Here is a 57,059-nt window from a genome sequence, read left to right as displayed (position 1 = left end):
ACGAGCGCGACCGCGACCCGCCGCCGCGTGAGGCCGAAACCGAGCTCGACGAGGACGACCGGCTGAAGCCCGAGTTCGTCCGCGACGTCATCGATCTCGCCGAAGCCGGCGAGAGCGAAGCCGCTCGCGAGCGGGTGGGCCGCCTCCACCCCGCCGACATCGCCGACCTGTTCGAACTTGCGCGTTCCGACGAGCGCCCGATGCTCGCCGCCGTGCTCGGCAACATGCTGTCCGCCGACGTATTGGCGGAAATGAACGATTATGTTCGCGAGGAACTGATCGACCTGCTCGCGCCCGAGCAGGTCGCCGAACTCGCGTCCGAACTCGATACCGACGACGCCGTCGCGATCATCGAGGACATGGAAGAGGACGAGCAGCAGGCCGTCCTCCAGGCGATGGAACCCGAAGATCGCGCCGCGATCGAAGATGCCCTCTCCTTCCCCGAGGAATCGGCCGGGCGCCTAATGCAGCGCGACCTGGTCGCGGTTCCCGAACATGTGACCGTCGGCGACGTGATCGACCGGCTGCGCGAAGACACCGACCTTGCCAGCGACTTCTGGGAAATCTTTGTCGTCGATCCGATGCACCGGCCCGTTGGCACCTGCCAGTTGAGCTGGATTCTGCGTACCCCGCGCGACATCGCGATCAGCGACGTGATGAAGCGCGAACAGACGCTGATCCCGATCGACATGGATCAGGAAGAGGTCGCGCTGCGATTCCAGAAATATGCGCTGATCTCCGCCGCGGTCGTCGACAAGGGCGGGCGGCTGGTCGGCATGATCACGGTCGACGATATCGTCCACATTATTCAGGAAGAGGCGGGCGAGGACATCTTGCGCCTGTCGGGCGCCGGCGACGGCGACATCAACGAACCGATCCGCGAAACCTACAGCGCGCGCGTGCGCTGGCTGATCGCCAATCTCGGCACCGCACTCGTTGCGTCGACGATCGTCGGCTTCTTCGGCGGCGCGATCGAGCATATGGTCGCGCTGGCGGCGTTGATGCCGATCGTCGCAGGGGTCGGCGGCAATGCCGGGACGCAGACGCTGGCGGTTACGGTGCGCGCGCTCGCGATGAACCAGCTCACCGATTCGAACAGCTGGCGCGCGATCTGGCGCGAGATGAAGATCGCCTTGCTCAATGGCGGGACGATCGCGCTGATCGCAGGGACCGCGACCGCGCTATGGTTCGCCAATCCGCAGCTCGGCGGCGTCATCGCCGCCGCGATGATCGTGAACATCTTTGTTGCAGGGGTCGCGGGGGTAGCGATCCCGCTGCTGCTCGACCGGCTCGACCAGGACCCCGCGGTCGCAAGTTCGATCTTCGTCACCATGACGACCGATTCCATGGGCTTTTTGGCGTTCCTCGGCCTCGCCGTGCTTAGCGGCCTGACCGCGCTCTAACGGCAATATACTGGAATCCGAGCGATTCAGAACGGTCCGAAAAAAAATTCATCGACGTGATTTTTTTTGGGAACCTATCCGGCCAGTCCGTCGTTTCCATTTCGAGCAGCGGTCATCGCCCCCCCGCAGCGCTGCTCAGCAACATTGGCCCGGCCCGCATTCCCTCCCCCCCCTCGAAAGCGTGCCGGGCCATTTTGCACCACTTCCTAAAGAGGTAGAAATATGACGAGTTACCGCGCAATCCTTCTCGCCCTGATGGCAAGCTTTCTGGTCGCTGGCTGCAACACGGTAAAGGGTGCCGGTCGCGACATCGAATCTGTCGGCCAGGCCGGCAGCGATGCCATTAACTGATCGGGACCGAGTAACTTACCCTAAGCCTCTTCGAGAGGCTCGACAGGCGCCTCTTCGGCGCCTGTTTTGCGTCGGCGCTGGGTAAACCAGATCGCGAAGAGCGACATTTCATAGAGGAACACGAGCGGCACCGCGAGCAGGAGCTGGCTGAGGATATCGGGCGGCGTGAACACCGCGGCGATCGCAAAGGCCGCGACGATCATATAGCGGCGCGCAGAAACCAGCTGCTCGCGCGTCACCAATCCGGATCGCTCGATGAGCATCAGCAGGATCGGCAGCAGGAACGCGATGCCGAACGCCATGATGAACTGCATCGTGAAGCTTAGGTAGTTTCCGACCGAAGGCAGCGCCTCCTGCGTGATCCCGCCGATATCACCCTGATATCCGAGCAGGAATTTGAGCGCGATCGGGATGGTAAGGAAATAAGCGAAGCAGGCGCCCGTCGCGAACAGGACGGGAGTCGCGAGCAGGAAGGGCAGCAGTGCGCGCTTTTCCTTGCGATACAGCCCCGGTGCCACGAACTTCCACAGCTGGTTGGCGATCACCGGAAAGGCGATCATCGTTGCCGCAAACAGCGCGACCTTGATCTCGACGAAAAACGCCTCGAACAGCTGCGTATAGATGAGCTTGCCCTGTCCCGCGCGGACGAGCGGCTGCACGAGAACGCCGAATATCGGCTTGGCGTAATAAAGGCACACGCCAAAGGCGATACCGATCGCCAGCAGCGATTTCAGCAGGCGCGAACGCAGCTCGATCAGATGGTCGAGCAGCGGCATCTTGCCGCCGGCGCCGTCATCGTCTCCGCTCGTCACGGGCGCTTCGGCGCTCATGGCAGTGGGCCGTCCTTCGGCGGGATCGCGTGCGTTTCGGGCGGATTCGCGGCGGCCGCTTCGTCAATCTCGGCTTCGGTCGGCGGTTCGGACTTGGGAGCGGCTGTCGATGCCGAGGAGGGTGACGCGCCCGCATCGTCGATGCGCGGAAACTCGCGCATGATCGCATCATTCTGCTCGCGCCACTGTTTTTCGAGCTCCTCGAGCTCGGCCTCGCGCATCATTGTGTCTAGCCCGGCACGAAAATGGCGTGCCATGCCGCGCGCCTTCCCCATCCATTTGCCGACGAAACGCATCGCCTTGGGGAGGTCCTTCGGGCCGATAACGACCAAGGCCACCACCACGACGAGCAGCAACTCGGTGGGCGCAACGTCAAACATGAACTAACACTTCCCCCGCAAGCGGACGGCAATCAGAGCTTGTCGTGCTCGGCAGTCGGGGTCGAAACCGGGGTGGCATCGGGCGCGCGCTGGCCTTCGATGTGCTTGGGTGCGGGCGTCGGCGCGTCATCGTCGGCCATGCCCTTCTTGAAGCTTTTGATGCCCTTGGCGACATCGCCCATCATGTCCGAAAAACGGCCCTTGCCGAACAGCAGCAGGACGAGAATCCCGACCACGAGCCAGTGCCAGATGCTGAAGCTACCCATCTCAAATTCTCCTTGAGGCCGCTATCTAGGCTTCCTCGCCGTCTTTTACTAGGTCCAGTTCGCCCATCGCTTCCTCGAAAGCGAGATCGACCGGGTCGAGCAGTCCCGCCGCGCGCAAATCCTCCACGCCCGGCAGGTCCTTGCGGCTCGTGAGGCCGAAATGTTGCAGAAACGCGTCGGTCGTCTTGTAAATCAGCGGACGCCCCGGCACCTCGCGGCGCCCTGCGGGGGCGATCCATTCGGCCTCCATCAGCACGTCGAGCGTCCCCTTCGATGTCTGGACGCCGCGGATCGCCTCGATTTCGGCGCGGCTTACGGGCTCGTGATACGCGACGATCGCCAGCACTTCGGCGGCGGCGCGCGACAGCTTGCGCGGATCGTCGCGTTCGCGGCGCAGCAGGTGCGCAAGGTCGGCGGGGGTCTGGAAATGCCAATGCCCGCCGCGCTCGACCAGTTCGATCCCGCCGCCCGCGTGCCGTGCAGCGATAGTCTGGATGATCGCACGGACGTCGCCCGGCGTCATCTCGCCGCCCAGCCGATTCGCGACCTGCCGCGCGTCGAGCGCTTCGTCGCTGGCGAAAAGCATCGCCTCTATCGCGCGTTCGAGATCGTCGATCATGCCCCTTGTCCCATTGCCGCGGCCTTCAGATAAAGCGGTTCGAACGCGCCCTCCTGCTTCAGCTCGACCCGCCCCTGCCGCGCCAGTTCGAGCGCGGCGACAAAGCTCGATGCGATCGCCGAGCGGCGGAGCGGACCGTCATAGTCCGGCGGCAGGAAATCAGAAAGCTCGGCCCAGTCGAGCTTTACCCCGAGCATACGCTGGAGATGATGAAGCGCGGCGTCGAGCGTGATCACCGGCCGCCGCGAAACCATGTGCACGACGGGCTCGGCGCGGAGCTTGACCTGACCATAGGCCGAAAGCAGGTCGTAAAGGCTCGCATCCCACCGCCGGACCCGGACATCGCGCAGTCCTTCCGGCTTTGCACGCAGGAAGACGTCGCGACCGACGCGGTCGCGCGCGAGCAGCCGCGCCGCCGCATCGCGCATCGCCGCGAGCCGTTGAAGCCGCAGTTGCAGGCGCAGCGCCAGTTCGTCGGGCGACGGATCTTCCAGCGGGTCCTTGGGGAGCAACAGCGCCGACTTGAGATAGGCGAGCCACGCCGCCATCACGAGATAGTCGGCGGCGACTTCCAGCTTCAGCTCGCGCGCTTCGGCGATGAACGAGAGATATTGTTCGACCAGCGCGAGGATCGAAATCTGCTTGAGGTCGACCTTCTGGTTACGCGCCAGCGCCAGCAAGAGGTCGAGCGGGCCTTCCCAGCTTTCGAGCGAAAGCTGCAAGGCGTCTTCGCGTTCGGGCGCTGCCGGTGCGATCTCGAAATCGAGCGGCAGTTCGTCCATCAGCCGGTCAGGCCGTCGCCAGCAGCGCGTCACGCTGGTCGACCAGCGTCGCAAAGGCCCGGTCATCGCCGACACCCGAAACACGGTCCATCGCGCCTTCGAGGCGCGCGCGCGACACGGTGCTGATCGGATCGAGCGCATTCGCGATCCCGACCATATCGTCCATCTTGCCCCAGCAGTTGAGCGCGATATCGCACCCAGCGGCCACCGCGCGGGCTGCGCGCGAGGGTACATCCCCCGACAGCGCCTCCATATCGAGATCGTCGCTGAGCAGCAGGCCGTGGAACCCGATGCGCTGGCGGATCACGCTGTCGATGACGAGCGGGGAGAGCGTCGCGGGCCTGTCCGGGTCCCAAGCGGTGAAGACGACATGGCAGGTCATCGCCATCGCCGCGTCGCGGAGCGCGGCAAAGGGTGCGAGGTCGGTCTGAAGATCGCGGTCGGGCGCGGTGACGACGGGCAGCTCCTTGTGCGAATCGAGCAGGGCGCGGCCGTGGCCGGGGATATGCTTGACGATCCCGACGACGCCGCCATCCTGCAGTCCGCTGAGGATCGCGCGGCCGAGTGCCGCGACGCGCATCGGCTCGCTGCCGAGCGCACGGTCGCCGATGACGTCGCTGGCGCCCGGCTGGCGGACGTCGAGCAGGGGCAGGCAATCGACCGTGATGCCGACCTCCGACAGCATGGCGGCGAGCGCCATCGCGTTCAGCCGCGCGGCCTCGATCGCGCTCGCGGGCGCGCGTTCGTACAGCGCGTCAAACGCCGCGCCGCTTGGAAAAGCTGGCCATTCGGGCGATTTCATCCGCGCAACACGGCCGCCCTCCTGATCGATCAGGATCGGCAAATTCGCACGCCCGTCGAGCGCCCGCAATTCGTCGGTCAGGCGGCGGACCTGTTCGCGGTTTTCGATGTTGCGCCCGAACAGGATATAGCCCGCGGGGTCGCTGCCGCGAAAAAAGGCGCGCTCATCGTCGGTGAGGGTCAGGCCCGACAGGCCAAAAATCGCGGGTATCATCGTACGTCAAACTCCATCGGTCGCCGTCCCCTCAGACAGCGGCCAAGCTATGATCATGCCATAGTGGAAGCATTGCACCAACGGAGTCTGCGGCCAAACGGGCCGAATCAGCGAACGATGACGCAATTTTCACCCGCAACGCGCAATTTTCCGCATAAATTCGCGGCGTTGGCGGCCGTTCCCGCCGAGACGCGCAAACGATAGACGGTGCTGTCGCCGACCTTCGCGGGCGACACCGACTTGTTGAGTTCGGCGAGATAGGCAAAACGCTTCGACAAATTGGTCCACGCCTTGGCGGCCGCGGCAGCGCTGCTGAACGCGCCGAGCTGGATCATTGCCCCGTTCGAAACCGGCGCGGGCTTTGCAACAGCTTCGGCGGTTTTCACCGGAGCGGCAGCGGGCTTGCCCTTCTCCACAGGGGCGGCCTTGGCTGCCGCCGCCTTCGTCGCGGCTGCCTTGTCCGCAGCGACCTTCTTCGCCGCCGCTTCGCGCTCCTGCGGCGTCACCGCGGGCTCTTCGGGCATCCGCGTCGGATCGACCTTGCCCGCGGGCTCGGCGCCTTCGCTGGCCGAGAAGCTGGCGTCGCCTTCGCCGTCGAACGTCTTCGCGCCGTCATTCTTCGGTGCGACCTTGTAGTCACCCTGCTGCGCGGCGATCAGCTCGCCCTTGCCGCGCGCGCCGCCGTTCTGGACCCACCACAGGCCGCCGAGCACCGCACCGATCAGCAGCAGCCCGCCGAGCACCATCACCAGCAGGCGCGCGGGCGACACTTCGCCGTCTTCCTCGAACCCGTCGGCGGCTTCGAGCCATGGCAGACGGTCGTCGTCTTCCAGTCCCAGCCCCGCATCCGCCTGCCCGGCGCCCCTGTTCTCGGCCATCAAACCATCTCCTCGAGCGCCTCGACCCCCATCAGGTTCAGCCCGTTGCGGATAACCTGCCCGATTCCATCGGCCAAATAAAGGCGCGTCGCGGTCAGTTCGGGATCATTGTCGAGCACGATACGCAGCCCGGGATCGTCGTTGCCCAGATTGTACCATGCGTGGAACGCCGCCGCGACATCGGCGAGGTAGAAGGCGATCCGGTGCGGCTCGCGCGCCGAGGCCGACGCCTCGACCGTCCGCGGGAACTGCGCGAGCAGCTTGATCAGCCCAAGTTCGTGCGCGTTGAGGCGCTCTGGGGCGGGCGCCGGAAGGACGATCCCCGCATCGGCCGCCTTCTTGCGCAGCCGCGCGATCCGGGCATTGGCATATTGCAGATACCAGACCGGGTTGTCGCGCGAGGCCTCGACGACCTTGGCGAAATCGAAATCCATCTGCGCATCGGCCTTGCGCGTCAGCATGGTGAAGCGCACCGCATCCTTGCCGACTTCGTCGACGACGTCGGCGAGCGTGACGAAATTGCCCGCCCGCTTCGACATCTTGAACGGCTCGCCATTCTTGAGCAGGCGGACCATCTGCACCAGCTTGACGTCGAACCGCGTCTTGCCGCCGGTGAGCGCCGCGACCGCCGCCTTGATCCGCTTGACGGTGCCCGCATGGTCGGCGCCCCAGATATCGATCAGTTCGTCGGCATTCTGCGCCTTTTGGTAATGATAGGCGAGGTCGGCGCCGAAATAGGTCCAGCTGCCGTCAGACTTCTTGATCGGCCGATCCTGATCGTCGCCGAACTGCGTCGAGCGGAAAAGCGGCAGTTCCACCGGCTCCCAATCCTCGGGGGTCTCACCTTTCGGCGCCTCGAGCTGGCCGTCGTAAACCAGATCATGCTCGCGCAGCCATTTTTCGGCGGCGGCGGGCTTGCCTTCGGCCTGGAGTTCGGCTTCCGACGAGAAGAGGTCGTGATGAATGCCGAGTTTCGCAAGGTCGGCGCGGATCATGTCCATCATCGCGCTGACCGCCTCGGCGCGGAACAGGCCGAGCCAGGCGCTTTCGGGCGCGCCGACAAACCGGTCGCCATATTCGACCGCAAGCTTGTCTGCGACGGGCATCAGATAATCGCCGGGATAAAGCCCCTCGGGGATCGCATCGATCTCTTCGCCGAGGGCTTCGCGGTACCGCATATGCACCGAACGCGCGAGCACATCGACCTGCGCACCCGCGTCGTTGACATAATATTCGCGGATCACCTCATGCCCGGCATATTCGAGCAGCGCGGCGAGCGCGTCGCCCACGACCGCGCCGCGGCAATGCCCGACGTGCATCGGACCGGTGGGGTTCGCCGAGACATATTCGACGTTGACGCGGCGCCCCTGCCCCATCGTCGAGCGGCCATAATCGCCGCCCTCGCTGAAGATCAGCGCGAGTTCGTCGCGCCAGCTGTCGTCGACGAGGCGCAGGTTGATGAAACCCGGACCGGCGACGCTCGCCTCGGTCACCTCATCGAGCGCGCCGAGTTCGGCGACGAGCAGTTCGGCGAGCGCGCGCGGGTTCATGCCCGCGGGCTTCGCGAGCACCATCGCGGCGTTGGTGGCAACGTCGCCATGCGCGGGATCGCGCGGCGGCTCGACGCTGATCGCCGACCGGTCGAGACCGGCGGGCAAGGCATCGCGGGCGGCAAGCGCGTCGAGCGCGATGCCGATATGGTCGGAAAAACGGCTGAACAGGGTCACGGGGCTTGGCCTATCTTCGATCGGAAAGTCTTGCGCGCGCCCTATCGCAGCTTGGCGCACGCGAAAAGCCCTGCGTCACCGGGCGGCGCGCAGGGCGTGAAGAAGCGAACGGCGCCGGAACGCCGCCGCGGGTCCTATCGTCGGACGTTATATTCGAGCTGGTCCTGTGTCAGCTGGAAGCCGACGAGCAGTTCGAAGCTCGCCCGCTGCACCGCGGCGCGCACTTCGGGCAGGCTGAGCGGATCGACCGCCGCGTCCTGATCGCCCGCCTTGCGCTTGCGCGTGATGCGTTCCTGGATGTCGGCGGGCAGCGTCGCCGCGGCGCGGTCGACATAGGCCGACGCCTGCGCCCGGCCGGTGCCGCGGACCTGGCCCTCGGCAAAGGTCACCGCCACATTACCGAGCCGCTTTGCGACGACGGCCGTGCCACCCTGCAGGACGGTAGCATAATAAGGCAGCGTGACGGTCCGCGCCGGCCCGGCATCGCGGCGCGTCGCGACGACATCGAAACTCGCAAGCTGATAGACTTTTTCGCCGGCGTCGTTGCACTGCGGCGTCACATTGGTGATCGCGGCAACGACGTCGACCGCGCGCGCGTCGCGGCTTGTTGCCGGGTCGAACAGCGTGATGTCGCCGGTGTGCAACGGAACCGCCACCGCCGGGCAGGCGCTGCGCGTCGAGGTGATGCCGACACCGCCTGCAAGGTCGATTTCATTATCCTTCGCACAACCCGCCACCATCGCCATGGCCGCCGTGCCGCACAGCACGGTCAGGAATTTACGCGACGGGAACGAAATGGGCATCATGATAATCAGGCTTTCCAAACAGGCGCTTTGACAGGCGTCGGGACGGTCGATCCCGCTTCATGCGCGCCGCTTCTTATCGGTGCGATGAACAAGGCGCAACAAAGAGAACGACAATGAGACGGGGACGAAGCCGCTTTACCGCAATGCGCCTGCTGCGCTAGAGCGCGCGCATTATGAACGCTCCCCATCCGATGACGCGCCCCGACGGCAATGAAGCGGCAGAACTCAGGGTTTTGATCGCGGCACCGCGCGGCTTTTGCGCCGGCGTCGATCGCGCGATCCGCATCGTCGAACTCGCGCTCCAGAAATATGGCGCGCCGGTCTTCGTCCGGCATGAAATCGTCCATAACCGCTATGTCGTGGACTCGTTGAAGGCAAAGGGCGCGGTTTTCGTCGAATCGCTCGACCAGGTTCCCGACGGCGTCCCTGTGGTTTTCAGCGCGCACGGCGTGCCCAAGGCGGTGCCGGCCAAGGCCGAAATGCGCGGGCTCGACTATATCGACGCGACGTGCCCGCTGGTGTCGAAGGTGCACCGCCAGGCCGAACGCGCGCATGAAACTGGTCGCCATATCGTCTTTGTCGGCCACGCCGGGCACCCCGAAGTGATCGGAACGCTGGGCCAGTTGCCCGAAGGCGCGATGACGCTGGTCGAATCGGTCGACGATGTCGCCGCGCTGGCGCCGCCCGATCCCGACATGCTGTCGTTCCTGACGCAAACCACGCTGTCGGTCGACGACACGCGCGACATTATTGCAGCGTTGCAGCACCGCTTTCCCACGATCTCCGGGCCGCGAGGCGAGGACATCTGTTATGCAACCTCGAACCGGCAGGAAGCGGTCAAGGCGATTGCGGGCGAATGCGACCGTATGATCGTGATCGGCGCACCGAACAGTTCGAACAGCCTGCGCCTGGTCGAGGTTGCCGAACGGCTGGGGACGCCCGCGCATCTCGTCCAGCGCGGGACCGATGTCGATCCGGCGTGGCTGCAGGGCATCGGCACGCTGGGCATCACGGCGGGCGCCAGCGCGCCGGAGACGCTGGTACGCGAAGTGATCGACGCCGTCGCATCGGTTCGTCCTATCGTCGAAAATATCGTCGTGACCGCCGAGGAGAATATGGTGTTCAAGCTGCCGCGCGGCCTCGAAACAGCCTGATGGCAGTCTATACGCACGTCGAACCCGACGACCTTGCCGCCCTGATTTCGCGATACGACATCGGCACCGTCGTCTCGTGCAAGGGGATCGCCGAGGGCGTCGAGAACAGCAATTTCCTGCTCGAAACCACAGGCGGCCGCTTTATCCTGACGCTCTACGAAAAGCGCGTCAGCGAGGGCGACCTCCCCTTCTTCGTCGACCTGCTGAACCATCTCGCCGATCAGGATTGCCCGGTCCCCGCGATGATCCGCGACCGGAGCGGCGTCGCGATCCAGCAGATTTCGGAACGCGCAGCGTGCGTGATCCAGTTTCTGCCCGGCATCTCGCTGACACAGCCGACGCCGGGGCAGTGCGAGGCGGCTGGTTCCGCGCTCGGCCAGATGCACCGCGCGCTCGAAGGTTATGTGGGCGGGCGCGAGAACAGCATGGGTCACAAGCACTGGCGGGCCGTTGCCGAGGCGACGGGAAATCTCGATGCCGTACTGCCGGGCCTGCAGTCGATCGTCGACGAGGAACTGGCCTGGCTCGACGCGCATTGGCCCGACGACCTGCCCGCGCATGTCATCCACGCCGATCTTTTTCCCGACAATGTCCTGATGCTCGGCGAGCGCGTCACCGGGCTGATCGACTTCTATTTCGCGGCGACCGATTTTCGGGCCTACGACCTCGTCATCACCCACGCGTCGTGGTGCTTTTCGGCCGATGGAAGGCATTGCGACCCGGCGCGTGCACGGGCGTTGATGCGCGGCTATGCGCACGAGATCGCGTTGAACGAAGCCGAGGTCGCTGCGCTGCCGCTGCTCGCGCGCGGGGCATCGCTGCGCTTCCTGCTGACCCGCGCGCACGACTGGGTGCACACGCCCGCCGATGCGCTCGTCACACGCAAGGACCCCTCGCCTTTCCTGGCACGTCTGCAGCGCTACAGCGCCGCCGACGCCGCAAGCCTGTTCGCCGCCGCATGACCGAGGGTTCGGGCAAGACGGTGATCGTTGCCACCGACGGCGCGTGCAAGGGCAACCCCGGCCCGGGCGGATGGGGCGCCGTTCTGCGCTGGGGCGACGTCGTGAAAACCTTGTCGGGGGGCGAGCCCGATACGACGAACAACCGCATGGAATTGATGGCGGCGATCGAAGCGCTCGCCGCGCTGAAGCGGAGCTGCAACGTCGAACTGTCGACCGACAGCGTCTATGTCCGCGACGGCATCACCAAATGGGTCTTCGGCTGGCAGAAGAATGGCTGGAAGACCGCGGCGAAAAAGCCGGTGGCCAACGCCGACCTGTGGCAGCGCCTCGTGAAGGAAAACGCCCGGCACAAGGTCGAATGGATCTGGGTCAAGGGCCATGCGGGGCACGGCGACAATGAACTGGCCGACACGCTGGCAAGCGACGCCGCGCTGGAAGTTGCGCGGGCGCGCAGGGCGCCCGCGCGCTAAAGATCATTCGGTTTCGCGAACTTCCGCGCCCGGGCCGTTCTTCAGGATCGACTCGATGGCATTTTTTGCGGAGGCCTTGCTGCTATAGCCTTCAGTCCAGAAGATGGGTTCGCTGTTATATTTGAAATAGGCGACAAACTCGCCGGCCTTGTTCTTCTTGATCTCGAAATAATGGGCCATGCCATCCTCCACAGGTCAGGCCGTGCCGGGGGTGGCACAGCCAACCCCATGTTAAGCCGGTCGTTTCACCGCGCGCAAGCCGCCAGACGCATTCAGCCGAAACGCGATGGCGCAAAGGGTGCCGGATCGATACGCGCGATCGCACCGGCCGGGGGCGGCGCGCCGAGTTGCGCGGCCAGTAACGCGGCGATCGCGGGTGAGGTCTGGATACCGAACCCGCCCTGCCCCGCGCACCAGATGAAGGCGCCTTCGTGCCGATCGGCTCCAAAGACGGGAAGACGGTCGGGCGCGAAGCTGCGCAGCCCCGCCCATTTGCGCTCGACCGCAACGACCGGCCAGTCGACGACCGACTGCATCCGATCGATCGCCAGCGCGACGTCGAGCTCCTCGGGCGCGGCATCGTGCGGCGCGGTCGGGGTCTCGTCGTGCGGGGTCAGCCAGACGCGCCCCTCGCTTTGCCCCTTGAAATAGAATTCACCGCCGACATGGACCACCAGCGGCAGGTCCGCAGGGACCGGTACGCCGAGCCGGACCTGCATCACCGTCCGGCGATAGGGCTGGATGCCGACCGGCGCGATGCCGCAGGCGGCGGCGACCTCGTCCGCCCATGCCCCCGCAGCGTTGACGATCAGAGCTGCGCGGATGCGTTTGTCGCCTAGTTCGACATCCCATCCGCCGCCGACGCGCCGCGCCCGCCGCAATGGCGCGCGCGTGACCAGCACCGCGCCCGCACGCTTCGCCGCGCGAAGATAGGCGGCATGAAGGGCGCCGACGTCGATGTCGCGGCACGCCGCTTCGTAAGCAGCCTCGCTCCACTCGGGACGCAATCCCGGAATCCGCTCCGCCACAGCCGCTCCCGACAGGCGCACGACATCGACGCCCCGGGCGGCGAACTCGGCGGCGAAGGCGTCGACCGCCGCCGCCTCCGACCTTTGGCCCAGCGTCAATGCTCCGCGCGGCAACAGGAAGCCGCGATCGGAAAATTCGGCGGGCGGGTTATCCAGCATCTCCAGCGATGCACGGGTCAGCGGCTGGACCCCTGCGCCGCCATAGCTTTCATGCCAGAAAGCAGCCGATCGGCCGGTCGCGTGATAGCCGGGGGCCTCCTCCGCCTCGACCAGCATGACCCGGCGCCAGGGGGCAAGCGCCGCGGCAAGGCTCGCACCGGCGATCCCGGCGCCGACAATCAGCACATCGGTGGCGGAAGGCGGCGCATCGGTCATGCCCGCCGCATATCCGCTGGACCGGGGAATGCAAGCCGCGCGTACCGAGCGACATGGTTACCCTTTGGTAAGCCATGTTGCGTAGGAGAAAGCCGATGGAAAGCGGCACAATCTCTCTTGGCCTGATGGTCCTGCTCGGCGTGCTGATGATTGCCGCCGCGATCAGCGATTTGCGGTCGCGGACCATTTCGAACGAACTTAACGCGGCGATCGCGCTGCTCGCGATCCCCTTCTGGATCGCTAGCGGGCTTGCCGCATGGCCCGATGTCCCGATCCAGTTCGGGGCCGCGCTTGCCGTGTTCCTCGTCTTTGCCGGACTCTTCGCCATCGGCGCGATGGGCGGCGGCGACGTGAAAATGATCGGCGCGGTGATGCTCTGGATCCCGCTGCCGCTGTTCATGCCGACGCTCACCGTGATGGCCGTCGGCGGCGGAATCCTGTCGGCCATCATGCTTATCTATATGAAATTGCGCCCTTCGGAAAAGGCGGCGGAGGTTCCCTATGGGGTCGCCATCGCCGCAGCAGGCCTTTGGGCGCTTCACCAACAATATCTTAACCAGTTTCAGTCTATCGGTTGAAGCTGAGGGCAAGCACCGCCGGTTCTGGTTGGTGTGAGGAGGCGAAAAATCGTCATGGATACGCGAAAGATTATGCTGATCGTCGGCGCGCTGGTGATTGCCATCAGCGCGGCGTTCGGGGTCAACCTGATGATGCGCGGGGCGGCGGCGCCGCAGGCTCGTGCAGCGGCGGCACCGGAAATTACCGGTCCGATGATTTTGGTGGCGACGCGGCAGCTCCCCGTCGGCACGATTATCGGCCCGGACAGCTTCCGGTTTCAGCCCTGGCCGAAGGAATTGGTCGAAAAGGCCTATTTCATGAAGGAAAAGACCGACGTGAACACGTTGGTCGGCACCGTCGTGCGCTATCCGATCACCGCCGGCCAGCCGCTGACGCAAGGCGCGCTGGTTCACCCCGACGATCGCGGCTTCCTCGCGGCGGCGCTTGGCCCGGGCATGCGTGCCGTGACGGTCAAGGTCAGCCAGGAACAGGGTGTCGCCGGCTTCGTCTTTCCGGGTGACCGCGTCGACGTGATGCTGGCCCAGACGATCGAGGTCCAGGAAGGCAGCGCCTATCCCGACAAGCAGATCTTCACCGCCGAAACGATCGTTCGCAACGTTCGCGTGCTGGCGACCGACCAGCGTTATGACGCCGAGGATGAAACGGGCAAGACCCCGGTTCGCACCTTCGGCTCGGTGACGCTCGAAGCCACGCCGGAAATCGCCGAAAAGATCGCGGTCGCGCAGGACATGGGCAAATTGTCGCTGGCCCTGCGTCCGCTCGCCGAAAGCACCGGCGACCTCGAAAGCGCCATCGCCTCGGGCGAGATCAACGTTCCCGCCAAGGGCGGCGCGGTCGCCGAGCGCAAGATGCTGGCCGAAGCCGCAGCGCGTCCGACGGCGAGCCGTTCGTCGGCGACGACCGGCGGCGACGTGTCGCGCTTCTGGATCCCGGTTCGCGGCCGCGTTTCGTCGCCGCCGCAGGTGCCGGGCAACACCAATTCGGCTCCGTCCTATGTGGATCGCGGTGGCGCCGCTTCGGCCGGTCCGGTCGTTCGCGTGACCCGCGGCGACAAGATGACCGTCGTTCCGGTTGGGGGTAAGTAAGATGAACAGCAAAGCCAATTTCAAGGCGACAGCCTTGGCCCGCACCCTGGCGATCGGTCTGGTCGCGACCCCCCTGGTCGCCGCACCTTCGGCGCCGGTGCACGCCCAGGCTGTGCAGAATGCCAGCAGCAGCATCGACCTGTCGGTCGGCCGCGGCCGCCTCGTCAGCCTGCCGGCCTCGATGTCGGACATCTTCGTCGCCGACGACAGTGTCGCCGACGTCCAGGTCCGCTCGAACCGCCAGCTCTATATCTTTGCCAAGAAGCCTGGCGAGACCAGCATCTATGCCACCGACGCCAGCGGCCGGGTCGTCTTTTCGACCGTCGCCCGCGTCGGCAACAACATCGAGACGATCGACCAGATGCTGTCGCTGGCCATGCCCGGCGCGAGCATTTCGGCGAACACGATGAACGGCTTTGTCCTCCTGACCGGCACGGTCCAGTCGCCCGACGACGCGGCCGAAGCCGAACGGCTGGTGCAGGCATTTGTCGGCGAGCCGACCAAGGTCTTGTCGCGCCTGCGGACGGCGACGCCGCTGCAGGTCAACCTGCAGGTCCGTATCGCCGAAGTGAACCGCTCGCTGGTCAAGGAAATCAGCGGCAATGTCCTGACGCGCGACAGCACAGGGGGTTTCCTCGGCGGCATCTTCAGCGGTCGTCAGGCAGGGACGATCACGCGTAACCCCGACGGCACCACGAACTTTACCGTTAACACGCCTCCCGGCGTAAACAGCCTCGTCGGCGCCGGCCGCCTGTTCGGCCTCGACCTCATCGCCTCGCTCGATGTCGGCGAACGGTCGGGCATGGTCGCAACCCTGGCGCAGCCCAACCTGACGGCGATCTCGGGTGAGACCGCGAACTTCCTCGCGGGGGGTGAATTCCCCGTGCCGATCCCCGGCAACTTCGCCGGGACGACGATCGAATATCGTCAATATGGCGTCAGCCTGGCCTATACGCCGACGGTGCTCTCCAACGGACGGATCAGCCTGCGCGTTCGTCCCGAAGTGTCGGAACTTTCGACCGAAGGCGCGATCCAGATGCAGGGATTTCAGGTCCCCGCGCTGACCGTCCGCCGCGCCGAAACGACAGTCGAACTGGGTTCGGGCGAAAGCTTCATGATCGCCGGGCTGCTGAACAATCGTTCGATCGGGGCGATCGACAAGATCCCGGGCCTCGGCGACATCCCCGTGCTGGGAACCCTGTTCAAATCGGACAGCTTCCGCCGCGGCGAAACCGAACTCGTGATCGTCGTGACTCCCTATCTGGTTCAGCCGGTGTCGGCGAACGAGATCAAGCTGCCGACCGATGCCTTCCAGGATTCGAACGACCTGCAGCGCCTGCTCCTCGGTCAGACGAGCAATGGTGTGACTGGCGGCGACCGTCCGAAGCCGCGGCTGGAAACCAACGTGGGCGATGCCGATCGCCCGCGCGGCAGCGGCGACGCGTCGCCGGGCTTCAGCATCAAGTGACGCGGCGGATTTCAGGAGCAAAGTGATGAAGAAAATCGCAACTTGGACGGTCCTGGCTCTCGCCACGTCGCTCGCGGGCTGCACGGGCGCGGCCTATAGCAACCGCAGCCTCGAATCGGTGCACCAGCCGGTCGTGCGCAACAGCATTTATCAATTCGACGTCGCTGCCTCGAACGGCGAATTGCCGCCCAGCGAACAGGGCCGCCTGCAAGGATGGTTCGACGCGATGGGGGTTCGCTACGGCGACCGTGTCGCGATCGAGGACGGGTCGGCCTATGGCGCCGGCTCTGCCCAGGCGACCGTCCGCTCGATGGTCGAACGCCGCGGCATGCTGCTCAGTACCGAGGTCCCGGTAACGACGGGTGCCGTGCCGCAGGGTTATCTGCGCGTCATCGTGACGCGCGCGACGGCATCGGTCCCCGGTTGCCCGAACTGGGAAAGCAAATCGTCGCTCAATCCCGTCAATGCGACCTCGTCGAATTATGGCTGCGCGGTGAACAGCAACATCGCCTCGATGGTTGCCGATCCCAATGACCTGATCCGCGGCGCCAGCGAAACGGGCAGCGATCCCGCCACCGCGACGCGCGCGATCAAGACCTATCGCACCAAACCCCAGACCGGTGCCGGCGCATTGCCCGGCGTCGCTACGAGCGGAGACAGCAAGTGAACGCTCCTTTCAAATCAGCGGGGCTGCGTGACCCCTTCAACGCCTTCGTCTGCGACGACGATACGCTGGAGTTGATCCGCGCCGCGGCCAACGACATGGGCTGGCCAATCGAAAAATGTAACAAGGGCGGCCTGCGCAACGCCGTGCAGTCGCTGTCGGTGTCGGCAAGCCCGAACATCCTGTTCGTCGACATGTCGGAATCGGGTGACCCGATCAACGACATCAATGCCCTTGCCGAGGTCTGCGAACCCGGCACGGTGGTGATCGCGGCTGGTCAGGTGAACGACGTTCGCCTGTACCGCGACCTCCTGTCGAGCGGCATCCAGGATTATCTCCTGAAGCCGCTGTCGCTCGAACAGGTGCGCGAATCGCTGACCATGGCCCAGGCCATGCTCACCGCGCCGAAACACAGCGACATGTCGGACGACAAGCCGCATCACATGATGGGCGTCGTCGGCGTTCGCGGCGGTGTCGGCGCGTCGCTCGTGTCGACCTCGCTCGCTTGGGCGATCAGCGAACAGGCGGGCCGCCAGACGGCGCTGCTCGATCTCGACGTCCATTTCGGTACCGGCGCGCTGACGCTCGACCTCGAGCCGGGCCGCGGCCTGATCGACGCGATCGACAATCCCAGCCGCATCGACGGCCTGTTCATCGAACGCGCAATGGTGCGGGCGTCGGACAAGCTCAGCCTGCTGTCGGCCGAAGCCCCGATCCACCAGCCGGTGATGACCGACGGTTCGGCCTTCTTCCAGCTCGAAGAAGAGCTTCGGGGCGCGTTCGAGATGACGATCGTCGACATCCCGCGTCAGGTCCTGATCCCCTTCCCGCACCTCGTGTCGGAAGCGGGCACGATCCTGCTCGTCAGCGATGTGACGCTCGCCGCCGCGCGCGACACGATCCGCCTCCTGTCCTGGTTCAAGCAGAATGTCCCTGGCGCGCGCGTGATCCTCGTCGCGAACAAGTTCCAGAACGCCATCGGCGAACTGTCGCGCAAGGAGTTCGAATCGTCCATCGAACGCCAGATCGACATCGTCATCCCGTTCGACCCCAAGATGGTCAGCCAGTCGGCCAAGCTCGGAAAATCCTATGCCGAAATCTGCAAAGGTACGAAATCGGCACAGGTCTGGACCAACCTGACGCGCCTCATTCTCGACGGCGCCGATGTCGAAGCCGAAGATGCCCAGATCGCGGCGAGCAAAGGCAAGTCGGGCGGATCGCTGCTCGGCAAGCTCGGGCTCATGACGAAAAAGGGCGCGAAACAGGCGGCATGACAGCGCCGGGCGCGCCGTCACCTCCACCAGCGATAGAAGCGGACATCAGCCAGTCATGAATCTGCCAGTCATCCTTATCATCGCCGGAGCCTTTCTGGCCTTTGCCCTTCTCGTGATCCTGCTTGGCGGGCCGTCGGCCGGCAAGGCAAAGACGCGGCGACTGGCGTCGGTCAAGGACCGGCACGCCGCATCCACCGAAGCGGTGGTGGCGGCGCAGATGCGCAAGACGATCGCATCGTCGCGGGGCCATTCGACGTTGACGAACCTGATGCCGCGCCGCGAAGAGCTCGAAAAGCGCATACGCCGGACCGGCAAGGGCTGGACCGTCACGCAATATATGTTTGCCTCGATGGCATTGTTCGTTGCCGTCACGGGCGGCCTGCTGGCCGTTCGCGCGCCAATCCTCATGGCCGGTCTCGTCGGATTGATGATCAGCCTCGGCCTGCCTTACCTGGTTGTCGGCATGGCGATCAAAAAGCGCGTCAAGCAGTTCAACACTCGTTTTCCCGACGCCATCGATCTTTTGGTGCGCGGCCTGAAGTCGGGTTTGCCGGTCACCGAGACCTTCCAGGTGGTGAGCCAGGAACTGCCGGGTCCGGTCGGCGAAGAATTCAGGGGCGTCGTCGAACGCATTCGCATCGGCAATACGATGGAAGCCGCGTTGCAGGAATCCGCAGAGATGCTCGGCACGCCCGAGTTCCAGTTTTTCTGCATCACGATCCAGATCCAGCGCGAAACGGGCGGCAATCTGGCCGAGACGCTCGCCAATCTGTCCGAAGTCTTGCGCAAGCGCGCGCAGATGAAGCTGAAGATCAAGGCGATGTCGTCCGAAGCGAAGGCGTCCGCCTATATCGTCGGCGCGCTGCCCTTCTTCGTGTTCGGCGTCGTCTGGTCGATGAACCCCAGCTATCTGGCGGGTTTCTTCACCGAACAGCGGTTGATCGTGACCGGCCTCGGCGGCCTTGTCTGGATGGGCATCGGCGCCGGGATCATGGCCAAGATGATCAGTTTCGAAATCTGAAGGGGCAGACCAAGTGAACAGCAGCCTCCTTCTTTCTTCCGCATTCACCGGCGCGCAGACCGGCCCGATGATACTCGGCGTCGATGTCGTGTGGGCCGGCACCATGCTGGCCGCGGTCGGCGTCTTCGCCGTCCTGTTCGCCATCTACAACGCGCTGACGGTCCGCAATCCGATGACCAAGCGCGTCAAGGCGCTGAACGACCGCCGCGAACAGCTCAAGGCCGGCATCACCGCCTCGACCGCCAAACGCCGCGCCCGGCTGGTTCGCAAGAACCAGCATGCCGACAAGATGCGGACCTTCCTCGGCAAGCTCCAGGTGCTGCAGGAAGAGCAGATCAAGGACGTCCAGCAGAAGCTGGCGCAGGCGGGTATCCGGTCGAAGGACCTGGCAGTCGCGGTGATCTTTGGCCGCATGGTGCTGCCCATCGTTTTCGGCGGGCTTGCGGCTTTCCTGATCTATGGGCTCGACATGTGGCCGGACATGACGCCGTTCAAGCGTTCGGGCATCACGATGGGCGCGCTGCTCCTTGGCTACAAGGCGCCCGACCTCTTCGTGCAGAATAAGCGCCAGAAGCGCACCGATGCGATCCGCAAGGGCCTGCCCGACGCGCTCGACCTGCTCGTCATCTGCGCCGAAGCGGGGCTCACCGTCGACTCCGCCTTTTCGCGCGTGTCGAAAGAGCTCGGCCGCGCCTATCCCGAACTCGGCGAAGAGTTCGCCCTCACCTCGATCGAACTCGGCTTTTTGACCGAGCGTCGCCAGGCCTTTGAAAATCTCGCCTATCGCGTGAACCTGGAATCGGTGAAGGGTGTGGTCACGACCATGATCCAGACCGAAAAATACGGCACGCCGCTCGCCAGCGCGTTGCGCGTGCTGTCGGCCGAATTCCGTAACGAACGCATGATGCGCGCCGAAGAAAAGGCCGCCCGCCTGCCCGCGATCATGACGGTTCCGCTGATCCTTTTCATCCTGCCGGTGCTGTTCATCGTCATTCTGGGGCCCGCGTCGTGCGCGCTCAGCGACGCGCTCTCGGGCGGCAGCTTCGGCGGCGGCTGATCCGGCCGATAACGAGGAACCGAAGGGGCGGGAGTGATCCCGCCCCTTTTTCGTTCAGCCGACCTGCTGCTCGATCGCGCCGAAGATGCTGTGGTGGCGATCGTCATCCATCCAGATGCGGACCGTATCGCCCTTCTGCATGAACGGCGTTTTGGGCTCGCCCTGCTGGATCGTTTCGACCGTCCGCACCTCGGCCAGGCAGCTATAGCCAAGGCCGCCCGCGGCGATCGGTTTGCCCGGACCGCCATCGGCATCGCGGTTCGACACCGTACCCGACCCGATGATCGTGCCGGCGCCAAGGTCGCGCGTCTTCGCGGCATGCGCGATCAGCGCGCCGAAATCGAACGTCATGTCGACGCCCGCGTCGGCTCGCCCCAGCGGCTCGCCGTTGAGGTCGACGGACAAGGTGCCGTGCAGCTTGCCGTCCTTCCAGCGATCGCCCAGCGCGTCGGGCGTCACGAACACCGGCGACATCGCGCTCGACGGCTTCGACTGGAAAAAGCCGAAGCCCTTGGCGAGCTCAGCCGGAATGAGGCCGCGAAGCGACACATCGTTGGTCAATCCGACGAGCAGGATCTTCTTGCGCGCTGCGACCGGATCAATCCCCGCCGGAACGTCGCCGGTCACGACGACGATTTCGGCCTCCATATCGCAACCCCACGCGGGATCGCCGAGCGGGATCGGATCGCGCGGACCGAGGAACGCGTCGCTGCCGCCCTGGTACATCAGTGGATCGTGCCAGAAGCTGTCGGGCATTTCGGCACCGCGTGCCTGCCGTACCAGCGCGACATGGTTCACATAGGCGCTGCCGTCGGCCCATTGATATGCGCGTGGAAGCGGCGAAGCCGCGTCGCGTTCGTGGAACCGTTCCTTGGGAATGGCGTCATGGTTGAGGTCTTCGGCGAGCGCGGCGAGGCGCGGCGCGGCATAGGCCCAATTATCGAGCGCCGCCTGCATCGTCGGGACGATCTGGCCGGCGTCGGCATACCAAGCGAGATCATCCGAAACGACGACGAGGCGTCCGTCGCGGCCCTTTTTGAGCGATGCTAGTTTCACGAATTTTCCTTTTTCTGACGATGCGGCTGGACCGACATCGCCAAAAGAAGGGAGCGACAATCAGCGCGACATCGTGATCGAGGCGAAACAGGTAAAGCCGCTCTGCCCCGCCTGCAAGCGCCGGATATATTGGAGGTAGGCCTGCGACTGGTTGTAGGTCGTTCCGGGCAGCGTCTGACCGCGGAACGCCCGCTTGACCTCTTCGCCGGTGAACGGACGCGCCGAGCCCGGAAATGCGCCCTTGGTGCCCGGGGGCACCAGCTTGCCCGCGGTGTCGATATATTTGCCCGCGCCGGTCGGTCCGGGTACCGGGATCTGGCAATTCATCACCGACACGGCGGTCTGCGCAAAGGCAGGACGGATCGTCAGCGCGGCCGACACGCCGACGGCGCCCAGCGCCAGCATCCGGCGGCGCGTGGGAATGGTTTCACCGGTCTCACCGGTTTCGGCGGGATTGTCGCTCGCATCCATGACGCGCGCATAACCCAATGATGGCGCAAGGAAAAGCAAAACACCGCCGCGCCGTCGACACTTCCCGCTTTGGGACATTCGCAAACGTCGCGTTAATTACCGTAAACATCCTTGCCTCCCCGCATCGCTTCGTGCGACGCACCGCCGCGATGTTCGATCGTCTGTCCAGCCTGGTCATCGCCCTGACGCTCGTCGCCATTGCGGCCATTTTTGCGGCGCTGTCCGGCGGCGATCCGCTGTCGATCGCGATCATGCTACTCGCCGGTTTTATTGCCGCCGCCACTGTTTACAGCGCGCTCCCCACGACGCTGCCCGACGCACAGGGAACCGCCTCGCCGCCGGTCGAAGCGCCGCCCGTGTCGCTGCTTCGCCATCCCGACTTTGCGCATTGGGTCGACCAGGAAAAGGAGCCGCTGCTCGGCACCGCAGACAATATCGTCACGATCGCCAACGATGCCGCGATCCGGCTGCTCGGGCGGCATATCGTCGGCGCCGATGTGCGCACCGCAATCCGCCATCCCGCCGCGACCGACTGGCTCTCGCACATCGACGGCAACGCACCGCTCGACACGATCAGCCTGGTCGATTTTCCGCGCCCGGGGCAGCGCTGGACGATGCGGACGGCGACCCTTTCTGGAAGCGAGCGGATCATCTTCCTGTCGGATCGCTCCGCGATCGACGCCGCCGACCGGATGCGGTCGGATTTTGTCGCCAATGCCAGCCACGAGCTGCGCACCCCGCTCGCCGCCATCCTCGGCTATGTCGAAACATTAGAGGAAATGAACGGCGAGGCCGATGCGCCGACGCGCAATCGTTTCCTGTCGATCATCGATCGCGAGGCGCGGCGGATGCAGCAGCTCGTCATCGACCTCCTGTCGATCTCGCGGGTCGAGGCCGATCGTTTTCGCCGTCCGACGACGCCCGTCGATCTCGCCAGCATCGTCCAGACGACGATCATGCAATTGCGCGACAGCGAACAGGCGCGCGCGAAGGACATTGTTGCGCGGCTCGGCGATGACCCTGCGCCCATGCTGGGGGACGAAGCGCAGCTGAAACAGCTCGCGCACAACATCGTGTCGAACGCGATGAAATATGGCCATGCCGATACGCCCGTCACCGTCGAGCTTGCCCGCGAGGGCCGCCGTATCCGCCTGTCGGTCAGCGACGAGGGCGACGGGATCGCGCCCGACCACTTGCCGCGCCTGACCGAGCGCTTCTACCGCGTCGACGAGGCGCGCAGCCGTTCGGTGGGCGGAACGGGGCTTGGCCTCGCCATCGTCAAGCACATCAGCGAGCGCCATCAGGGCCAGCTCGATATCGAAAGCGAACTGGGCAAAGGCACCCGTGTTTCGGTGACATTCCCGCTGTCCGGCGAGAGCTGAGCGGTGGTCGGGAAAGCGCGAATCGGGCCCTATCCTTGACTTTTGACCCGATAGCGCCCATCTTCCGAAAGCTATCGTCGCCTGCGACGGATTTTTTTGCCTGATCGGCGGACACTTCCATCTTCACGCTACCTGGCGCCATCGGCATCGGCCGGTGGTAACTCCGCTTCCGTGAAAGGAACGACCTATGCCGATCGGCACCGTAAAATTCTTCAACACCGAAAAAGGCTATGGCTTCATCGCCAACGAGGACGGCTCGGGCGACAATTTCGTCCACATCACCGCCCTCGAACGCGCCGGGATGACGACGCTGAACAAGGATCAGCGCGTTTCCTATGAGTTGGAAACCGACCAGCGCGGCAAGACCGCCGCTGTCAACATCCAGCAGGCCTGATCTTTTGGCCAAAGAGGAACTACTGACCCTCGACGGCCAGATCGATGAAATCCTTCCCGACGGGCGCTTTGGCGTCATTCTGGAAAATGATCATCGGATCATCGCTTATACGGCAGGCCGGATGCGACGTTTTCGCATCCGGTCGGTCGTCGGCGACGCCGTTCGCGTCGAAATGACCCCCTATGACTTGACCAAAGGCCGCATCGTTTATCGCGATCGCGGCGCCGGTCCGGCCGGAGGCGGCCCCCGCAAGGGCAACCGGCGCTGAATACCCAACCAGAACAAAACAATGATTACAGGATATTATGAACTTTAGTTTGAATGCATTTCCTTCACTTCTCCGGCCCTATTCCGCGATCGACGCGCGGGCCGACAAGCCAGCGCGGCGATCGCCGACGCTGACGCGGCGGGAACTTCGCCGCCTGATCGCCCAAATGGTCGACTAACTTTCCAGCAAGCCGACCTTTAACCAACCAACCCAAGGATTTCCGTCATGTCGAACACCAGCGATTTCTACCTGATCCAGGCGGATAAATGCGCTGCCGACGCGGCGGAGAGCACGCTGTCGCAGGTTCGCGACCGCAATCTGCGCGCCGAACAGGCGTGGCGCACGATGGCCGAGCGTCTGATCCAGACCGAAGCCACCCGCGCGCGCCAAGTCGCAGCGGCCGCGGCCAAGGCGGAAGCGAATAGCACCGCGGACTGACCGGTTTCCGGTCAGTCGATGCGGCCCAGCAATTCCCCGATCTTCCCGAACATCTCGTCGATCTGCGACTTTTCGACGATCAGCGGCGGCGACAGCGCAATGATGTCTCCCGTCGCGCGGACCAGCAATCCATCATCGAAACAGGCGTGGAACAATTCCATCGCGCGCGCGGTCGGCGCGCCCGCGCGCGGTTCGAGTTCGATGCCGGCGACGAGGCCGATTGTCCTGACGTCAATGACATGGCGCCGGCCCTTCAGGCTGTGCGCCGCATCTTCCCAATAGGCAGAAAGTTCGTTCGCGCGATCGAACAGGCCCTCGCGCGAATAGAGATCGAGCGTCGCAAGCCCCGCGGCGCTCGCGAGCGGATGCCCCGAATAGGTGTAGCCGTGGAACAGCTCGATCCCGCCCGGGGCGCTGTCGATCACCGCATCGTGGAGCTCGCGCTTCACCGCCACCGCGCCCATCGGCACCGCGGCATTGGTCAGCCCCTTCGCCATCGTGATGATGTCGGGCGTCACGCCCCAGACTCCCGCCGCGGTCGCGCCGCCGACGCGGCCGAACGCCGTGATCACTTCGTCGAAGATCAGGATGATGCCGTGCCTGTCACAGATGTCGCGCAGGCGCTGGAGATAGCCGACGGGCGGAACGAGGACGCCGGTCGAACCCGCCATCGGCTCGACGACGACCGCCGCGATTGTGTCCGCGCCGTGCAGGTCGACCAGACGTTGCAGATCGTCAGCCAGCTCGGCACCGTGCTGCGGAAAACCGCGCGCGAAGGCGTTCCGCTCGATATCGTGCGTGTGACGAAGATGATCGACACCCGGCAGTCCGCCGCCGAAGGCGCGGCGATTGTTGACGAGCCCGCCGACGCTGATCCCGCCGAAACCGGTACCATGATAGCCGCGCTCGCGCCCGATCAATCGCGTGCGCGTCCCCTGCCCCTTCGCGCGCTGGATCGCGAGCGCGATCTTGAGCGCAGTATCGACCGATTCCGAACCGCTGTTGGTGAAGAATATCCGGTCGAGCCCTTCGGGCATCAGCGCGGCAACGCGCTGCGCGAGCTCGAAGGGCAGCGGATGGCCCAGCTGGAACGTCGGCGCGAAATCGAGCGTCGCGGCCGCCTTCGCAATCGCGTCGGTGATTTCCGCGCGACAATGGCCCGCGTTGCTGCACCACAGCCCCGCGGTGCCGTCGAGGATCGTCCGTCCGTCGCTGCTCCGGTAGTGCATCCCGCTCGCCGACACGAGCTGGCGCGGGTTAGCCTTGTACGAACGATTGGCGGTGAACGGCATCCAGAAGCTTGCCAGTTGGTCGTTATCACCCCGCATAGCCGCGCATCTCCCTTGCCTCACCGAGTGCGCAATCTGGCCGGGTGCCGCGCCGCTGGCAATGCGGAAAATGGCCGATAACGGCCCCTCTGGCGCATCGCCGAACCATGAGATACGCTGCCTGCTCCACAACGGGCCGACTCCTCGGCCCAATCGGGGGCGCATGTCAGTCAATCTGGAACAATGGATCAGCGACCATAAGATCGACGAAGTCGAATGTATCGTCCCCGACATCAACGGGGTCCAACGCGGCAAGGTGCTGCCCGCCAAGAAGTTCCTCTCCTCGGTCAAGGACAAGTCGCTGCGCATCCCGGGCAGCGTCTTCATCTGCACGATCGACGGCCACTATCCCGAAGATATCGACGACATATGGGACAAGGATCCCGATAAGATATTGATCGCCGATCCGAGCACGATCTGCGTCGCGCCGGGCTTTACCTCGCCGACCGCCTTCGTCATCGCCGACGCCTTCAACGGCGACGGGACCGAGGTCGAGATTGCGCCGCGCACGATCCTGAAAAAGGTGCTGAACCTCTATGCGGAGAAGGGCTGGAAACCGATCATCGCGCCCGAGGTCGAATTCTACCTCGTCTCGCAGAATGCCGACCCCGATTTCCCGCTGACCCCGCCGGTCGGCCAGTCGGGGCGCAGCGAGAGCGCGAGCCAGCCTTACGGGCTCGAGGCGATGAACGAATATGAGGATATCATCGATCATATCTACGACGATTGCGAGCTGATGGGGCTCGATATCGACACGATGATCCACGAAATGGGCGCCGCGCAGCTCGAGGTGAATTTCGAGCACGGCGACCCGCTGCGGCTCGCCGACGAAGTCTTCCTGTTCAAGCGCGTCGTGCGCAATGTCGCCAAGCAGCACGACGTCTATGCGACCTTCATGGCGAACCCGATGGCGGGCCAGCCGGGAAGCGCGATGCATATCCACCAGTCTGTGGTCGACGCCGCCACCGGCAAGAACCTGTTTTCGGTCGCCAACGGCCGCGATAGCGCGATGTTCCGCAGCTATATCGCCGGGCTGGTGCGGTACATGCCGCAAATCTCTCCGCTGTGGGCGCCGAATGTGAACAGCTTCCGCCGGATGCGCCCCGACAGCGCGGCGCCGATTAATGTCCAGTGGGGCGAGGACAATCGGTCGTGCGGGTTCCGCGTGCCGATTTCGGACAAGAACAACCGCCGCGTCGAAAACCGCCTGCCCGGCGCCGACAGCAACCCCTATCTCGCGATCGCGGCCTCGCTGATCTGCGGCTATATCGGGATGGTCGACCGCATGGTGCCGGCCAAGCCGATCACGGGCAGCGCGTACAACCGCGCTCGCACCTTGCCGCGCACGTTGGAGGCGGCACTCGACCGCTTCGCCTCGTGCAAGAAGGTCCGCAATCTGCTCGGCGACGATTTCTTCGAAATCTTCTTCGCGGTGAAGGATTATGAGCTGTTCAATTATCAGTCGGTCGTGTCGAGCTGGGAACGCGAACATCTGTTGATGCGGGTCTGACTCGCGCGCCGGCCATGACCGACCCGCTAAATCATAGCTATTATGCCGCGACCGCACATGAACGGCAGTTGCGCAGCGACATCGGCGACGAACGCTGCGATGTTGCGGTAATCGGCGGTGGCTTCACGGGGCTTAGTGCTGCACTTGCCTGTGCTGAGCGTGGTTTTTCGGTGATCCTGATCGAATTGAAAACCGTCGGCTTCGGTGCCTCTGGACGCAATGGCGGGCAGCTCATCCCGGGCCTTCGCTGGACGGCATCGGAACTCGAAGAAGAATTCGGAAGCGAGCGCGCCAATGCGCTGTTCAACCTTTGCTGGCGGGAGAATCGCGTAAAGGCGCGGATTGCAAAACATGGGATCGCGTGCGACCTGAAGGCGGGGCATCTGGAGGCGGCATGGACGCCAAAAGATTTCGACGCGATGCGGCGCGAGGCCGACTATCTGGCAGCGCGATTCGGCTATGAAAGCGATGTCGTCGCAAAGACCGACATGGACGCTCATATCGCGACCCCGCTCTACCATGGCGGCGTTCATGATCCGCAGGGCGGGCATTTCCACCCGCTGAACTATGCGATCGGACTGGCCAAAGCCGCCGAACGAGCGGGGGTGCGCATACGGGAAGATGAGCGCGTCTGGCTGATTGATTCATCGAGCGCCGATCCCGTCGAGCTCATGACCGAGTGGTCGATTATCAGTGCCCGCTACGTCATCGACGCAACCGACAGCTGGATCGGCGACGTCGAACCCGACCTCGGTCGCTACACCGTTCCGATCATGAATTATAATATCGCGACCGCGCCGCTCGCGAACGCCGACGCGCTGCTCCCCGGCGACGCGGCGGTTGCCGACAGCCGCTTCGTGCTCAACTATTTCCGCCTGTCCGCCGACAAGCGCCTGATCTTCGGCGGCGGCGAGCGTTATTCGCAGACCCCGCCGCGCGACATCGCCGCTTTCGTGCGGCCCTTCATGGCAGAGGTCTTCCCGGAGATCGCCGATGCGAAGATCGACTATGGCTGGGGCGGCGCGGTCGCGGTGACGATGAACCGGCTGCCGCACATCGGACGGCGCGGAAATGTCTTTTACGCGCACGGCTTTTCAGGGCACGGGGCGCTGGTGACGACGCTCGCCGGGGAGTTGATTGCCGAGGCGATGGCCGGGACGGCCGAACGTTTCGATGTCCTCGCAAACCTGCCGTCAAAGCCTTTTCCCGGCGGCAAATGGCTGCGCCAGCCGCTCGCGACGCTCGGGCTGCTCTATTATGCGATGAAGGACAAGCTCGGGTGATATCGAGCACCGCCATCGCTCGCGTCGCGAACCGCGAGGCCGACCGTTTCCGCGACGCCAACCGCCAGGCCTTCGCGCATCACGCGGCCGCGAAGGGCTGGTTCCAGTCGGTCCCGTTCCACTGGATGCGCGACTGGCCGAGCCCGGTGCCGATCGTCGCGGCGTCGGCGTCGGGCGCGACGCTGACGAGCATCGACGGGCAAGCCTATGACGATTTCTGCCTTGGCGACACGGCGAGCCTGTTCGGTCATTCGCCGCCCGCGCTCGCCGCCGCACTCGCGAAGCAAGCTGCCGAAGGTTTGAGCTATATGCTCCCGACGACACGCGGCGCCGCGCTGTCGGAGCGGTTCTCGGCGATGTTCGGCCTGCCCCAGTGGCAGGTCACGACCACCGCCAGCGAGGCCAATCGCGCGGTCATCCGCTGGTGCCGCGGGATCAGCGGGCGAGCCAAAATCCTGACTTTCAACGGCGCCTATCATGGCGCGGTCGACGATGCGTTTGTCGACCTGAAAGGCGGCATGCCGACGATGCGCGCAAGCCTCGTCGGCCAGGTCCATGATTTGCGCGGTACCACCACGGTTATCGAATTCAACGACGAGGAAGCGCTCGCCGCTGCGCTGCGCGGACGCGACATCGCCTGTGTGCTGGCCGAACCGGTGATGACCAATGTCGGCATGGTGCTCGATGCGCCGGGCTTCCTCGCGGCGCTTCGGCGGTTGTGCAACGAGACCGGCACGCTGCTCGTGTTCGACGAAACGCATACCATCTCGTCGGGCTACGGCGGCCATGGCGTCACCCACGGCCCCGCGCCCGACCTGATGGTCGTCGGCAAGTCGATCGGCGGCGGGGTTCCCTGTGCAGTCTACGGGTTCAGCGCGGACGTTGCCGACCGCATGGCCTCGCTCAACGCCGCGCGCGCGCCGGGACATAGCGGGATCGGCACCACATTGTCAGCCAACGCGCTCGCGATCGCGGCGATGGATACCATGTTGTCCGATGTCATCACGCCGGCGGCTTACGACCGGATGCTGCGGGGCGCCGCGCGGCTCGTCGGGGGACTGGAGCAGGTCATCGCGGCTTCCGGCCTCGACTGGCATGTCACACAGGTCGGCGCGCGCGTCGAGTTTCTTACCTGTCCCACGCCGCCCCGAAACGGCGGCGAAGCGAAGGCTGCAATGCACCCCGAACTCGAAGCGGTAATCCACCTCTGCCTCGCCAATCGCGGGATTCTGCTGGCGCCGTTCCACAATATGATGTTGGTGAGCCCCGTGACCGGCGACAATCAGATCGACCGGCTGGTTGGCGCCTTTGCCGACTGCGTGCGGGCATTGAAGGAGTAGAGGGGCGATGTCGAAGTCATCGGGCGTGATCGCGCCGCGTTCGGAGGCCGAAGCCTTTTTCAAGGCGAACCCCGACGTCGATTCGATCGAGATGATCTACACCGACATGGGCGGCGTCCCGCGAGGCAAGCGCCTGCGCCAGCACGAGGTGCTCGCGGTCTACGAGAGCGGCCGCATGTTCCCCGGCTCGATCACCGTCGTCGACATCACGGGGCAGGATACGGTCGAAACCGGGCTCGTCTGGGAAGATGGCGACGCCGACCGGTCGATGAAGCCGATCCCCGGAACGCTCGTCCGCACGCCGTGGGGCGGCGACCATGCCGCGCAGTTCCTTGTCGATTTCTACGAACTCGACGGCACCCCGCACGACCTCGATCCGCGCCACGTGCTTGGCGGCGTGATCGACCGCTTCACCGCTGACGGGCTGACCCCGGTGCTCGCGGTCGAACTCGAATTCTATCTCGTCGATCCCCGCCGCGCGCGCGATGGATCGATCCGTCCTGCCCGCCCCGGATACAGCCGCGACACGCCGCGCCATGTCGAGGTTTATGGCCTCCGCGAACTCGACGATTTCCGCCCCTTCTTCGACGCGCTTTACGCCGCGACCGACGTGCAGGGCCTGCCGCTCGAAAGCGCGATCTCCGAATTCGCGCCCGGCCAGTTCGAACTGACGCTGCGCCACAAGCCCGACGCGCTGCGCGCCTGCGACGATGCCATCATGTACAAGCGGCTCGTCAAGGCGATCGCACAAGCGCAGGGGCTAGAGGCGACCTTCATGGCCAAGCCCTTCGCCGATCAGGCGGGCAGCGGCATGCACATCCATGTCTCGGTCGACGACGGCAAGGGCAACAACATTTTCGCGAGCGACGATCCCGAAGGCACGCCCGCGCTGCGCCAAGCGATCGGCGGGATGATCGGCAGCATCGGCGATGCCTTCGCGCTCTTTGCCCCGCACGCGAACAGCTATCGCCGCTTCAAAGCGAACAGCTATGCCCCCGTCGCGCCGACCTGGGGGGTCAACAACCGCACCGTGTCCTTCCGCATCCCCGCCGGCCCGCCGCCGAGCCGCCATGTCGAGCATCGCGCGTGCGGCGCCGACGCGAACCCCTATCTTGCGGTCGCGGCGGTCCTCGCCGGGATACACCATGGCATGGCAAACAAGGCCGATCCGGGCGCCGCGGTCGTCGGCAACGGATACGACCGCGACAATAGCGGCGACGACAAGCCGCCGTCGAACTGGTTCGCGGCGCTCGACCGCTTCCATGCGTCGAAGCTGATGCGCACCTATCTGGGAGACCGCTTCGTCGACATGTTCAGCATCGTGAAGCGCGTCGAGCAAGATAACTATTTCAGCGTCGTCCCGACGCTCGATTACGATTGGTATCTGCGGAACGCCTGATCGTACTTGGAACAAAGTTTCAAAGAATCTTGGTGCAGCGCAAAAAAGCTCTTTCCAAGCCGCCCGGATTGAGTCAGCTTGACGTCACATACAGGGAGGCTGCGCCATGGATCCGTTCGAACTGATCAAGCAAACCCGCGGGCGTCGCTCGCTCCTTCAGGCGCTGGGTGTGGCGGCGGTCGGGATCAGCTTCGGCGGTCTCGCGGCGTGCAGCAAGGAAGGTGGCAAGAAGCTCTCGAACGGCGAGGAAGCCAAGCTCAACTTCTACAACTGGGACACCTATATCGGCGAGAATACGCTCGACAATTTCAAGGAAGCAACCGGCGTCGACGTCACGATGGACCTGTTCGACAGCAACGATGTGCTGTTCGCCAAGTTCAAGGCGGGCAATCCCGGTTACGATGTCATCGTTCCATCGAACGATTTCGTCGAGCGGATGAGCAAGGCCGATATGCTGCTGCCGCTCGATCATGCGCAGATCCCGAACAAGAAGAATATCGACCCCGCCTACATCAACGTCGAATATGACCTGCAGCGCAAATTTTCGATGCCCTATACGTGGCTCGCGCTCGGTATCGGCTACCGCAAGTCGAAGGTGAAGGCGGCGCCCGATAGCTGGAAGGTGCTGTTCGACAGCCCCGAATATGCGGGGCGCATCGCCTGGCTTTCCGAAGCCGGCGACATGTTCCGCCTCTATGGCAAATATCTGGGCAAATCGGTCAACGCGCTGACTCCAGCGGACATCGCGACGATCGAGAAGATGATGATCAAGCAAAAGCCCAATGTGAAGAAATTCCACGAGGATGACGGGCAGGACCTGCTGCTGAAGGGCGACGTTGACGTCGTGCTCGAATATAATGGCGACATCGCGCAGGCGATGGTCGAGGACAAGGATATCGATTTCGTTATCCCGAAAGAGGGCAGCCAGCTCAATTCGGACAATCTGTGCATCCCGAAAGGCGCGCCGCATCCGAAGAATGCGCACGCCTTCATCAACTATATCCTCGACGCCAATGTCGACAAGGAAATCACCGAGACGATCCTCTATCCGACGCCCAATGCGGCGGCGAAGGCGCTGATGCCCGACAGCTACAAGAACAACCCGGTGATCTTCCCGCCCGCAGAAGCCTTGGCGAAATGCGAATATGCGCGTTTCAACCCCGAACTCCAGCCGCTCTATGAGGAAGCCTTCACACGGGTTCGGGCGGCCTGACAGTCTGAAGGGGGCATCGGGGGGTGGCCGAACAGGACTGGAAAGCGAACAGACGGGTCTTTGCGGCGGTATCGCTGCCGACCTTGTTCTGGATCATCGTCTTCTTCGTCGCCCCGATGGCGATCGTCTGGCTCTACAGCTTTAGCACGAAGGTCGGCGACACGGGCATCGACTTTTCGGGCACGCTCGACAATTACAAACGCGCCACCGAGTGGCTCTACCTCACCATTTTCGGAAAGAGCTTCGCGGTCGCGGCGCTCGTGACGCTGATCTGCCTGATCGTCGGCTTCCCCGTCGCGATGGCGATCACCTTCGCGAGCGAGAAGTGGCGCCCCTGGCTGCTTCTCGGCATCATGCTGCCCTTCTGGACCAATTTGCTCATCCGTACCTATGCGCTGATGATGCTCCTCGGCACGCAGGGCTTTGCGAACAAGGGCCTTGGCGCCTTGTGGGAGGGGACGAGCTGGATCAAGACGCTCGTCGGGCTCCAGCCGCTGCCGACGTGGGAACCGGTGCAGCTGCTCTTCAACAATTTCGCGGTCGTTTTCGGGCTCGTCTATGTCCACCTGCCCTTCATGGTCCTGCCGCTCTATGCCGCGCTCGACCGGCTCGACCGCAGCCTGATCGAGGCGAGCCTCGACCTGGGTGCCGGGCATTTCCGTACGATCATGCGCATCGTCGTTCCGCTCGCCGCGCCCGGCATCGTCGCGGGTGTGATGATCACGCTGATCCCCGCGCTCGGCGCCTACCTCACCCCAGACCTGATGGGGGGCACCGACAGCCAGATGATCGCCAATGTGATCGAGCGCCAGTTCAAGAAAGCAAATGATTGGCCCTTCGGCGCCGCCCTCTCCTTCCTGCTCATCTATGCGATGTTCGCGCTGATCGCGATCCAGTCGATGCGCAGGAAAGTACCCGAGGTCCGCTGATGGCGCTCTTCGCCCGCACGCCCATAGCCCCGCTCGAATATAGCCGCACCTTGTGGATGCGCCTCTGGGTCGGCGCAGTGATGGTCTTCCTCTATGCGCCGCTGGTCGTGCTGATGATCTTCAGCTTCAACGACAGCAAGCGCAACGTCGTGTGGCGCGGCTTCACGACCAAATATTATGAAAAGGCGCTCGGCAACGACCAGCTCGTCGAGGCCTTGCTCAATTCGCTGACGATCGCGGCGCTCGCGACGGTCGTCAGCCTTGTGCTCGGCGCGGTCGCGGCGGTGATGTTGTGGCGTTTCCGCTTCCCGCTCAAGGGGGCGGTCGACGGCACGATTTCGCTGCCGATCATCGTCCCCGAAATCTGCCTCGGCGTCGCCTTCCTGATGTTCTTTGCCGCGGTCGGCTGGCCGACCGACCTCGTCTGGCCGTTCAACCTCGGCGCGATCACGATCGCGCACATCACCTTCTGTTTCCCGTTCGTGACGATGGTCGTGCGGTCGCGCCTCGCGACCTTCAACCGCGAGCAGGAGGAAGCTGCGAAGGATCTCGGCGCGAGCGAGTGGCAGGTGTTCCGCGACGTCCTGATCCCGCACATCAGGCCCGCGCTCGTCGCAGGCGCGCTGCTGTCCTTCACGCTCAGCCTCGACGATTTCGTCATCACCTATTTCACCAGCGGCCCCGACACGATCACCTTCCCGGTGAAGGTCTATTCGATGGTCCGCTTCTCGGTGACGCCCGAGGTCAATGCGGCCTCGACCCTGCTCATCATCCTGACCGTCATCCTGACCTTCGTCGCGCTGAAGCTTCAGGGCGTGAAGGCCATTGCGGAAACCCACTGACCATGACCGAGCCCGCCAAACCGATCATCCAGATCCAGAATGTCTCGAAACGCTTCGGCAAGGTGACCGCGGTCGACAATGTCAGCCTCGATATCAACGCGGGCGAATTCTTCGTGCTGCTCGGCCCATCGGGCTGCGGCAAGACGACTTTGCTCCGCATGATCGCGGGCTTCGAACTTCCGACCGAAGGCAGGATATTGATCGACGGGCAGGATATGGCGGGCATCCCGCCGAACAAACGCCCGGTGAACATGGTGTTCCAGAGCTACGCCGTGTTCCCGCATATGAGTGTCGCCGACAATGTCGCCTATGGCCTGAAGATCGCGGGCGTGAAGGGTGGCGAGGTCAAGGACCGCGTCGCCGAGGCGCTCGAGCTGGTGAAGCTCGGCGGGTTCGAGACGCGGATGCCCGACCAGATGTCGGGTGGCCAGCGCCAGCGCGTCGCGCTCGCCCGCAGCCTCGTGATGCGGCCCAAGGTGCTGCTGCTCGACGAACCGCTCTCGGCGCTCGACGCGAAGCTGCGCGCGCAGATGCAGTTCGAACTCAGCGAACTTCAGGAGAAGGTCGGCATAACCTTCGTCACCGTGACGCACGATCAGGACGAGGCGCTGTCGATGGCGTGCCGCATCGGCGTCATCAACAAGGGCGAGGTGGCGCAACTCGCGACCCCGTCGGACCTGTACGAATATCCCGCGAACCGCTTCGTAGCCGATTTCGTCGGGTCGGTGAATATCTTCGAGGGCAAGCTGACCCTCGATGAACCCGACAAGGCCGCGGTCGATTGCCCGGGGCTCGGCAAGGTCTACCTCAATCACGGCGTCACCGGCCCGCACGGCGCCGACGTCTGGGTCGCGCTGCGGCCCGAGAAAATCTATCTGCACGTCCCCGGCGCGGGCAAGGCGGTCAAGGCGGCCGCGCAGGATGCGCCCGACGGCTACAATTTCGCGCGCGGCAAGATCAAGGGGATGAGCTATCTCGGCGACATCACGCTGTTCGAGATCGAGCTGGAAACCGGCGCGCGCATTCGCGTCTCACGCCCGAACCTGTCGCGCCACGATCAGGAGGATTTCACCTGGGACGACAAGGTCAGCATGCACTGGCGCGCCGATAGCCCGGTGGTGTTGCTGGGGTAATCTGGCTTCTCTCGTCATCCCGGACTTGATCCGGGATCCATCGCAGCGTTGAAGTCATGGACCCCGGATCAAGTCCTGAGTGACGAATTGAATTAATGGGCGCCGACCTTCTTCCCCGGCAGCAGATGCAGAACGCCGACGATCACGCCGCCAAGGACAAGCCCGAAAATTCCCGCGCCGCCGGCATTGATCAGCCATTCCCAAACGCCGGCACCCGGCAGGTTGCCGGCGATGGACTTGGCAAAGGCATCGAGCCCTTCGGCAATGCCGCCGATATGATATTCGTGCAGCCCGTGGAGGAAAATCTGCCCGCCGACCCACAGCATCGCAGCGGTGCCGATCACGGCCAGCGCCGACAGGAGCTTTGGCATGAAAGACACGAGTCCGCGCCCGATCGCGCGGCGCGCGCTATTGCCCTGCTTCGCCATGTGCAGCCCGATGTCGTCCATCTTCACGATCAGCCCGACAACGCCATAGACCGCGATCGTGATCGCGATCGCGACCACCGCAAGCGTCGCCGCACGCATCGCGAAATGCTCGTCGAGCACTTCGTTCAATGCGATGACCATGATCTCAGCCGACAGGATGAAGTCGGTGCGTACCGCGCCCTTCACCATCGCCTCTTCATGGTCCTGATCGGCGACGATCGCGGCGTCTTCGGCGAGGCTCGTCTTGTCCTTCTGCAACGAATGCAGCACCTTTTCGGCGCCCTCGAAGCAAAGATAGGCGCCGCCGACCATCAGCAGCGGCGTGATCGCCCATGGCACGAAGGTCGAAAGCAACAGCAGCGCGGGCAAGATCAGCACCAGCTTGTTGAAGATCGACCCCTTGGTGATCCGCCAGATGATCGGCAGTTCGCGGTCGGGGGTAAAGCCGGTGACGTAGCGCGGGGTCACCGCGGTATCGTCGACGACCACACCCGCCGCCTTGACCCCGGCCTTCGACGCGGCGGCGCCGATATCGTCGATGCTCGCCGCAGCGACCTTGGCGATTGTCGCAATATCGTCGAGCAGGGCAAAAAGGCCGGAGGGCATAGGGTGTTGGTCTTTCCTGTTTAGAGCGCGCGGAGTTTCGGCATCACCTCATCGAGAGATTTACGGATGATGGCAACCATCTCGTCGATCTGTTCGGTGGTAATGATCAAAGGCGGGCACATGACGAGGCTGTCGCGGATGCCGCGCACCATGAGCCCGTTCGCGATGCACGCATCGCGCGCCGTCGGCCCCGCGGTCCCCTCGGCGCCGCCAAAGCGCGCGCGCGTTTCCTTGTCGGCGACGATCTCGACCGCACCGAGCAGGCCGACCGAGCGCGTTTCGCCAACGAGCGGATGGTCATCAAGGGTCGCGAGCGCTTTGGCGAGGTGCGGGCCGGTGATACTGCCGGTGCGCTCGACAAGCCCTTCGCGCTCGATGATCTCGATATTCTTGAGCGCCACCGCCGCGGCGACCGGGTGCCCCGAGTAAGTGAAGCCATGGACGAAATCACCGCCGGTCTTGAGCACGTCGACGACATGGCTCGCCACCGCGGTCGCCGAGATCGGCAGATATCCCGACGACAGACCCTTCGCCATCGGCATCAGATCGGGCGTGAAGCCCATCGTCTCATGCCCCCACATCTTGCCGGTGCGCCCGAAGCCGCAGATCACTTCGTCGGCGACGACCAGCAGGCCATATTTGCGCGCAACGGCCTCGACCTTCGGCCAATAGCCCTTGGGCGGGATAATCACACCGCCCGCGCCCTGTACCGGCTCGCCGATAAAGGCGGCGCAATTTTCGGGGCCGACCTCGAGGATCTTGTCTTCGATCGCCTGCACGCACGCGTCGCAGAATTCCCCCTCGCTCATCCCCTGCCCTTCGCCGAAATGATAGGGCTGGCGGACATGCGCGACGCCGGGGATCGGCAGGTCGCCCTGTGCGTGCATCGCCTTCATCCCGCCCAGCGAGACACCCGCGACGGTCGAACCATGATAGGCGTTCCAGCGGCTGATAAAGACCGTCCGCTTCGGCTTGCCCTTGAGCTTCCAATAATGGCGGACCATGCGGAACACCGTGTCGTTCGCTTCGCTGCCCGAGGCGTTGAAGAAGATGTGCGGCAGGCGATTGCCCGTCAGCTGGGCAATCTTCGCGGCGAGTGTCACCGTCGGCGGCGTCGCGGTCTTGAAGAAGGTGTTGTAAAAGGGCAGCTCGCGCATCTGCGCTGCTGCCGCCTCGACCAGCTCCTCGCGGCCGTAACCGACATTGACGCACCACAGGCCCGCCATGCCGTCGAGGATGCGGTGACCGTCCCCGTCGTGGATATAACAGCCCTCGGCATGGGTGATGATGCGGCTGCCGCCGAGCTTTTCAATCTCGGCCCAGTCGGCCTGTGCAGGAAGATGGTGGGCGACGTCGAGGCGGCGCAGTTCGGCGATATCGTGATTGCGGGGCATGATAAAACTCCTGATTATCTGGAAACGGAAAGAAACCGGATCCGGAACATCAGGGCGAGAAGCTGATCCGCGCAAGATAGCGGTCGTAACGGGTAACGCGCCGGTTCACAGCGCGCCTCGCAAGGCCTGACCGAGCAGGCGGAAATAGGTCTGGCTCTCTTCGTTGCCGTCGACCGCCCATTCGGGGTGCCATTGAACGGCAAGCAAGGGCGCGCCGTTGGGCCGCGCGCTGAACGCCTCGACCAGCCCGTCGGGCGCGCGCGCCTCGACCGACAGCCCGTCGGCCAGCCGTCCGACGCCCTGATAGTGCACCGAATTCACGTCGAGCGACGAAGCGCCATAGGCCGATGCCAGCATCCCGCCCTCGACCAGGTCGACATGGTGGCGATGATCGAACATCGCATCGAACAAGGTGCCGTCGGGCGTATGGTGGCGCAGCAATTCGCCGTTCGTTGCCGTATCGCGGCGCAGGGTCCCGCCGAGTGCGACATTGATATCCTGAAACCCGCGGCAGATACCGAAGAGCGGACGCTGCGCGGCAATCACCGCTTCGACCAGATCACGCATCATGCGATCGCGGTCGGGGTCGAACGGCCCCTCGCCCGCGTCATCCTCGCCATAGCGCGCGGGTTCGACATTCGACGGCGAGCCGGTCAGCAGCACGCCGTCGAGCCGCCCGACGATCTCGTCGGCGCGCATATAGTCAGGAAGCGACGGGATCAGCAGCGCGGCGCAATCGGCGTGGCGCATCGCCGCCTTCGCATAACGGTTCATCACCGCCTGCGCATATTCGGCGCCGACCTGCCGGTTGCAGGCGATGATGCCGAGGACGGGGCGGGCGGACACGGGCGGCGAAATCCTTCAGAAGGCGAGAATAGCTTGCTGCCGATTTTCTCCGGCCGATGCCAGCGATATTTGCGTCAGCCGTGCTGGCGCGCAAAAGCCGCCGCCGCACCGAACAGCCCGGGCTGCGGATGCGTGATCAGCTTGACCGGCAGCGCCGACATGAAACCTTCGAACCGCCCCTTTTCGATAAAGCGTTCGGGGAAGCCCGACCGGACGAGGCTATCACGGATCCGCAGCCCCAGCCCGCCGGCGATCACCACCCCGCTCGCGCCCTGCGCGAGCGCGAGATCGCCCGATACGCTGCCCAGCGACAAGCAGAAGCGGTCGACTGCCGCGGCGGCAAGGCTGTCCTCGCCGCTCAGCGCCTTGGTCCAGATCGCCTTGTCGTCGAGCGGCGTCACCGCGCGCCCTTCGAGCATCGCAAGCGTTTCATAGATGTCGACGATGCCGGGGCCCGACACGATGCGTTCGATCGACACGCGCCGGTGCCGTTTGCGCAGCCGCGCGAGGATCGCATCCTCGATGCTATCGAGCGGCGCGAAATCAATATGCCCGCCCTCGGTCGCCTGAACGCGATAATCGGCGCCGTCGCGCCAGATATGCGCGACGCCCAGCCCGGTTCCGGGGCCGATGACGCTGATCGTACCCGTTGCGGGGAGCGGTTCGTCGGGGCCGGTCAATCGCTCGAAATAGCTTGCGTGGGCCTGCGCGACGGCATGGCCCACCGCCTCGAAATCATTGACCAGCACATAGCGGTCGACGTTCAGCTTCTCATTGATCAGCGCCGGGCGAATGATCCACGGGTTGTTGGTGAAGCGGATAATCTCTCCGCGCGTCGGTCCCGCAATGGCGATCGCAACCGCGCGCGGTAGCGCACCGCCTTGCTGGCGCTCGAAATCCTGCCATGCGGTCTGGAAACTCGCATGGTCCTTGGTGTGCAAGGTCGTCGCCTCGCCGAGCGACAGGACGCGCCCGCCGTCGACCTCGGCAATCGCGAACCGCGCATGGGTGCCACCAATGTCCACCGTGACGATCTGTTCGCTCATGACTCTCCCTCGCCGATCCCGATATGGCCGGACTGCGCGTGGAATGTCGCATGCCCCGGTCCGATGCAACAAGGCATAGCTATGCGCGGCCCCTTGCCCTTTGCCGCCCGCGCGCCTATTTGAGAATCATTCTCAATAATAGAGAGCCGATCGATGCCCGATGTCCAGCCCGCACCCACCCACGACTGGAACGGCGACAGCGGCGCGCGCTGGGCCGCCAACCTGGCGCGGCTCGACCTGATGCTCGAGGATTTCGGCAGCGCCGCGATCGCCGCGGCCAAGGCGCAGCCCGGCGAACAGATACTCGACATCGGCTGCGGGTCGGGGACCTCGACCTTTGCGCTGGCACAGCGGGTCGGGCCGACTGGCCATGTGCTCGGGGTCGATATTTCGGAACAGCTCGTCGAGATGGCCCGCGCTGCGACTCCCGACGGCGCGTCGGTCGCTTTTCGCTGCGCCGACGCCGCGACCGCAGCTTTGCCGCAGGGGCAGTTCGACCTGCTGTTCTCGCGCTTCGGCGTGATGTTCTTCGACGATCCCGTCGCCGCCTTCGCACACATGCGCTGCGCGCTGAAGCCCGGCGGACGCGTGGCGTTCATATGCTGGCGCGGCGCGCAGGAGAATGACTGGGTCCGCTTGCCAATGGCCGCGATCCGCGACATCGTGCAGCCCGCCCCCGCCGACCCCAACGCACCTGGCCCCTTCGCCTTTGGGGACCGCCAGCGGCTCGCCGATATTGTCGCCGCGGCGGGGTTCACGGCGATCGACATCAAGCCCTTCGATACCACCCTGTCCTACGGCCGCGGCGCGAGCCGCGAGGCGGCGATCGACGACGCGCTCGACATGGCATTCCAGGTCGGCCCGCTGTCGCGCGCGCTCGCCGATCAATCCGATGATGTCCACGGCCGGGCGGCCGATGCCGTCCGAGCCGCCTTTACCGGGCGCCCCGGCGAAACATCGGTGCTTATCGACGGCGCCGCATGGGTCGTGACGGCGCAAAACTAGGCGCGCGTAGCCACGCGCATTTTTTTCCAAGGCTGCGCCGACGCTGCTCCGTCTTGTGATTATCGCCGGAACGATGCTCCGGCCCCGATCACAAGAGGAACCCGATGCGCAAGACCTTGCTGGCCTCCACCTGCCTGGCCACCCTCCTTTCGACCACGGCCTATGCCGAAACGACGATCACCACCGCGACGACGGCGCCGGTGCGGACGTCGACGATCAAATCGGGCGCGCCCGACGATATCAAGATCACCTCGGCGGGGTCGATCAAGCTGACGGCCGCGGGTCCCGCCGTCACGATCGACAGCAACCACAAGGTGATCAACGAAGGAACGATCGAGTTCAGCAACGTCAACGGCGCGACCGGCATTTTCGCCGGCGCCGGAACCTCGGGCGGGATCACCAACGCGGGCAAGATCACCATCGACGAAAGCTATGCGCCAACCGATATCGATAATGACGGCGACCTCGACGGCCCCTTTGCGATTGGCAGCAATCGCGTCGGCATCGCCACCGGCGGCGCCTTTACCGGCAACATCGTCAACGGCGGCACAATCGCGATCGAAGGCAATGATTCGGCGGGCATCCGCCTCGGCGGACCGCTGACCGGCAGCTTCATCAATGACGGCACCGTCACCGTCCTCGGCGACCGCGCGCTCGGCGTCGGGTTGCAGGATGTCACGGGCAACGTCCGCCTCGCCGGCACGATCACCGCCACGGGGCTCGACGCGACCGGCGCGCGGCTTGCGGGCAACATTACCGGGGCGCTCGTCGTCCAGGGGAATCTGACCGCCACCGGCTATCGTTTCACGACGCCGCCGGCCGACCCCTCGAAGCTCGACGCCGACGACCTGTTGACCGGCGGCAACGCGCTGTCGGTCGAAGGCAATGTGACGGGCGGCATCGTCCTCGCCGCGGCGCCCAAGGACACAAAGCCCGACGACAAGGACGAGGACAAGGACGGCATCGACGACGACAAGGAAGGCACGGCAGCGGTCCGCTCCTTCGGTTCGGCAGCGGCGGTCCGCATCGGCTCCGCCACCCAGGCGGTCACGATCGGCCCGGTCGCCGGAACCGGAACCGGCCTCGGCCTGATCATCGAAGGGTCGGTGATCGGGAACGGGCTTTATGCTGGCAAGGACGGCAACGGCATACAGATCGGTGGCCTCGGCGGCACGGTCAACATCGCCGGCGGCATCGGCATCAGCGCCACGGGCAGCGTGCTGGCGCTGTCGAAGGATACGGCCGCGACGGCGATCCGCATCGGCAGCGGCGCGACCACTCCCGAACTCCGCAACGCCGGCAAGATCGACGCGACGACCGCGGGCAACACCGCGAACTCGATCGCGACGGCGGTGCTGGTCGAGGCGGGCGGCGACGTGCCGCTGATCCGCAACAGCGGTTCGATCACCGCCAAGACCGGCGGCGACAACGGCACTGCGCGCGCCATTGTCGACCTGTCGGGCAAGGTTGGCACGGTCGAGAACAGCGGCACGATCAGCGCCACGGGCGCCCTCGCTTCGTCGGATCGCAATATCGCGATCGACCTGTCGACGAACAGCACTGGTGCGACGGTCAAGCAGACCGCGGTGGCCGCGGGAATCACCGCGCCCAGCATCATCGGCGACGTCCGCTTCGGCAGCGGCAACGACATATTCGACATCGCCGACGGCTCGGTAAAGGGGAACAGCTTCTTCGGTGCCGGCAACAACAAGCTCGCGCTGTCGGGTGACGCGACCTACGCCGGCAACGCCCGCTTCGGTACCGGCAACGACACGATGACGCTCGCCGGAACGTCGAAGTTCACCGGTCTGGCGGACTTCGGCGGCGGCGCCGATACGTTGACCATCGGCGGCACGTCGATTTTCTCGGGCACGCTCGCCAATTCGCAGGGCCTCGCGGTATCGGTCTCCGGCGGCACCTTCGACGTCGGCGGCGCCGCGACGATTTCGTCGCTCGCGATTACCGACAAGGGCACGCTGGGCGTGATGCTCGATACGGGCACCACCGGAACCAACCTCCAGGTCACCGGCAACGCCAGCTTCGGCGCCGAATCGAAACTCGCGCTGAAGCTGTCGAGCATCGAAAAGGCCGAGGGACAGCATGTCGTGCTGACTGCCGGCAGCCTGACCGGCGCGAACAACCTGACCGCGTCGCAGACCTTGCTGCCCTTCCTGTACAAGGGCACGCTGACGTCGAATGCCACGCAGTTGATCGTCGACGTCTCGCGCAAGAGCACGACCGAACTCGGCCTGAATCGCTCCGAAGCCGGGGCATTCGACGCGGTGCTCGACGCCGTGATCGCCGACAAGAAGGTCGAGGGCGTCTTCCTCGGCATCACCGACGGCGCCCAGTTCCGGGGCCAACTCGGCCAGATGCTTCCCGAACATGAGGGCGGCGTGTTTGAAACCGTCACTTCGGGCTCGCGCGCGCTGTCGCGTTATCTCCAGGACCCCAATGCGCCGTTCCAGGACGAAGGCAAATGGGGCTATTGGGTCAACCAGGCGGTCTGGGGCACCTCGAAGAGCATCGGCAACACCGCGAGCTATGACGTCAGCGGCTGGGGCATTTCGGGCGGCGCCGAAATCAAGAGCGACATCGGCAACTTCGGTGGCTCGATCGCCTATCTCAGCGGCAAGGACGCCAACGGCAGCAACGCCAATGAAGTCAGCACCAGCCAGTTCGAAGGCGCGCTGCACTGGCGCCTGCGCTCGGACGGCTTCATGGCGAACGCCCGCGTTTCGGGTGCGCCGATCAGCATGAAGGGCACGCGCATCTTCCGCGCCGAAGCCGGCGCCGAGGACATCGAAAAGACCATGAAGGGCAAATGGGACGGCACCTTGTGGTCGGCCTCGGGCTCGCTCGCCTATGACGCCCGTGCCGGCGGCCTGACGATCCGCCCGATGGTCGCGGTCGATTACTTCAAGCTGAAGGAAGACGGCTATCAGGAAACCGGCGGCGGCGATGCGCTCGATCTCAAGGTGCTGAGCCGCGACAGCGACGAACTCGCCGTGTCGGGGACCGTTGCCATCGGGCTCGATTTCGGCGGCGCCGACGAATATGACGGCTGGACCCGCTTCGAACTCGAAGGCGGCCGCCGCCAGATCGTCAGCGGCACGCTGGGCGCGACCACCGCGTCGTTCAAGGACGGCACTCCCTTCACTCTCACTCCTGATGATCGCACGAGCGGCTGGATCGGCCGTTTCCGTGGCATCGCCGGAAATTCGGCCTTCCAGGTCGCCGGCGAAGTGTCCGCGGAAGAACAGCAAAGCCATATCGGCTGGGCTTTCCGTGCGAGTCTGCGGGTCGGCCTCTAGCCCCCCTGGCCGGCCCCGCCCGCGAGGGGGAAGCGTTACCCCTACCCACGCTTCCCCCTTGCCTTGGGACATGAACGAAGAAACCGATGCTTGCACTGGCCATCATCCCTCTCCCTCCGCCGCGGTTGCACCGCAGGCCATTGGCGCTATATGACGGCGCAATCAGGGGGACGTATGGCGCAGCAAGAATGGGCGCTGACCGACAGAAGATGGCGTTCCAAAGCAAGCAATCCATGACCGAGCCGCGTGACCGAACCGACGCCGCCCAAGGCATCGAAGGCGTATTGCTCGCCAACCGGGACCGTATCGTCCGCTTTCTGGAGGTTCGCGGCGCCGCCGACGGTGCCGAAGACCTGTTCCAGGACTTGTGGATGCGACTGACCGACCGGCGAAGCGGGCCGATTGCCGACCCCCTGCCCTATATCATGCGCGCCGCGAACAATCTGATGCTCGATCGCTATCGCTCGGCGCGACAGCGCGAGCTGCGTGACAAGGCATGGGGCGAAGCCTCCGCCGCGCACGCGCCGTCGAGCGAAACCTCGCTGATCTCGCGCGAGCAGCTCGTGCTGGTTGAAAAGGCGATCGCCGCGACCGGCGAACGGCCGGCGCGCATCTTCCGCCGCTTTCGCGTCGACGGCCTCAGCCAGCGCGATATAGCCGGTGAAATGGGGGTCAGCCTGAGTACCGTCGAAGCCGATCTGCGCAAGGTCTATGCCGCGCTCGCCGTCATCCGGAGGCAGTTCGATGCAAGCTGACCGGACGACCACCGAAGCGCGCGCGATCGACTGGCTGATCCGCCAGCGCGATCCCCTGTTCGATGACTGGGACGGCTTCGCCGACTGGCTCGCCGAGGATGCGGATCATGCCGCAATCTATGATGCGGTCGCGAGCCTCGACCGCGATCTCGATGCGTTGCCCCCGGTTGAGAAACCTTCGGTGGTGACGGTACCCGACGCCCCGCGCCGCCCGTCGCGGCGTGCGTGGTTCGGCGGTGCGATGGCGGCCGCGCTCGTCGGCGCGATCAGCCTGTCGGGCCTGAACCCGTTCGGCAGTGCGGACCGGATCGAAACCCTGGCGGGCGAACATCGTACGGTCACGCTCGCCGACGGATCGAAGATCGAGATCAACGGCGCGTCGGTGGTCGAAATCGACAAGGACCGTCCGCGCTTTGCCCGGCTGGAATCGGGCGAGGCGATGTTCCACGTCGTGCACCGCGACAATGATCCCTTCGTCGTCGAAACGGGCGGCGCCAGGATCGTCGACCTCGGCACCGCGTTCAATGTCGTGCGCCGCGATCGCCAGACCTCGGTCGCAGTCTCCGAAGGCATCGTCCTTTACAACCCCGACCGCGACAAGGTCCGCCTCGTCGCGGGCAAGGGGATCGAAGCCCGCGATGGCGACCGCAAACCGCCCGTCGTAAAGGATGTCGACGTTGCGAATGTCGGCGGCTGGCGCAGCGGCCTGCTCGTCTATAACGGCACTCCGCTCGCCGTCGTCGCCGAGGACCTGAAGCGCACCGCCGGGATGCAGGTCAGCATCGCGCCCGAGGCGAACGACCTGTCGTTCCGCGGCGCGCTGATTATCGACAAGAACCGCAACCGCACGATCGCCGACCTCGCCGCGCTGTCGGGCACCCGGGCCGAGCGCCAAGGCGATGGCTGGATATTGACCCGCTGAACATGCGATCGCGCCTTTCCCTTGCCGCAGCAGCAATCGCGTTGAGCCTGCCCGCGCAGGCTCTGGCGGCGGAGGAACGCGCCTTCGACGTACCCAAGGGAAGCCTGTCGAGCGTCTTGCCGGTCATCAGCCGGCAGGCCGGGGTCAGCATCAGCGTCGTCGATGCGAAACTCTGGCAGGCGCGCGTCAAGCCGGTACGCGGACGGATGAGCGTCGACGAGGCGATCCGCCGCCTGCTCGCCGGATCCGACGCGCGCGCGGTGCGCGTCAGCGCGACGAGCTGGCGGATCGAGCCGCGCCCCGCTGCACCGCGCGTCGCACGCGCGACACCCGCACCGCGACAGGCCCCCCAACCGCGCGCTCGCGAACCATCGCAGGACGCGGTTGCTTCGGCAGAGGACGAAATCATCGTCACCGCGTCGAAGACCGATCTTCCCTATTCGCACTTTGCGGGCGTCGTCACCCAACTGGATGGCGGCGATTTGACCTTTGGCGGCGAACGCGGGATGGATTCGATCCTGTCACGGACCGCCACCGTCTCTTCGACCCACCTCGGTTCGGGGCGCAACAAGCTGTTCATTCGCGGTATCGCCGATTCGAGCTTCACCGGTCCGACCCAGTCGACCGTCGGCCAATATTTCGGGGACATCCGTCTCAGCTACAACGCCCCCGACCCCGACCTCCGGCTTTACGACGTCGACAATGTCGAAATCCTCGAAGGACCGCAGGGCACGTTGTACGGGGCCGGGTCGCTCGGCGGCATCATCCGCGTCGTGCCCAAGGCACCCGATCCGCGCGCGATGACGATACAGGCGATCGCGGGCGTCTCGATCACCCAGCATGGCGATCCCGGTGGCGACATCGCCGCGATAGCCAACCTTCCCGTCGGCGAAGACGGCCATGCGCTGCGCCTCGTCGGCTATATGCTGACCGACGGCGGCTATATCGACAATCCGCTACGCGGGCAGAACGATGTCAACCGCGTCCATGTGCGCGGCGGGCGTGGGACCTTCCGCTTCGAGGCCGGCGACGACTGGACGGTCGATTTCGGCGGCGTTTACCAGGCGATCACGTCGGACGATGCCCAATATGCCGACAAGGACGGCCCGCCGCTGACGCGCAATTCGATGGTCGAACAGAATGCGACCGCGCGCTACGGCATGGGCACGATCGTCGTCATGAAGGACTGGGACGACCTGCACTTCCAGTCGTCGAACGCCTTCATCGACCACCGCCTGTTCGAGCGCTTCGACGCCAGCCTTCCCGAAGCGCGACAAGGGTCCGATATGTCCAACGGCGGCGTGCCTGCCCCGCCTTCGGTTGCAGCGGTCGATGTCGAGCGCCTGTTCGCGCCCATTCAGGTCATTCCGCTGAACGATGTTCCGCGCGTGCTCGACCAGCATAATGCGACGCGCATGTTCGTCAGCGAAAACCGCCTGTCCCGGCCGTATCGCGATGGGCTGGGCTGGGTCGTCGGCGCCAGCTTCATCGACAATCGGGCGCGGCAGGACCGCGAATATGGCTATGGCCCGCTCCGCGCGGTCCTGCCCGGTGTGACCAACCGGATCACCGAATTCACCGGCTATGCCGAGGCCACGGTCGAGGTGATGCCGAACCTGATCGCTTCGGGCGGCGTCCGCCTGTCGCACGCGAAGCTCGGCGGCGAGGCCGAAGGCGTCTCTTTCGCCCTCTCGCAGGCGGGGCGTGCGACGACCGCCTCGCGCAACGAAACCGACCTGCTACCGTCCTTTTCGCTGCTCGCGACGCCGCTGCACAATGTCCGGATCTATGCGCGCTATCAGGAAGGTTTCCGCCCCGGCGGCCTCGCGGTCGACGGCAATTTCGTACGACGCTTCCTCAACGACCAGGTGCGGACATGGGAAGCCGGAATGCGCTTCGGCGACAAAGGGCAGAGCCTGTTCGACGCCAGCGTCTCGATCTCGCACAGCCGCTGGCGCAACATCCAGGCCGATTTTATCGACAGCACGGGTTTCCCGACCACCGCCAACATCGGCGACGGGCGTATCACCAGCATTTCAGGCGCGCTCGCGATGCGTCCGACCGAAACGCTGACCTTTGAGCTGGGCGCGGTCTATAACCACAGCCGGGTCGACGACCTCGCGCCGCGGATCCTGCCCGTATTCGACACGGCGCCGGGCCGGCTCGGCCGCATTCCCAATGTTGCGAGCCATGCGGTGCGCGGTTCGGTGAACTATGCCACGGTCATCGGCGACGAGGGATTCCGCGTGAACGGCTGGGCCAACTATATCGGCCCGTCGCGGCTCGGCATCGGGCCGGTGCTCGGCGAAAGCCAGGGCGATTATATCGATACGGGCCTCGCGATGCGCGTCGGCAACGAACGCCGCGGGCTGTCATTCACGCTGACCAATTTGTTCGATTCGCGCGGAAACCGCTTTTCGCTGGGTACGCCCTTCGTCGAGGGCAATGAAGGGTTCCTGACCCCGCTGCGCCCGCGCACGCTTCGGATCGCCGTCGACGTCGCCTATTAAGGCGACGCCGCGGCTCTCCCAATCAATCCGCCGGGCCGTCGGTCGGCCGCGACGGCGAAGCCGTCAGTCGGCCAGCGTAATTCGTTCGTAACGGTCCATATGATGATCGACGCTGCCGAACTGACCCTCGATCATCGTCGACCGCTTGAAATAATGGCCGATCGCCAGTTCCTGCGTGATGCCGATGCCGCCGTGCGTCTGGATCGCGTTCTGGCCTACGAAATTGGCGCCGCGCCCGACCTTCGCCTTCGCGGCCGAGACTGCCGCCATGCGCTCGTTCGCAGGCAAGCCCAGCTTCAGCGTGCCCATGATCGTCATCGAGCGCGCCTGTTCGACCTCCATGAACATGTCGACCATGCGGTGCTGGAGTACCTGGAATTTCGCGATCGGCACGCCGAACTGCTTGCGCTGCTGCGTATATTCGAGAGTGCCTTCGTGCAGTTTCTGCATCACGCCGGTCGCCTCGGCGCACACCGCAACGGTGGCCTCGTCGACGATCTGCTCGATCAGCGGCAGCGCGGCCCCTTCGCCGCCCAGCAGCGCGTCACCGGGGATCGCGACATTCTCGAAATAGATTTCCGACGCGCGGCTGCCGTCGACGGTCGGATAGTCGCGGCGAACGATGCCCGGCAGGTTGGCGTCGACCAGGAACAGCGACACGCCATCCTTGTCACGCTGGTTGCCGCCGGTGCGCGCGGTGACGAGCAAGTGGGTCGCCCAGGGCGCGGCATAGACCACACCCTTATGGCCGTTCAGCACATAATCCGCGCCGTCTTTCTTCGCGGTGGTGCGCAGGTTCGCAAGGTCGTAGCGCCCCTGCGGCTCGGCATAGGCGAAGGCGATGATCGCATTGCCCGCGATGATCTCTGGAATGAACGCATCGGCCTGCGCGCCGCCGACGGCCTTGAGCGCGCCGCCCGCGATCACCACGGTCGGCAGATAGGGCTCGATCCCGATGACCTTGCCCAGCTCCTCCATGACAATCGCATTTTCGAGCGCACCGCCGCCGAGGCCGCCATGTTCTTCGGCAAAGGGCGCGCCGAGCATGCCGAGTTCCTGCGCGAGCGCAGTCCAGATCGCGGGGTCGCGACCGCTGTCCGAATGGATGAACTTCTGGCGCGTTTCGAAATCATAGGTGTCGCCGAGGAAGCGGGCGAGCGTGTCGCGGATCATGTCCTGCGTTTCGGTGTAGGTGAAATCCATTCTTCTATTCCCTAATTTCACCGTCACCCCGGCGAAGGCCGGGGTCTCGAGGCCTTGGGGCCGAGATTCCGGCTCCCGCCGGAATGACGTGGATTATCTGATCAGAGTCCGAGCACCATCTTCGCGATGATGTTGCGCTGAATCTCGTTCGACCCGCCATAGATCGTCGTCTTGCGCGTGTTGAAATAGGTCGGCGCGGCGCGGTGCGCGTAATCAGGCCCGATCGGATGCTCGTTGTCGCCCTCGCCAAAGCCGCGAAAATAGGGCGCACCATAATGACCGACGGCTTCGAGCGTCAGTTCGGTGAGGCGCTGCTGGATTTCCGAACCCTTGATCTTGAGCAGGCTCGATTCCGGCCCCGGACCGCGGTTAGCGTTCGGACCGGCAAGGCTGCGCAGTTCGGTGAATTCGAGCGCCGCGAGATCGACTTCGAGGTCGGCGACCTTGCGCTTGAAGAAAGCGTTGGCGAGCAGCGGCTTGTCGCCGTCGAGTTCGGTGCGGGCAATCGCCTTCACCTTCTCGATCCCGCGCTTCGAGGCCGCGACGCCGGCGATGCCGGTGCGCTCGTGCGCGAGCAGGAACTTGGCACAGGTCCAGCCCTTATTCTCTTCGTAAACGCGCTGCGATTGCGGCACGCGGACGTCCTCCAGCCACACTTCGTTGACCTCATGCTCGCCGCCCAAGGTGATGATCGGGCGCACGGTGATGCCGGGTGATTTCATGTCGATGAGGAGGAAGCTGATGCCTTCTTGCTGCTTGGCGTCCTTGTCGGTGCGGACGAGGAAGAAGCCCCAGTCGGCATGCTGTGCCAGCGTCGTCCAGGTCTTTTGACCGTTGACGATATAATCGTCGCCATCGGGAACCGCGGCGGTGCGTAGCGAGGCGAGGTCGGAGCCCGAGCCGGGTTCCGAATAACCCTGACACCACCAATCCTCGCCCGACAGGATGCGCGGCAGGAAATGCGCTTTCTGCTCGGGCGTGCCGAAGGTGTAGATAACGGGACCGACCATCGCGAGGCCGAAAGGCATCAGGCGAATGCAGTCGGCGCGGGCGGTTTCCTCGGACCAGATGAAACGCTGCGTCGGCGTCCAGCCGGTGCCGCCATATTCGACCGGCCAAGCGGGCGCGATCCAGCCCTTCTTGTGCAGGATCTTGTGCCAGACGAGGAAATCCTCCTTGGACAGCTCCTCGCCCTCATCCTGTTTTCCGCGCAGCTCGGCGGGGTAATTTTCGGCGATGAAGTCGCGCACTTCCTTCTGGAAGGCGAGATCTTCGGGGCTGAATTCCATGTCCATCACGAATCTCCCATCGGGTAATGGCGCCCTTATACTGGGCGCTCACCTTTACGTAAACGGCAAGTTGCGACTTGCAACCTTCCTTCCCCGATGATTGCGCGTAACGGGCACGCTTGTCCAGCGCGGCCGCCCTTGCCGATACAGGAATGCCGCCTAACCGGTAGCCCGCGGGGTCGCGAGGATGACCGCCCCGTCGCTCGCATAAGCGCCGCGAACTTCGGCGATCGACAGGGTAACGGGCAGGATCGCGCCGTCGCGCGTGATCATCTCGGAACCGATACGCGCCGGTTCGCCGGTGCGGAACACCGATTCCAGCGCCTCGACAAAGGCCTGCCGCTGGCCGATCGCGAGGAGCGCCGAAAAGCGCACCCGCCGGATCGCGGCCGCATCGACCCCGACCATGGTGGTCAGTGTCTCGTTCGCGGTCTCGACCGTTTCGCGCACGGTGATGCGCGCGTGTCCGATATCGCCGTCGGCCTCGACAGCCGCAAGCAGCGCACTCCGTGCATCGCCCGCGGCACATTCCTCCATCGTTTCGCTGACATCGCGCAGGATGATCGCACCGCCCGTCGGCACGGGTACCAGGTCGACCCGCAGCCATTGGCGCGGGCCCCGCGCGAAAGATACGGATTATTCCGCGGCCTCCAGCTTGTCCTGCGTGCGAAGATCGAAATCCGACGCATCGTGCCGTTCGTGGAGCTGGCTCGCCGGATCGCCCATCACGCGATTGACCATCCGCCCGCGTTTCACCGCCGGGCGCGCGGCAATCTGGTCGGTCCAGCGCTGAACATGCTTGTAATCGTCGACCTGCAGGAACTCGCCGGCGTCATAGACGAGCCCCTTCACGAGCGCGCCGTACCAGGGCCAGATCGCCATGTCGGCGATCGTATAATCGGCGCCGGCGATAAACTCATGGTCCGCAAGGCGGCGGTCGAGCACGTCCAGCTGGCGCTTCACCTCCATCGCATAGCGGTTGATCGGATATTCCTGCTTGAACGGCGCATAGGCATAGAAGTGGCCGAAGCCGCCGCCGAGGAAGGGCGCGCTCCCCATCTGCCACATCAGCCAGGACAGGGTTTCGGCGCGCTTCGCGGTTTCGGTCGGCAGGAATGCGCCGAACTTCTCGGCAAGGTGGATCAGAATCGCGCCCGATTCGAACACGCGGATCGGCTCCGGGCCGCTGCGGTCGACAAGCGCGGGGATCTTGCTGTTCGGGTTGGCGTCGACAAAGCCGCTCGAAAACTGGTCGCCGTCGCCGATCTTGATCAGCCAGGCGTCATATTCGGCGCCGCTGTGCCCTGCGGCCAGCAGCTCCTCGAGCATTACCGTGACCTTCACGCCGTTCGGCGTGCCGAGCGAATAGAGCTGGAGCGGATGCTTGCCGACCGGTAGCTCCTTGTCGTGCGTCGGCCCCGCGATGGGACGGTTGATGTTGGCGAAACGCCCGCCGCTTTCCTTGTCCCACGTCCAGATCTTCGGCGGCACATATTCGCTGTTATCGGTCATCGGAAACTCCTGGGCTGATTTTTATACTGACCGGTAACTTAATTGGCGATTGGCGTTTGTCCACCCTCGCCGGCTCAAATAATCCTTGCCGTCCGCAAAGCCGAAATGGCTTCAGCGTCGTAGCCGAGTTCCGAGAGGATCGCGTCGCTGTGCTCGCCCACCTGCGGCGCGCGTGCGGGATTGACCTTGTCACTGGCCGAAAGGTGGATCGGCGCGCGGATCACCGGAATGCTGCCCGCCGCGCCCGGATATCCGACCGGCTCGACCAGCCCCATCGCCGCGACCTGCGGCTGTGCCAGCGCTTCACCAGCTCGCAGGACGGGAGCCGCGGGAACGCGCGCCGCGGCGAGTTCGGCGATCGCGTCCGCGCTCGTGCGTTCGATGCACCAGCGCTGCATGATCGCGCTCAGCTCCTCGCCATTATTGCCCCGCAGGATATCGCTGGCGTAAAGCGGGTCGTCGACGAGCTCCGGCTGTCCCACAAGGTCGGCCCAGCGCGCGAAGATCGGCGCGCCGACGATCTGGGTGAGGATCCAACCGTCGCGCGTGCGGAACACATCAGTCGGCCCCGAACTGAAGGCGCGATTGCCGATCGGCTGGCGATCGATGCCGTTCAGCGCATGGTCGATGGTGAGCGCATTCGACATCGCGAGCGCGGTGCCGAGCAGCGATCCCGACACGCACTGCCCTTTCCCCGTCGCCTCGCGCTCACGCAGCGCCAGCATGACGCCGAAAGCAGAGTGGAGCGCGGTGCCGAAATCGACATAATTGACCTGCGCGCGGTACGGCTGGTCGGCCGTGCCGGTCAGGTGCACCGTACCCGACATCGCCTGCCCCACCGCGTCGAAGCCGACGCGGCTGGCGAGCGGACCGTCGCTGCCGAACGCTGACGCCGTCGCGAGGATGATGCGCGGGTTGATCGCCGACAGGCTGTCATAATCGAGCCCGAGCTTCACCAGCGCGTCATGCGGCATGTTGGCGATCACGACATCGGCCGTTTTGACGAGGCGGCGGACGATTTCGCGCCCTTCCACGCTACCGGGTTTCAACGTCAGGCACCGCTTCGCGCGGTTCATCTGCATGAACATCGCACCCGATCCGTCGTCGGAGACCGGCACCGTATAGCGGTCGTCGTTGCCGCCCGGCGCCTCGATCCGGATCACGTCGGCGCCATAATCGGCGAGCAGCGCCGCACAATAGGGGCCGGCGATATAGCGACCGAAATCGAGTACCCGGATTCCCTTCAACGGCACGCTCCACCCTCCCGTCTATCCTGTCCTGCATCCGGGCTAGCAGCCGCTCGTCGACGCTGCCAGTTCTTCGTCGAAACCTGTCCCTTGCATGTTCGCGCCCGGACCATATGGTCGGCACATAATTTCAAACGGGGATAATTTCATGGCGCGCATCGCTCTCGCCCTCGCGGCGACTCTGGCTTGTTCCACCTCGGTCTGGGCGCAAAGCGCGCCGGCACCGGCAGCACCCGCCGCCGATGCGAAACCCGACAAATGGGACGTCAACGCGCCGCCGGGCATGGCGACGCGTAAGGTTCAGCTCGCCGTCGACGAAGGCAGCTGGATGAATGTCGACGTCGCCCCCGATGGCCGCACGATCGCGTTCGACCTGCTCGGCGACATTTATACGATGCCAATCGAGGGCGGCACGCCGACGCGTATCGCCGAAGGCCTCGCCTATGAGCACCAGCCGCGCTTTTCGCCCGACGGCAGGCGCATCGCCTTTGTTTCCGACCGTGCGGGCGGCGACAATATCTGGCTGATGAACCGCGACGGCAGCGACAAGCGCCAGATCTCGAAAGAAGATTTTCGACTTCTAAACCAGCCGAGCTGGAGCCCCGACAGCCAGTTCATCGTTGCGAAGAAGCATTTCACGACCGGCCGCTCGCTCGGCACCGGCGAGGTGTGGATGTACCATGTGTCGGGCGGCGCGGGCGTACCGCTCGTCAAGAAGCCCAATGAGCGCCATCAGAAGGAACTCGGCGAGCCGACCTTCGCGCCCGACGGCGAGGGTGTCTATTACACGCGCAACGTCACCCCGGGGCCGATCTTCGAATATGCGCAGGACAGCAACACCGACCTGTTTCATATCGAACGTTATGACCTGAACGACGGCGAGGTCACGACCGTCGCCGCGGGTGCGGGCGGCGCGGTTCGGCCGTCACCCTCGCCCGACGGCAAGAAGCTCGCCTTCGTCCGCCGCGAAGGCACGCAGTCGAAGCTATATGTGAAGGACCTTTCATCGGGCACCGAGAAAAAGGTCTATGACGCGCTCGACCAGGATGTTCAGGAAACTTGGGCGGTTACCGGCGTCTATCCCAACATGGGCTGGACCCCCGACAGCAGCGACATCGTCTTCTGGGCCGGCGGCAAGCTGCGCCGCGTGAGCGCCGCCGGCGGCGAAGCGCGGGTCATCCCCTTCAGCGTCAGCGACAACCGCGTGATCGTCGATGCGACGCACCCGGCGGTCGAGGTCGCGCCCGACAGCTTTGCGACGCAGATGCCGCGCTGGGCCGAAGTGTCGCCCGATGGCCGCTCGGTCGTGTTCGAGACGCTCGGCAAGCTGTGGGTAAAGCCCGCATCGGGCGGCGCGGCGCGGCGCCTCACCGCAGCGAAGGACAATGGCTTCGAACTGTGGCCGAGCTGGTCGCGCGACGGCCGCTCGATCGTGTTCGTGCGCTGGACCGACACCGGGCTCGGCGAAGTCCATGTCGTCGGCGCGGGCGGCGGAACCTCGCGCAAGGTCACCGGAGTGCCCGGCCATTATGCCGAACCCCGCTTCTCGCCCGATGGCAAGACGATCGCCTTCGAACGGCGCGCCGGCGGCGGCCTGCGCTCGGCACGCTGGGGGGAGAATCCCGGTATCTACCGTATTCCCGCGGCCGGCGGCGCGCCCGAGCGGGTCAGCGATAATGGCGCCAAGCCGCAATTCGGTGCGGCGAATGACCGTATCTTCATGGTCACCGCCGCCGACGGCAAGAGCCAGCTCGTCAGCACCGACATGAGCGGGCAGGACAAGCGCGTCCATGCCAATGGCGAACTCGTCAGCGACTATGAAATCTCGCCCGACGGCCGCACCCTCGCCTTCCGGCAGAACTACGACGCCTATGTCACCCCACTGATGCCCGGCGGGCAGGATGTCTCGCTCGGCACCAAGAGCGGTGCGCTGCCCGTCACGCGGGTCAGCGGCAGCGGCGCCGAATATATCCATTGGTCCGACGGCGGTCGCCGCCTTCACTGGAGCCGCGGCGCGACGCTGTTCGGCGCCGACCTCGCCAGCTTCTTCACCAACGCGCCCGCCGACGAAAAGGCACCAAAGTTTGCCCCGCCGACCGACGGCGTATCGCTGTCGATGACGCAGGCGGCGGCGAAGCATAAGGGCGTCGTCGTCGTCACGGGCGCGAAGATCGTGACCATGGCCGACAAGGATGGCGGCGTGATCGAGAATGGCGCGATCGTCATCGACGGCGACCGCATCACCGCAGTCGGACCGGCGGGCGCGATCACCGTTCCCGCGGGCGCGGTGACGGTCGACGCAACGGGCAAAACGATCGTCCCCGGCTTCGTCGACGCGCACGCGCATGGATCGCACGGTGACGACGAGCTGGTTCCGCAGCAGAACTGGTCCGAAATCGTCAATCTCGCGATGGGGACGACGACCAGCCACAATCCTTCGTCGCGCGCGTCGGAAATCTTCGTCTCGTCGGAAATGCAGCGCGCGGGGCTGATCCTTGCGCCGCGCATCTTCTCGACCGGCGAGGTGATCTACGGGGCAAAGGCGGCGGGCGTCTATGCTGAGATCAACGGCTATGACGACGCGCTCGCGCACGTCCGCCGATTGAAGGCGCAGGGAGCGCACAGCGTCAAAAACTACAACCAGCCGCGCCGCGACCAGCGTCAGATGGTCGTGAAGGCCGCGCAGGCCGAAGGCCTGACCGTCGTGCCCGAGGGCGGCTCGCTGTTCACGCAGGACGTCACGCTGATCCAGGACGGCAACTCGACGGTCGAACACAACATCCCGCTCCACACCTTCTACAAGGATCTGGTGCAGCTTTGGGGACAGACGCAGGTCGATTACACGCCGACGCTCGTCGTGACCTATGGCGGCCCCGCGGGCGATCCCTATTGGCGCGCGCACACCAATGTGTGGGAGCATCCGATCCTGTCGCGCCATGCGCCGCCGGCCGAGCTCGCCGCGAACAACAAGCGCCGCGTGATCGCGCCCGAAAGCGATTATGTCGACGATGATTCGGCGCGCGAGGCGGGCAAGATCGCCGCCGCCGGCCGCATGGTGTCGATCGGCGCGCACGGCCAGCAGTCGGGGCTCGGCGCGCATTGGGAAATCTGGTCGTTCGTGCGTGGCGGCTGGAGCAATATCAACGCGCTGCGCGCCGCGACGATCATGCCCGCAACGTCGTTGGGTTATGCGAAGGATGTCGGCTCGCTCGAAGCGGGCAAGCTCGCCGACCTCCTGATCCTCGACGCCGACCCGACCGAAAACATCCGCAACACCGAGCGAATCCACCGCGTGATGCTCGGCGGACGGCTCTACGATCCGCTCACGATGAACGAGGCCGAGACGGGGAATCGCAAGCGCGAAGCCTATTGGTGGGAGGTCGACAAGCCCTGATCGGACGACGAAATCCAGCGGCGGATCGCCTTTTTGTGACGAGAGGGTTGCAAGACGTCCGGACCGCCGCTAGGGGCGTCTCCTCTCAGCGAGGAGAGTTGGCTGAGTGGTCGAAAGCGTCGCACTCGAAATGCGAAGTGCCGGCAACGGTACCGAGGGTTCGAATCCCTCACTCTCCTCCATTTTCTTATTTCCACACATCATCGACCATCGAAAAAGGCCTAGGGAAACCTAGGCTTTTTCGATGATTCGGATCCCCATGCATCCCCACGTGTCCAGACTGATCTGCCCCCTTCTGAGTGGTCCAAAATTGATGATATTTTGGATTACGAAGGAGATTATGAATGCCGAGCAAGAAGCATCGCCCGGAAGAGATTATCGGCAAGCTGCGTGAAGCGGAGGTTGTTC

The 57,059-nt window shown here is 64.8% G+C and carries 53 protein-coding genes and 1 tRNA gene (1 of these 54 running past the window's edge); 31 read left to right on the top strand and 23 right to left on the bottom strand.

The features are described from left to right. Both mgtE and ACIPPQ_RS12490 read left to right on the top strand, forming a co-directional pair. Positions 1-1,403, top strand: the 3' portion of a protein-coding gene (gene mgtE / locus ACIPPQ_RS12495) for a magnesium transporter (protein ID WP_446544410.1). 49 nt of this gene lie to the left of the window's left edge; only the last 1,403 of its 1,452 coding nucleotides appear in the window; its start codon lies off the left edge, out of view; its stop codon occupies positions 1,401-1,403. Positions 1,404-1,625: 222 nt separating this feature from the next. Beyond that, entirely contained in the window at positions 1,626-1,754 is a 129-nt protein-coding gene (locus ACIPPQ_RS12490; protein WP_327454597.1) for an entericidin A/B family lipoprotein, read from the top strand. A 20-nt stretch (positions 1,755-1,774) separates the two neighbouring features. On the opposite strand, the gene tatC is transcribed toward ACIPPQ_RS12490, so the two are convergent. The 9 genes from tatC to ACIPPQ_RS12445 all read right to left on the bottom strand — a co-directional run bounded on the left by tatC (position 1,775) and on the right by ACIPPQ_RS12445 (position 9,057). Next, on the bottom strand, positions 1,775-2,584 hold the full coding sequence (gene tatC, locus ACIPPQ_RS12485) for a twin-arginine translocase subunit TatC (RefSeq protein WP_446544409.1): 810 nt from the start codon (positions 2,582-2,584) through the stop codon (positions 1,775-1,777). Then, complete coding sequence (tatB, locus tag ACIPPQ_RS12480; RefSeq protein WP_446544408.1) at positions 2,581-2,964, bottom strand: Sec-independent protein translocase protein TatB; 384 nt, start codon at positions 2,962-2,964, stop codon at positions 2,581-2,583. Before tatB ends, tatC begins: the two co-directional genes overlap by 4 nt. A 32-nt stretch (positions 2,965-2,996) precedes the next feature. Further along, entirely contained in the window at positions 2,997-3,230 is a 234-nt protein-coding gene (locus ACIPPQ_RS12475; RefSeq protein WP_327454591.1) for a twin-arginine translocase TatA/TatE family subunit, read from the bottom strand. A gap of 25 nt (positions 3,231-3,255) precedes the next feature. After that, the gene (scpB, locus tag ACIPPQ_RS12470) at positions 3,256-3,849 is read right to left on the bottom strand and encodes an SMC-Scp complex subunit ScpB (RefSeq protein ID WP_446544407.1); all 594 of its coding nucleotides are present in this window, start codon (positions 3,847-3,849) and stop codon (positions 3,256-3,258) included. Next, the gene (locus ACIPPQ_RS12465; protein ID WP_446544711.1) at positions 3,846-4,631 is read right to left on the bottom strand and encodes a segregation and condensation protein A; all 786 of its coding nucleotides are present in this window, start codon (positions 4,629-4,631) and stop codon (positions 3,846-3,848) included. Before ACIPPQ_RS12465 ends, scpB begins: the two co-directional genes overlap by 4 nt. A 7-nt stretch (positions 4,632-4,638) precedes the next feature. Beyond that, positions 4,639-5,646 (bottom strand): beta-N-acetylhexosaminidase, encoded by a 1,008-nt coding sequence (gene nagZ / locus ACIPPQ_RS12460; protein WP_446544406.1) that lies wholly within the window; start codon positions 5,644-5,646, stop codon positions 4,639-4,641. A 107-nt stretch (positions 5,647-5,753) separates the two neighbouring features. Further along, the gene (locus tag ACIPPQ_RS12455) at positions 5,754-6,524 is read right to left on the bottom strand and encodes an SPOR domain-containing protein (protein ID WP_446544405.1); all 771 of its coding nucleotides are present in this window, start codon (positions 6,522-6,524) and stop codon (positions 5,754-5,756) included. Continuing rightward, positions 6,524-8,251, bottom strand: a complete 1,728-nt coding sequence (gene argS, locus ACIPPQ_RS12450) for an arginine--tRNA ligase (RefSeq protein WP_446544404.1) — start codon at positions 8,249-8,251, stop codon at positions 6,524-6,526. Before argS ends, ACIPPQ_RS12455 begins: the two co-directional genes overlap by 1 nt. Positions 8,252-8,385: 134 nt before the next feature. After that, entirely contained in the window at positions 8,386-9,057 is a 672-nt protein-coding gene (locus ACIPPQ_RS12445; RefSeq protein ID WP_446544403.1) for a hypothetical protein, read from the bottom strand. Between the two features lie 173 nt (positions 9,058-9,230). On the opposite strand from ACIPPQ_RS12445, the gene ispH reads away from it, so the two are divergent. Genes ispH through rnhA form a run of 3 tightly spaced genes read left to right on the top strand, consistent with a single transcriptional unit; the run spans position 9,231 to position 11,643 of the window. Further along, positions 9,231-10,211 (top strand): 4-hydroxy-3-methylbut-2-enyl diphosphate reductase, encoded by a 981-nt coding sequence (ispH, locus tag ACIPPQ_RS12440; protein ID WP_446544402.1) that lies wholly within the window; start codon positions 9,231-9,233, stop codon positions 10,209-10,211. Continuing rightward, positions 10,211-11,173 carry a homoserine kinase gene (thrB, locus tag ACIPPQ_RS12435; RefSeq protein WP_446544401.1) on the top strand — a complete coding sequence of 321 codons (963 nt, stop codon included), beginning with the start codon at positions 10,211-10,213 and terminating at the stop codon, positions 11,171-11,173. Before ispH ends, thrB begins: the two co-directional genes overlap by 1 nt. After that, the gene (gene rnhA, locus ACIPPQ_RS12430) at positions 11,170-11,643 is read left to right on the top strand and encodes a ribonuclease HI (RefSeq protein WP_446544400.1); all 474 of its coding nucleotides are present in this window, start codon (positions 11,170-11,172) and stop codon (positions 11,641-11,643) included. The genes thrB and rnhA overlap by 4 nt, the downstream gene beginning before the upstream one ends. Positions 11,644-11,646: 3 nt before the next feature. Here the strand turns inward: rnhA and ACIPPQ_RS12425 are convergent, their stop codons facing one another. Both ACIPPQ_RS12425 and ACIPPQ_RS12420 read right to left on the bottom strand, forming a co-directional pair. Next, positions 11,647-11,823, bottom strand: a complete 177-nt coding sequence (locus ACIPPQ_RS12425; protein ID WP_179496516.1) for a YegP family protein — start codon at positions 11,821-11,823, stop codon at positions 11,647-11,649. A 92-nt stretch (positions 11,824-11,915) separates the two neighbouring features. Further along, entirely contained in the window at positions 11,916-13,046 is a 1,131-nt protein-coding gene (locus ACIPPQ_RS12420; protein WP_446544399.1) for an NAD(P)/FAD-dependent oxidoreductase, read from the bottom strand. Positions 13,047-13,141: 95 nt separating this feature from the next. On the opposite strand from ACIPPQ_RS12420, the gene ACIPPQ_RS12415 reads away from it, so the two are divergent. From ACIPPQ_RS12415 to ACIPPQ_RS12385, 7 genes are all read left to right on the top strand, one after another. Beyond that, positions 13,142-13,624, top strand: coding sequence for an A24 family peptidase (locus ACIPPQ_RS12415; protein WP_446544398.1), 483 nt, complete (start codon positions 13,142-13,144; stop codon positions 13,622-13,624). Positions 13,625-13,678: 54 nt separating this feature from the next. Beyond that, positions 13,679-14,710, top strand: a complete 1,032-nt coding sequence (gene cpaB, locus ACIPPQ_RS12410; protein WP_446544397.1) for a Flp pilus assembly protein CpaB — start codon at positions 13,679-13,681, stop codon at positions 14,708-14,710. Position 14,711: 1 nt separating this feature from the next. Next, complete coding sequence (locus ACIPPQ_RS12405) at positions 14,712-16,178, top strand: type II and III secretion system protein family protein (RefSeq protein ID WP_446544396.1); 1,467 nt, start codon at positions 14,712-14,714, stop codon at positions 16,176-16,178. 25 nt (positions 16,179-16,203) lie between these two features. Further along, complete coding sequence (locus ACIPPQ_RS12400) at positions 16,204-16,845, top strand: CpaD family pilus assembly protein (RefSeq protein ID WP_446544395.1); 642 nt, start codon at positions 16,204-16,206, stop codon at positions 16,843-16,845. Beyond that, positions 16,842-18,116: a pilus assembly protein CpaE gene (locus ACIPPQ_RS12395; RefSeq protein WP_446544394.1), complete on the top strand. Its 1,275-nt coding sequence runs from the start codon at positions 16,842-16,844 to the stop codon at positions 18,114-18,116. Before ACIPPQ_RS12400 ends, ACIPPQ_RS12395 begins: the two co-directional genes overlap by 4 nt. A gap of 55 nt (positions 18,117-18,171) precedes the next feature. Beyond that, positions 18,172-19,137, top strand: coding sequence for a type II secretion system F family protein (locus ACIPPQ_RS12390; RefSeq protein ID WP_446544393.1), 966 nt, complete (start codon positions 18,172-18,174; stop codon positions 19,135-19,137). Positions 19,138-19,204: 67 nt separating this feature from the next. Next, on the top strand, positions 19,205-20,194 hold the full coding sequence (locus ACIPPQ_RS12385; protein ID WP_446544710.1) for a type II secretion system F family protein: 990 nt from the start codon (positions 19,205-19,207) through the stop codon (positions 20,192-20,194). Positions 20,195-20,248: 54 nt separating this feature from the next. Here the strand turns inward: ACIPPQ_RS12385 and ACIPPQ_RS12380 are convergent, their stop codons facing one another. Then, positions 20,249-21,250, bottom strand: a complete 1,002-nt coding sequence (locus ACIPPQ_RS12380; RefSeq protein WP_446544392.1) for a fumarylacetoacetate hydrolase family protein — start codon at positions 21,248-21,250, stop codon at positions 20,249-20,251. A gap of 60 nt (positions 21,251-21,310) precedes the next feature. Further along, positions 21,311-21,721 (bottom strand): hypothetical protein, encoded by a 411-nt coding sequence (locus ACIPPQ_RS12375; protein WP_446544391.1) that lies wholly within the window; start codon positions 21,719-21,721, stop codon positions 21,311-21,313. A 149-nt stretch (positions 21,722-21,870) separates the two neighbouring features. Between ACIPPQ_RS12375 and ACIPPQ_RS12370 the strand changes: the two genes are divergently transcribed. The 4 genes from ACIPPQ_RS12370 (at position 21,871) to ACIPPQ_RS12355 (ending at position 24,203) form a co-directional block, all read left to right on the top strand. Next, positions 21,871-23,103, top strand: coding sequence for a sensor histidine kinase (locus tag ACIPPQ_RS12370; protein WP_446544390.1), 1,233 nt, complete (start codon positions 21,871-21,873; stop codon positions 23,101-23,103). A gap of 187 nt (positions 23,104-23,290) precedes the next feature. Then, positions 23,291-23,497 carry a cold-shock protein gene (locus tag ACIPPQ_RS12365; protein WP_446544389.1) on the top strand — a complete coding sequence of 69 codons (207 nt, stop codon included), beginning with the start codon at positions 23,291-23,293 and terminating at the stop codon, positions 23,495-23,497. A 4-nt stretch (positions 23,498-23,501) separates the two neighbouring features. Continuing rightward, entirely contained in the window at positions 23,502-23,765 is a 264-nt protein-coding gene (infA, locus tag ACIPPQ_RS12360) for a translation initiation factor IF-1 (protein ID WP_037515274.1), read from the top strand. A 225-nt stretch (positions 23,766-23,990) separates the two neighbouring features. Then, positions 23,991-24,203 (top strand): hypothetical protein, encoded by a 213-nt coding sequence (locus ACIPPQ_RS12355; RefSeq protein WP_446544388.1) that lies wholly within the window; start codon positions 23,991-23,993, stop codon positions 24,201-24,203. A gap of 11 nt (positions 24,204-24,214) precedes the next feature. Here ACIPPQ_RS12355 and ACIPPQ_RS12350 read toward each other — a convergent pair whose 3' ends face one another. Next, positions 24,215-25,531 carry an aminotransferase class III-fold pyridoxal phosphate-dependent enzyme gene (locus ACIPPQ_RS12350; protein ID WP_446544387.1) on the bottom strand — a complete coding sequence of 439 codons (1,317 nt, stop codon included), beginning with the start codon at positions 25,529-25,531 and terminating at the stop codon, positions 24,215-24,217. A 163-nt stretch (positions 25,532-25,694) separates the two neighbouring features. Between ACIPPQ_RS12350 and ACIPPQ_RS12345 the strand changes: the two genes are divergently transcribed. From ACIPPQ_RS12345 to ACIPPQ_RS12310, 8 genes are all read left to right on the top strand, one after another. Then, on the top strand, positions 25,695-27,041 hold the full coding sequence (locus ACIPPQ_RS12345) for a glutamine synthetase family protein (protein ID WP_446544386.1): 1,347 nt from the start codon (positions 25,695-25,697) through the stop codon (positions 27,039-27,041). 14 nt (positions 27,042-27,055) lie between these two features. Next, positions 27,056-28,324: an NAD(P)/FAD-dependent oxidoreductase gene (locus ACIPPQ_RS12340; protein ID WP_446544385.1), complete on the top strand. Its 1,269-nt coding sequence runs from the start codon at positions 27,056-27,058 to the stop codon at positions 28,322-28,324. Then, entirely contained in the window at positions 28,321-29,664 is a 1,344-nt protein-coding gene (locus tag ACIPPQ_RS12335; RefSeq protein WP_446544384.1) for an aspartate aminotransferase family protein, read from the top strand. Before ACIPPQ_RS12340 ends, ACIPPQ_RS12335 begins: the two co-directional genes overlap by 4 nt. A 7-nt stretch (positions 29,665-29,671) precedes the next feature. Then, the gene (locus tag ACIPPQ_RS12330) at positions 29,672-31,063 is read left to right on the top strand and encodes a glutamine synthetase family protein (protein ID WP_446544383.1); all 1,392 of its coding nucleotides are present in this window, start codon (positions 29,672-29,674) and stop codon (positions 31,061-31,063) included. A 106-nt stretch (positions 31,064-31,169) separates the two neighbouring features. Beyond that, complete coding sequence (locus tag ACIPPQ_RS12325; RefSeq protein ID WP_446544382.1) at positions 31,170-32,276, top strand: ABC transporter substrate-binding protein; 1,107 nt, start codon at positions 31,170-31,172, stop codon at positions 32,274-32,276. A 23-nt stretch (positions 32,277-32,299) separates the two neighbouring features. Continuing rightward, positions 32,300-33,205, top strand: coding sequence for an ABC transporter permease (locus ACIPPQ_RS12320; protein WP_446544381.1), 906 nt, complete (start codon positions 32,300-32,302; stop codon positions 33,203-33,205). Next, positions 33,205-34,047, top strand: a complete 843-nt coding sequence (locus tag ACIPPQ_RS12315; protein WP_446544380.1) for an ABC transporter permease — start codon at positions 33,205-33,207, stop codon at positions 34,045-34,047. Before ACIPPQ_RS12320 ends, ACIPPQ_RS12315 begins: the two co-directional genes overlap by 1 nt. Positions 34,048-34,049: 2 nt before the next feature. Next, positions 34,050-35,180, top strand: coding sequence for an ABC transporter ATP-binding protein (locus ACIPPQ_RS12310; protein WP_446544379.1), 1,131 nt, complete (start codon positions 34,050-34,052; stop codon positions 35,178-35,180). 92 nt (positions 35,181-35,272) lie between these two features. Here the strand turns inward: ACIPPQ_RS12310 and ACIPPQ_RS12305 are convergent, their stop codons facing one another. The 4 genes from ACIPPQ_RS12305 to ACIPPQ_RS12290 all read right to left on the bottom strand — a co-directional run bounded on the left by ACIPPQ_RS12305 (position 35,273) and on the right by ACIPPQ_RS12290 (position 39,500). After that, the gene (locus ACIPPQ_RS12305) at positions 35,273-36,214 is read right to left on the bottom strand and encodes a DUF808 domain-containing protein (RefSeq protein ID WP_446544378.1); all 942 of its coding nucleotides are present in this window, start codon (positions 36,212-36,214) and stop codon (positions 35,273-35,275) included. A gap of 20 nt (positions 36,215-36,234) precedes the next feature. After that, entirely contained in the window at positions 36,235-37,608 is a 1,374-nt protein-coding gene (locus tag ACIPPQ_RS12300; RefSeq protein WP_446544377.1) for an aspartate aminotransferase family protein, read from the bottom strand. Positions 37,609-37,713: 105 nt separating this feature from the next. Beyond that, entirely contained in the window at positions 37,714-38,454 is a 741-nt protein-coding gene (locus tag ACIPPQ_RS12295; protein WP_446544376.1) for a gamma-glutamyl-gamma-aminobutyrate hydrolase family protein, read from the bottom strand. A gap of 74 nt (positions 38,455-38,528) precedes the next feature. After that, entirely contained in the window at positions 38,529-39,500 is a 972-nt protein-coding gene (locus ACIPPQ_RS12290) for a glucokinase (RefSeq protein ID WP_446544375.1), read from the bottom strand. Between the two features lie 153 nt (positions 39,501-39,653). Here ACIPPQ_RS12290 and ACIPPQ_RS12285 point away from each other — a divergent pair, with 153 nt between their 5' ends. From ACIPPQ_RS12285 to ACIPPQ_RS12265, 5 genes are all read left to right on the top strand, one after another. After that, the gene (locus ACIPPQ_RS12285; RefSeq protein WP_446544374.1) at positions 39,654-40,505 is read left to right on the top strand and encodes a class I SAM-dependent methyltransferase; all 852 of its coding nucleotides are present in this window, start codon (positions 39,654-39,656) and stop codon (positions 40,503-40,505) included. A gap of 104 nt (positions 40,506-40,609) precedes the next feature. Next, positions 40,610-43,819 carry an autotransporter outer membrane beta-barrel domain-containing protein gene (locus ACIPPQ_RS12280; RefSeq protein ID WP_446544373.1) on the top strand — a complete coding sequence of 1,070 codons (3,210 nt, stop codon included), beginning with the start codon at positions 40,610-40,612 and terminating at the stop codon, positions 43,817-43,819. Positions 43,820-44,052: 233 nt separating this feature from the next. Then, positions 44,053-44,574: an RNA polymerase sigma factor gene (locus ACIPPQ_RS12275; RefSeq protein WP_446544372.1), complete on the top strand. Its 522-nt coding sequence runs from the start codon at positions 44,053-44,055 to the stop codon at positions 44,572-44,574. After that, positions 44,564-45,496 (top strand): FecR family protein, encoded by a 933-nt coding sequence (locus ACIPPQ_RS12270; RefSeq protein ID WP_446544371.1) that lies wholly within the window; start codon positions 44,564-44,566, stop codon positions 45,494-45,496. The genes ACIPPQ_RS12275 and ACIPPQ_RS12270 overlap by 11 nt, the downstream gene beginning before the upstream one ends. Positions 45,497-45,498: 2 nt before the next feature. Further along, positions 45,499-48,006 carry a TonB-dependent receptor domain-containing protein gene (locus ACIPPQ_RS12265; protein ID WP_446544370.1) on the top strand — a complete coding sequence of 836 codons (2,508 nt, stop codon included), beginning with the start codon at positions 45,499-45,501 and terminating at the stop codon, positions 48,004-48,006. Positions 48,007-48,069: 63 nt separating this feature from the next. Here ACIPPQ_RS12265 and ACIPPQ_RS12260 read toward each other — a convergent pair whose 3' ends face one another. The 5 genes from ACIPPQ_RS12260 to ACIPPQ_RS12240 all read right to left on the bottom strand — a co-directional run bounded on the left by ACIPPQ_RS12260 (position 48,070) and on the right by ACIPPQ_RS12240 (position 53,263). Further along, entirely contained in the window at positions 48,070-49,209 is a 1,140-nt protein-coding gene (locus tag ACIPPQ_RS12260; RefSeq protein ID WP_446544369.1) for an acyl-CoA dehydrogenase family protein, read from the bottom strand. Positions 49,210-49,310: 101 nt separating this feature from the next. Further along, complete coding sequence (locus tag ACIPPQ_RS12255) at positions 49,311-50,504, bottom strand: acyl-CoA dehydrogenase family protein (RefSeq protein ID WP_446544368.1); 1,194 nt, start codon at positions 50,502-50,504, stop codon at positions 49,311-49,313. A gap of 153 nt (positions 50,505-50,657) precedes the next feature. Continuing rightward, entirely contained in the window at positions 50,658-51,080 is a 423-nt protein-coding gene (locus tag ACIPPQ_RS12250; RefSeq protein ID WP_446544367.1) for a hypothetical protein, read from the bottom strand. A 54-nt stretch (positions 51,081-51,134) separates the two neighbouring features. After that, the gene (yghU, locus tag ACIPPQ_RS12245) at positions 51,135-52,010 is read right to left on the bottom strand and encodes a glutathione-dependent disulfide-bond oxidoreductase (protein ID WP_446544366.1); all 876 of its coding nucleotides are present in this window, start codon (positions 52,008-52,010) and stop codon (positions 51,135-51,137) included. 74 nt (positions 52,011-52,084) lie between these two features. Continuing rightward, positions 52,085-53,263: a CaiB/BaiF CoA transferase family protein gene (locus ACIPPQ_RS12240; protein WP_446544365.1), complete on the bottom strand. Its 1,179-nt coding sequence runs from the start codon at positions 53,261-53,263 to the stop codon at positions 52,085-52,087. Positions 53,264-53,405: 142 nt separating this feature from the next. Between ACIPPQ_RS12240 and ACIPPQ_RS12235 the strand changes: the two genes are divergently transcribed. Together ACIPPQ_RS12235 and ACIPPQ_RS12230 are read left to right on the top strand one after the other, a co-directional pair. Next, complete coding sequence (locus ACIPPQ_RS12235) at positions 53,406-56,651, top strand: amidohydrolase family protein (RefSeq protein WP_446544364.1); 3,246 nt, start codon at positions 53,406-53,408, stop codon at positions 56,649-56,651. A gap of 92 nt (positions 56,652-56,743) precedes the next feature. Then, positions 56,744-56,833, top strand: a tRNA-Ser gene (locus ACIPPQ_RS12230). The last annotated feature ends 226 nt before the right edge of the window (positions 56,834-57,059 follow it).

This window comes from Sphingopyxis sp. LARHCG72, assembly GCF_052871675.1.
Note: the sequence above shows the minus strand (reverse complement) of the source record. Positions and strands in the feature narration are given on the sequence as shown.

Coding starts and splice junctions, on each gene's coding strand:
- ACIPPQ_RS12235 (WP_446544364.1), top strand. CDS start 53,406: ATGGCGCGCATCGCTCTCGCCCTCGCGGCGACTCTGGCTTGTTCCACC.
- ACIPPQ_RS12285 (WP_446544374.1), top strand. CDS start 39,654: ATGCCCGATGTCCAGCCCGCACCCACCCACGACTGGAACGGCGACAGC.
- ACIPPQ_RS12455 (WP_446544405.1), bottom strand. CDS start 6,524: ATGGCCGAGAACAGGGGCGCCGGGCAGGCGGATGCGGGGCTGGGACTG.
- ACIPPQ_RS12290 (WP_446544375.1), bottom strand. CDS start 39,500: ATGAGCGAACAGATCGTCACGGTGGACATTGGTGGCACCCATGCGCGG.
- thrB (WP_446544401.1), top strand. CDS start 10,211: ATGGCAGTCTATACGCACGTCGAACCCGACGACCTTGCCGCCCTGATT.
- tatB (WP_446544408.1), bottom strand. CDS start 2,964: ATGTTTGACGTTGCGCCCACCGAGTTGCTGCTCGTCGTGGTGGTGGCC.
- ACIPPQ_RS12405 (WP_446544396.1), top strand. CDS start 14,712: ATGAACAGCAAAGCCAATTTCAAGGCGACAGCCTTGGCCCGCACCCTG.
- ACIPPQ_RS12315 (WP_446544380.1), top strand. CDS start 33,205: ATGGCGCTCTTCGCCCGCACGCCCATAGCCCCGCTCGAATATAGCCGC.
- ACIPPQ_RS12385 (WP_446544710.1), top strand. CDS start 19,205: ATGATACTCGGCGTCGATGTCGTGTGGGCCGGCACCATGCTGGCCGCG.
- ACIPPQ_RS12355 (WP_446544388.1), top strand. CDS start 23,991: ATGTCGAACACCAGCGATTTCTACCTGATCCAGGCGGATAAATGCGCT.
- ACIPPQ_RS12415 (WP_446544398.1), top strand. CDS start 13,142: ATGGAAAGCGGCACAATCTCTCTTGGCCTGATGGTCCTGCTCGGCGTG.
- rnhA (WP_446544400.1), top strand. CDS start 11,170: ATGACCGAGGGTTCGGGCAAGACGGTGATCGTTGCCACCGACGGCGCG.
- ACIPPQ_RS12465 (WP_446544711.1), bottom strand. CDS start 4,631: ATGGACGAACTGCCGCTCGATTTCGAGATCGCACCGGCAGCGCCCGAA.
- ACIPPQ_RS12345 (WP_446544386.1), top strand. CDS start 25,695: ATGTCAGTCAATCTGGAACAATGGATCAGCGACCATAAGATCGACGAA.
- ACIPPQ_RS12340 (WP_446544385.1), top strand. CDS start 27,056: ATGACCGACCCGCTAAATCATAGCTATTATGCCGCGACCGCACATGAA.
- ACIPPQ_RS12390 (WP_446544393.1), top strand. CDS start 18,172: ATGAATCTGCCAGTCATCCTTATCATCGCCGGAGCCTTTCTGGCCTTT.
- ACIPPQ_RS12350 (WP_446544387.1), bottom strand. CDS start 25,531: ATGCGGGGTGATAACGACCAACTGGCAAGCTTCTGGATGCCGTTCACC.
- tatC (WP_446544409.1), bottom strand. CDS start 2,584: ATGAGCGCCGAAGCGCCCGTGACGAGCGGAGACGATGACGGCGCCGGC.
- ACIPPQ_RS12300 (WP_446544377.1), bottom strand. CDS start 37,608: ATGCCCCGCAATCACGATATCGCCGAACTGCGCCGCCTCGACGTCGCC.
- ispH (WP_446544402.1), top strand. CDS start 9,231: ATGAACGCTCCCCATCCGATGACGCGCCCCGACGGCAATGAAGCGGCA.
- ACIPPQ_RS12375 (WP_446544391.1), bottom strand. CDS start 21,721: ATGGATGCGAGCGACAATCCCGCCGAAACCGGTGAGACCGGTGAAACC.
- ACIPPQ_RS12425 (WP_179496516.1), bottom strand. CDS start 11,823: ATGGCCCATTATTTCGAGATCAAGAAGAACAAGGCCGGCGAGTTTGTC.
- ACIPPQ_RS12265 (WP_446544370.1), top strand. CDS start 45,499: ATGCGATCGCGCCTTTCCCTTGCCGCAGCAGCAATCGCGTTGAGCCTG.
- ACIPPQ_RS12475 (WP_327454591.1), bottom strand. CDS start 3,230: ATGGGTAGCTTCAGCATCTGGCACTGGCTCGTGGTCGGGATTCTCGTC.
- ACIPPQ_RS12445 (WP_446544403.1), bottom strand. CDS start 9,057: ATGATGCCCATTTCGTTCCCGTCGCGTAAATTCCTGACCGTGCTGTGC.
- ACIPPQ_RS12275 (WP_446544372.1), top strand. CDS start 44,053: ATGACCGAGCCGCGTGACCGAACCGACGCCGCCCAAGGCATCGAAGGC.
- ACIPPQ_RS12330 (WP_446544383.1), top strand. CDS start 29,672: ATGTCGAAGTCATCGGGCGTGATCGCGCCGCGTTCGGAGGCCGAAGCC.
- ACIPPQ_RS12370 (WP_446544390.1), top strand. CDS start 21,871: ATGTTCGATCGTCTGTCCAGCCTGGTCATCGCCCTGACGCTCGTCGCC.
- ACIPPQ_RS12280 (WP_446544373.1), top strand. CDS start 40,610: ATGCGCAAGACCTTGCTGGCCTCCACCTGCCTGGCCACCCTCCTTTCG.
- ACIPPQ_RS12305 (WP_446544378.1), bottom strand. CDS start 36,214: ATGCCCTCCGGCCTTTTTGCCCTGCTCGACGATATTGCGACAATCGCC.
- ACIPPQ_RS12310 (WP_446544379.1), top strand. CDS start 34,050: ATGACCGAGCCCGCCAAACCGATCATCCAGATCCAGAATGTCTCGAAA.
- ACIPPQ_RS12490 (WP_327454597.1), top strand. CDS start 1,626: ATGACGAGTTACCGCGCAATCCTTCTCGCCCTGATGGCAAGCTTTCTG.
- yghU (WP_446544366.1), bottom strand. CDS start 52,010: ATGACCGATAACAGCGAATATGTGCCGCCGAAGATCTGGACGTGGGAC.
- scpB (WP_446544407.1), bottom strand. CDS start 3,849: ATGATCGACGATCTCGAACGCGCGATAGAGGCGATGCTTTTCGCCAGC.
- nagZ (WP_446544406.1), bottom strand. CDS start 5,646: ATGATACCCGCGATTTTTGGCCTGTCGGGCCTGACCCTCACCGACGAT.
- ACIPPQ_RS12260 (WP_446544369.1), bottom strand. CDS start 49,209: ATGGATTTCACCTACACCGAAACGCAGGACATGATCCGCGACACGCTC.
- ACIPPQ_RS12270 (WP_446544371.1), top strand. CDS start 44,564: ATGCAAGCTGACCGGACGACCACCGAAGCGCGCGCGATCGACTGGCTG.
- ACIPPQ_RS12325 (WP_446544382.1), top strand. CDS start 31,170: ATGGATCCGTTCGAACTGATCAAGCAAACCCGCGGGCGTCGCTCGCTC.
- ACIPPQ_RS12255 (WP_446544368.1), bottom strand. CDS start 50,504: ATGGACATGGAATTCAGCCCCGAAGATCTCGCCTTCCAGAAGGAAGTG.
- ACIPPQ_RS12400 (WP_446544395.1), top strand. CDS start 16,204: ATGAAGAAAATCGCAACTTGGACGGTCCTGGCTCTCGCCACGTCGCTC.
- ACIPPQ_RS12420 (WP_446544399.1), bottom strand. CDS start 13,046: ATGACCGATGCGCCGCCTTCCGCCACCGATGTGCTGATTGTCGGCGCC.
- ACIPPQ_RS12365 (WP_446544389.1), top strand. CDS start 23,291: ATGCCGATCGGCACCGTAAAATTCTTCAACACCGAAAAAGGCTATGGC.
- cpaB (WP_446544397.1), top strand. CDS start 13,679: ATGGATACGCGAAAGATTATGCTGATCGTCGGCGCGCTGGTGATTGCC.